This window comes from Pedobacter psychrodurus (genome assembly GCF_032678585.1).
Lineage (GTDB): Bacteria > Bacteroidota > Bacteroidia > Sphingobacteriales > Sphingobacteriaceae > Pedobacter > Pedobacter psychrodurus_A.
This window is the reverse complement of the sequence record NZ_JAVTSN010000029.1, coordinates 1-57,671: the sequence shown is the minus strand read 5'-3', so window position 1 is coordinate 57,671 and position 57,671 is coordinate 1. Positions and strand designations below refer to the sequence as shown.

Here is a 57,671-nt window from a genome sequence, read left to right as displayed (position 1 = left end):
AGCACCCTAGTCACCGGAAAAAGATCCAACCTCGAAAAACGCAGGGTATCCGGAAAAGCCCTCACCATAATTTCAAAACTGCCCACGGAATCAGTCCGCAGCGCACCACTGTACTTCGACCTCACATACACCTGGTTGGGCAGACCATCAGGGACCACCACCCTACCGGTCACCTTTACCGGCACCGCCAGCTTCTGCGCAAAAACCGGAGAACAGAAAACAGCACACAAAACAAAAACACCACAAAACACCGGAACGGAAACATACCTCCCAAAAAAATCCGATAACCTCCAACAGCCCCCCATCCTAAAACTCCTTCCTTTTTAAATTCAGCTCCAGCCCCGCAAAAAAGCGCTCAAAATTAGCCTCCGTAAAATGCGTACCATCAGTAATAGCGGCAACCCGGCGGTCAGCCCCGATCCACACATAATGAGGGTAACTCTGATGCGGGAACAAAACCGGCGTAAACCCCTTGTCCCAGATCATCGGAATAGAAAACACCTCCCCCGCACGCTCATGCAACTCCACAAAAGCACTTGTATTCTCCAGCGAATCCACCGTAGAATCATCCACAAACAAAATCTGCAGATACCTGCCATACTTCTCCTGCAGCTTCTCCATCTTTGGAAAACTGCTAATACAACTCCCGCACCAAGTACCCCAAAAATCCAGGATAACAGCCTTCCCCTTAAAAGAAGACAGCGAAACCGGCCTTTTATCCCCGTTCAACACATGCACAAACAACAGATCCGGAACCTTCTCCCCGATCCGAATCGCAGCCGTCCCATAAGAACCGCTAACACCACCACCAGACTGCCCAAAACCCCTAAAAAAAAGGCAAAGCACAGCCACAGCGATAAAAAATATCGTTTTTTTCATAATAAAATCTCAGTTAGTTGATAAAAACCGCCCGGAACCCCAGACAGCAGAAAGACTGCAAAAAACACAGCAAAAAAAGAAAAACACAAAGAAAACAAGCCCACAAGCCCCCAGAACCAATAACATAAAGAAATAAAAGGGAAAGCAAAACCCATGGGCCCCAGCCAATTCAAACAGGATTCTTAGGCTTCAAAGCATAAAGCCAGTCAAAAGAAAAAAACATAAACAGGCTCATACACTAATGGTTAATTAATAAAAAAGAAAAACAGAAACAAAAAATTTAGGCAAAAACCAGCCCCATCGCACAAACATGCGCAGCTACGAGAAACCGTATTGATAATTAGAAAAAAGATACCTACCTTGGGATTGCGAAAAACCATAGTAATGCACCCTTGCCCAAAAAGCAATAAAGGGCTGGCATCAAGCTAAATTAACCCAACGGGAATCAGTGCGCTCTCACACACCAACCCCAGCTCAATCGGGCTTTTTTTACGCTTGATATTCCGGCACCCGCACTACGATGGAGAACAGATAACGTTCTTTAACAAGAGTTCAAGGGAATAACTTAATACCACTTCCTGGAAGTGATACGATTTGATGGCGCTTAATTTTGTCGTTTTCATAAACGGTAATTTTATGTAAAAACGATGCGAACTCCACAAAAGCTAAGAAAAGAAACCAGATTGGTAAAAACCAATAAGGCGCACCTCTTCACTTTTGCCATGGTTCCGCCAGAAACCGCTTTATATCAAAGAGATAAAAAGTTTCCCAAAAGTTTACGAGGTACGCCCTACTGGAATATACAAATGTATAAAATTCCAGTATAAAGGCGAACACTCGATAACTCGTGGATAAAATCTGGCGGATTTTGGACGAGTAACATCGTTAAAACAGGTACACCTGCTTCAAGTTTCGCATTATGATAGAACAATAATACAAAAAGTTTTTCATTAAACGTCAAACTTTTTTAATTTTTTTTTGATAGTATGAAGGGTATCAATCGTTTGGCTGAAGTTTTCGAAAGTAAAAACATTTACAACAGGGATATTGCAAAATATCTTAAGAAATCTGAAGAAACGGTTTCTAGGTGGACTAATAATCATAGGCAACCATCTTTAAACGATTTACACAAAATAGCTGAATTCCTGAGAGTTGACATCAGAGATTTATTAAATCCAAGCGATTGGAGTAAATCCAAAATCGAAGAGTTTAAAAAAAAGTAAATTTTGAGAACACAGCCTAGAGATAATTGAAAGCCTGTGTTGCAGTATAATAACCAATAAATTTCAACCAAATATTATGGCATTAAAGGATAAATTTCAAGAATTGATCAAAAATAGAAATGCAGAGTATAGTGACGAGAATGTTGCAGCATTGGAAAAGTTCATTTCAAACAACCCTATTAAGTTTACAAAATATTTTGATAACCCCAACGGCCAAAATCAGAAAAACAGCATAAATAACCTCACAGGTAAATTTGAAAGATTCGAGATTAATGCTAATTATCCAGAAGGTGAACTTATAGAGATAACTTTCACTACTGGAGATACATTGTATGTTCAGACCGGTGATGTGTTTTTTGATGAGAATTAGTGATCCTAAAAACTTTGACTTTAAATACTACAGAAACAGGTGATGACAAATCTAGGAATGTTTAATCTTTGCAATTAAGAATCTTTCCGCTCGACAAGGTCAAAACCGCTATACAGCAAACCTCCCTTAAAAACAGATGGATAATGATTGATGGAGATAATGTAACTACTGACTTAAACTAAATGAATTTAACTAACAACGATTTTAAAAATCGAATTTCTATTGGAACAATAACTCACAATTTCCATATCAACGGGTATGAGATATATAAGTTAGGCAATAATAGTTATTTCAGACGATTAGATTCTCATTCGTTGGGTTTCGGTAGTTTTAATGAACAGGTAGGTATTTATAATGTGAATGGTAATAATGTTCTGCGCTTTTACGAACGAGGTTCATATACATTTGTTCAAAAAATCGATGTTCTTGAGAATAAAATGATAGAAGCATTTACGGGGTTTGAAGCCGGAAAATCTTTTGAATTACAAAACGGACAAATTTGGAAACAGGTTGGTGATCCCCACGCACCTGGGCACGAATCATCTGGCTATGTAAAGATATACAATAACAGAATGAAGGTAGATGACTGGGATTTTTATCCTGAGGTTATAAGGATAAAGTAGTAAGATTGATGGCAAGCTTCGACAAATTATGGAACCAACATATAAAACCTTTAAAAGGAAAAAAAATATGTACCATTAAAGACAGAAAGGAGAATGTAATTTACGAAGTTACTGATGACTTTCTTATAAGGATAAGCTCAAATGGAAAGAAAAGTGCTAGGATCTCAAAAACAATTTTTGAGAATGTATACACAAAACTTAGCAACGACAAGCATATAAGTAGAGTATTTATTAATGAGAATTATAAAGGTAGAAGATCCTCCATAATATGCGCTGTTTTGTCTGAGCTACCGAATATAGTTTTCACCACAGATCCAATTCAATTACACTTTTCACAAAAATAAAGCAACACTTAATTTATCGCAATCATATGACCCAATTAGAAATTTTTTTTCAAGAAATCAAGGAGTCTAAAAAGATTAAAAAAACAACACCTAAAGTGATTTGCAAAAAATATGGTGTTGTTAAAAGAGGTTGGAAAGTAATAGAAGCAATTAATAAGCTTTTGGAAAAATATGAATTAACAAGCAATCCTGATTTTGAGAACGCGTATTATTATGGGGAGATAGAAATAGCACCTAAGTCTAGGCCTCCAAAGTTAGCTGCTAGTGGAGAGGTTAAAAGACCTAAATATGCTGATGCAATACCTAGATTAAGTTTATTGCGGGCAGCTAATATTAATAATTTGGTTGAAGAAGAAGGATGTTGCGGTTTAATTTCTGTAAAGAAAGAAACAACGCTGACAGAAGCAACGACTATCATGTTGCGGTATAATTTTTCGCAACTTCCTATATTATCAGGCAACAGGGATGTAGTTGGTTTGATAAGCTGGAAATCTATAGGCACAGCCTTATCTCTTGGAAAAAATTGTGAAACCGTTTTCGACTGTAAAGAAGATGTAGAAGTACTTAGTATTGACGAACCTATATTCAAAGCTATGAATGTCATATTAGCAAAGGAAGTGATATTGGTTAGAGATAAGAAAAATACGATATCGGGAATCGTTACGGCTACAGATTTAGGCGAACAATTTTTAAAACTTTCCGAACCATTTTTAATTATCGAGCAGATTGAAAATCTTGTAAGGAGATTACTAGATGGAAAACTAACTTTTGATGATATCAAAAAAGTGCTAGATCTAAGCAAACATGACAAAGAAATACATTCTTTAGCCGATTTAAACTTTGGGCACTATGTAAGAATTATGGAAAATCCTGAGCTGTACGCAAAATTGGGTCTTCGGATTGACCGTGTGATTTTACAGAAGATGCTTCAAGAAACCAGAATAATTAGAAACGATGTAATGCATTTTAAGCCAGAAGAAATCGAGCAAAAGGATTTAGATGCATTGCGTCAAGTTCTCAATTTCTTAACAACAATTATAAATACTATATAACGCATAACATAATTGTCATATGCTCAAAGATTTAATCTCAAATATTCCTTCAGGTATTTTAAGAAAACTTGTAGGACAAAATATTTCTGACGCTATAGTAAACTTCAACATATACAATAATAATATTGAAGTCGATTATGCTGATATTCTTATCCACAAATATGGCATAGATATATTCAAAAATAAAGAGGTTTTAAATGCCTTGATCTTATTTATGCCATCCAAGCATGTTTCGTCATTAACAAAGAAACTAAACCTTGTGGGTAAAACAGAAGAAGATAAAAGAAGTGAGTTAAAATCATACTCTGCCACTGATTTGGTTTTTCTGAAAAGTATGTTGGAAGAACTTGGTTTAGATCCAAATACTTTTATACAATTAGAACACAATATATCCGTTGAAACCCAAGAGAGTATAGAGCCCCAATACAAATTACATCACTATCAAAAGAACTTAAAAGATAAAGCTATCCAATATCTTTTATCTGTTGAACATTCAAACAGATTATTAATTCATATGCCGACCGGCGCAGGAAAGACAAAGACCGCAATGGAGTTACTGTCTGACTATTTACGAACGAGAAGCGTACTTGGCGGATTTGACAAATCAATCGTAATTGTTTGGCTTGCCCATTCCAAGGAATTATGTGAGCAGGCTTATGAAACTTTTAGCAATACGTGGCAACTTCGAGGAGATTATCATATTGATGCTTTCAAAGTATATGGAGATCATAAATATTCTGCTGAAATTCTAACCACATCGAGAGCCATTATTTTTGGCAGTTTCCAAAAATTCAATTCGTTAATCTTATCAAGTAATCCATTACAAAAACAGATACTAAGCGCGATTTTAAACAAAGTTAAACTTGTTGTAATTGATGAGGCTCATAAATCACTAGCAACCACTTATCAAGCTACAATAAATAAATTAACCGAAAGCTATGCCGGTGTGCAACTAGTTGGTCTTACAGCAACCCCTGGACGAAGTGCTGACCAGACTAGTTCTGAAAACAATCACTTAGCCTACTTCTTTAATTCAACTCGTCTTGGATTGATTGACGACGATGGAATTGAGATTAAGGAACCGATAAAATATTTGCAAAGTTTAGGTGTTTTGGCAGAAATTGAACGACAGGAACTAATGACGGATGTTCAAATCGAACTTGCAGAAAAGCAGATAAGAGATTTACAGGCATTTGGAGATGAAAAATTAAATGAGATCTTAAATGACTTAGCATTACATCCGGGGCGAAATCATTTAATTATAGATAAAATTAGAGCGTTATATGCTGAAGGGGATTCAATTTTGGTTTTCGCTTGTAACGTTGAGCATTGTGTCATTTTACAAACATTGCTTTATTCTTACGGGATAGAATCTGAAACAATACTAGGAGTTACAGACAAAAAAGATAGAGAGCGGTCTATAAAAAAATTCAAAGATGGTTCTTTAAAAGTTTTAATTAATTACGGCGTATTGACTACGGGTTTTGATGCCCCTAATTTGAATTCTTTAATCATTACCCGCCCCACTTCTTCACTAGTACTTTACAGTCAGATGGTTGGAAGAGCTTTAAGAGGCCCATTAAATGGCGGTAATAAAAAAAATAAGCTTATAGACTTACAGGATAATTGGGCTTTAGGCAATGAAAATATGATGTTTAACTTTTACAACGAAATTTGGCAATAAATTATGGCAGTACATTACTTTGATCCTAATGGGGTAGAATCGTTAAGAGATAATGGTTATAGAGATACAGCTATGGCCTTAGCTGAACTCATAGATAATTCAATACAGGCTGAAGCGAATAAAATAGAAATTATTTTAATTGAACGGCTTTCAACAACGCAAAGAAAAGAATACTTAATTGACGAGATATTGGTTGCGGACAATGGAATCGGTATGAATAAAGAGACTTTAGAGACTAGTTTAAGATTTGGCGGCGGTACTAGACACGGTGCAAGCAAAGGTCTTGGCAAATTTGGGATGGGTTTACCCAATTCTTCTGCATCACAGTGCAAACGATTTGAAGTTTACTCTTGGCAAAATATTTCAGATATCCACTTCAACTATTTTGATTTCGAAGAAATCAGAACAAATAGATCAGAATTTCTACCTGAAGTAACTAACGCAGAACTCCCAAAATATGCTTTAGACTTAATTAAACCTATATATAAAACTGGAACTGTTGTAAGATGGCTTAATTGTGATAGATTAATTTTTAGAAGATCAAAGAAACTAGTTCCACATATCACTTGGCCGTTGGGTAGGATATTTAGATATTTTCTAAACAATCAAAGCGTAGAGATAAAAATTAGAGTGGTCCAATACAATGGACAAAGTTTTTCTGAAAACAAAGCTCTACAGCAAAATATACTACCAGTTGACCCGCTTTTTTTGATGACTGGAACCCAATTAAAAGCGCCATACAATGAAAACCCCGCCAGTGAACTTTGGGAAGATGGAGTTTTTTTGTTTCCAGATCCTGCTGGAGATGAAACTAACAGAAGTTTATATAAAAAGATTGAAGATAGTCTTAAAATAAAAATTTCGATAGTTAAAGCAGAGACTAAAACTAAAGATGGAGGTACTAATTCCGAAAATGCTTTAGGAAAAATTTACAAAGATTTACCTAATATTTCAATTGTAAGAGCTGGCAGAGAAATAAAATTAGACAATTTTGGTTTTATTACCGACGTGGGAGATCCAACAAATAGGTGGTGGAAAATTGAAATTAGTTTTGAACCTACATTTGATAAACTACTTGGCTTAGATAATACTAAACAAAATGTTCATTCTTTCAGAAAAATAGAGAGCATTGACGCAATGGATATTTTTGAAGAAGATATTTCGATAAAGTTCATTTCTGCATTGTCGGAATTTATTGCTAATCAATTAAAATCCGTTAAAAAAGCTGTAGATGATTTAGGTAAAGGTACGAGAGGCAGTGGTGGTCTTCCTCCAACACCAATTTCGCCAAACGTTCCTACTCCTGCGGAAGATCCAGGACCATTTCCTGGGGATACAGTACTTGTACCATCAACCGAAGGAGATATTGAGGAGGGAGAAACGGAAAAAGACACTGCTAAAGAAGAGCTTAAAATATGGCTATTGAATAGATATCCAGAATATGCGAAAGACGAGGCTAAATTAAAGGTGGCAATAGAGTGGTTTTTTGCGACTCAGTATAACCAGGTCTTTGTTTTTCTTCAACTTGGTGTATCCGAATTTTTCAACTTTCAAGTCATCGGACATCGAACCTTAATCGAAATTAATACCGAGCATGATTTTTACCATGAGTTTATTAGGCCTATTTTTGATCAGGGTGACACAAACAAAATTCATCAATTACTATTACTTTTTGGCGCTTTAGTAGAATCAGAAAAGAATTTAGTATCATACAAACAATACATAGCTTTATTTAGGAGTACTTTTGGCTTAAAGTTGAGCCAATTTATGTTAGAATGGAAAGAAAGTAGGTAGTTTTATGCTCTTCAAAAATGGGATAAATTTAAGTGACAGTTTGTTGGGTTTTATTGAAAATTCCAACAAACTGTCTATTTATATACCTTATATAAAACTAGCTCAATTAAAACACCTCTTACAGTCATCTCTTATAGTTGAAAATATAATTGTCCGCTGGGAGCCTAATGATCTAATTTTAGGTTCATCAGATTTAGATATTTATCCATTTCTGAAGGAAAGAGGAATAAATATTTATCGCAACCCTCGCTTGCATTTAAAGGCCTTCGTAGATGATCATAAACGGGCGTTTATTGGAAGTGCAAATATTTCGCAGCGGGCTTTAAATTTTCCAGAAACTCCTAATTATAATTATGAGTTAGGTGTAATTGTTGAAGACATTAGTTTGTCAGATCGCTTATATTTTCAAACTATAGAAGCAGAAAGCGCATTGATTACAGATGAGACATATAATACGTTAGCTGAACAAATATCCATACAAAAAGCAAAAATTAAGGTTGAAGATAACTTTAGTTTTGATTTTAATTATTTAATTGCCAATTTCCTGATATCTTCTTTGCCTATGTCTTACGATGTAGAAATCTTAAAAAGGATATATATCGATGAAACTAGCAATAACGCGATAGCGTTAAATTGTGCTTTGCATGATTTAGCCATTTATCAAATTCCATTTGGTTTAACAGAAGAAGATTTTGTACTGCAATTAAAATCTTCATTCTTTAAGCATCCTTTTATACGAGCATTCTTAGCTAATCTAGATGAATTGGGCTCAATTTATTTTGGAAATGCTAAAGAATGGATACATCGAAATTGTTCTGACGCACCTACCCCAAGAAAATGGGAAATTACCGCCAACATTCAAATATTGTACCGTTGGATTGTTTCTCTAAGTGATGGTGTATATGAGGTTGATAGGCCGAATTATTCAGAACGCCTCTTCAAAGTTACCCCACAAGATGAGCATATATCTTATCTTGATAAGTTCATTAATGAGCTTAAGAGAGATAAGGCCCATGGCGGAACTTCACCGCACCAAATTATCTTATTGATTAGCTTTTTTAATTTGGGAAAACACAAATTGAATATTGATGAACTTATTTTGGAGTTTGATAAAAACTGGGAGAAATACAAGGATCTTTTTAAATCTACTAATCGAAATGTAGGGATGCCTTTAAAGGCAATGATGAATAAAAAACTAATTAATTTAGAAACTATAAAACCTATTCAAAACTATAGGGACGTTAGGGGGATTTATGAGAATGTTCGATCTGTTAGTCTAAGTGAAGATACAATCAATTTCCTTAAAAAAGTAAATCTTTCCCGCCTGATAGATCGAATACAATCATGACAGACCTTATCAAGGATAGCAAAATTATAGTGTTGGATATATTACCTTAAATTCTTTAACTATTTCATTTGCAGCTTTTCTTACTACTCCATTACCAAGCCTACTACTTGCTCTAACCCAAGATATTACATCAAATGTAGGGGCAACGGTACCTCTTAAAAGTAGTAATTCTTTTTGTACAAGATACTCCACTGCTTCTCTATAAGACCTCTCAACCGATGTGAAATTTTTTGTAGCAGGCAGTCTAAAAGAAAGCAGCTTAAGATCATTTGTATGATCAATATTGTAGCCTACATTATTAAGAAAATTAGTTCTTAACGTACCCCTAGCATCTAAATGCTGGGATGCCCTACCAAGAGTACCATTACGGCTATTTGTCATGCCAACATATATTACTTTGTGCGTTTTTGATACCCAAATATAAATATATGCTCTATTGAAGCCGACAAAAATAGATGATACGAAAGTCTCTGTCATGCCTCGATAGTATTCTTAAAGGGAGGCAATTTACCATCTAGTTGACGGCACATATTCGCTAAAAATTCAGAAGTTATGCGTCTATATTCTGTCAATACGAATCTAAGCTCTTCATATTTATACTTGCTTATATTTTTATATGCATATAATTCTGATTCTGCAAATTGTAACAATAGCAATTCAAATATTATTTGTAAATCCTTATTATCGCCATTCTCTTCAAAAATATATCGTGCGAACCTGTGTAATTTATTTATTCTAACACAGTTTTTCAAATCAGTATCATAATAAGGTTCCCATAGCAAATTATCAATTACAGACGGCACCCTAAAAATACGTTGTGCATTGGGATTGTCCAATCCCTTGACAGCCTGGATCTTTTCTTCCTTGGTTAAATCTCTTTCTTCTGTCTCATCGCTGCCATTGTCTTGCTTAAGAAGTAGCGCCATTTGCTTGACATTACTATTCATATCAATACCCAATTCAGCAAGCCTCTTAATTACTGCATCAGAATCTGGAATCTCATCACCTGGCAAGTAGTCAAGCTGTTCGAATTCATCGACTATATTATTAGAAACCTCATTCGGTTCTCTATTAGATAAATCTCTGACAATTCGCCCCGCTTTTTTCCATGCTTTTCTGCTTTTCAATTTGCCTTCTTGTACAAAATCACTAATAGATTTATATGCTTCGTCTGATAAAGTAAGTGAACTTTTTTTAACGTCGATGTTAAAGTATTCATCTGCAGAATCGTCAATTTTTATTCTACCTCTAAAAGCATAATAATCTTGATCTTGAGGTACAATACCATCAAGCAAAGAAGCCCAGGCAATTAACCTTTCATTGCGGTATACATAAAAACCATAATTCCCACTAGTGATCTGATATTTTTTACGAACCCCAACGTCATCAAGTCCGTCAAAATTTTCAATCCTGTAAATTGGAGGATATGGTAGTTGAGTCATTTCAATGGAACAACTAATAGAATACTCATCGTCTAAAGTTAAAGTTATAGGCTTTTCAATCCACCTTACACTTTTGCCGTCCCAATTATTTTCATCTAGATTACCATTTCGTTCTGCCTCTTCGGCGAATAGAGAGTCAATGCCAAAGATTTCGACATCATTTATTATTATTTGTATTCCCTTTTTTAAGAAATAGTAATAAATGACGCCTGCCTTGAGATTAATTTCCTTCAATGTATTGTTAACGCTTGGGTGATTCATTTTTCTGACTTCACCTATGCGAATTATTGTACCTTTTTGGGCCGGTAATGTACCTATGAGTTCTGAATCGTCGGAATTTAGCGGAAGTTTTGTGGCAAAATAGTTTTTAGCATCGACAACCGCAGGAAGAGATACTTGATATTTGACAAATTCATCTGTACCATCAGATGATATTATTTCAAGAATATCTCCTTGAGAAAATACAGCTGATTTTAGACCAAGACCAAACTTCGATAAAGAATTTAATTCATAGTCTTCATTGGAAGAGCCAAGCTTTAGAGCATCTTTAATCTGAGCCTCATTCATGCCGTCGCCATCATCAACTATCAAATATTCTTTAACATTATTTCTTTTAGTATCTGAAAGTTCGGGGCGTTCTTTTTTAATTAGGATGCGTATATTATTCGAATTTGCTCTAATAGAGTTATCTAAAATATCGCAGAGTGCAGACGTCGTGGTGTATCCTATTCTACTTAAGCCAAAAAGTAGCCGTCCTGCATCAATATCAAGCGAGAGAGGTTCATTAATAATATCCATATTTTTATACAAAACAAGCTAAACAACCTTCTTCCTCTGCATCTAAAATATCAATCAATTTATTCGACCGGTAATTTTTAGCAGCGTTTTGTTGTTTGGTTAAAAATTCCTCCTTTATTTGTTTAATCCTTTCAGGATTGATTAATTCTTCTAAACGTTCATCTTGCATCCAGGTGTAACCATCTTTTTCATACTCAACAGCTAAAAAGAACTTGGCCGGATTTTGCTCGTATAACCAAACCCATTCTATTTTACGTTGGAAAAAGCAAAAGAAACAGCCCGATCGACTGCGGTTATATTTACCTGTTTGCCCATTTACTTCGTAAGGAATCTCTTCGTAATAAGCCGGCACGCCTACACCACTTTCGCGTAAGATTCTAAAAATATCATCACGAATAAGGATTGATTCGTTATCTAACAAAGGAAAATCATCTACTAAGGCGATGGGCAACTGGCTATCTTTTAAAGATTGAAAAGCCACGTGGTTAAATTCTTTAATACCTAAGCCCATCAAAGCCTTTAATTTTTGGTTTTGACTATAAGATAGGGATAAAGGGGTTTTAATAATATCGGTAGCACGCTGGTAGAGATTCGAAGTTAAAAACTCTTTATATAAGCCCAAAAGTTTTTGTTGATTCTCGTTCTTTAATACTTTACCAATTACCTCCTCGCTCCATATGTTTTCTCTAAAAGGAAAAATGGATTGTACATGTGGTTTTGTTGATATATAACCTTCCCTATCCTCATCGCCACGAATTCCTACATAGGAGATTACAGGTGTAGTACCAATATAATTTTCGAAAGGTTCAATTTTTAATTTCTGGGTACACCATCGGGCATTTGATGATGGTAGATAACCACCATATAAATTATGGTAAAAATCGAAAGGGTTTCCTTTGTCTCCCTCTTTCGCATATAATTTATGGATGCTCACGCCCAATTTGGACTCGAGGTTACGGATGAGCTGATAAGTCTCTTCCAGTTCTTTTCCGGTATCACATGTGTAAAATTCAATATCCATTTGTGGATACAGTTCTTTCATGTAAATGGCAAGCGCAGCACTGTCTTTGCCTCCTGAAATCCCTAATACATGCCTTACCTGGTTATTTTCCTTCGTCATCTAAAACTTGTTTGAGCATTTTAGCCAAGATAGCAATTTTTGTACTTTTATTTGCTTTCTTCATTAAATCTGACATTCCGCTTTCCAAATATTGAAATTGAGCATCTTGTATTTTAGGCATGCGGATAATTTTATGGTTCGAACCACTACCAGGTGTAGTAAGTTCAAATTTGAAAACATCTTCCTCATCAAGATTTATTTTTTGCAAAGCCATATCGTTTAAATTATCCAATTCGTGAATAAGCGAACGGAAACGTTCCTGAAGGTTTTCTACTTCTTTGTCCGTAATCTGGTCGAGTGTTTTACCCACGGTTGCCTGTGCTACAGACGATAACCAAGCGGCTCTATCATCTAATGGTGAGCATAACCGATCGTAAAAGGTCTTCTGGTATGGAAGCAGCAAATATTGCTTTAAAGATTTTTGATATCTAGCCCTTAGCTTTTGGGTATAAGTATTGAAATCGTAATCCTCATTCCAAAGACCATTAATTATACCCTCAAATTTATTTAGCAATTCATTATAGGCGTTGCGTAATTCTCTAATGCATTCTTGGAGATCCGCATTATAATTACTTAACAGTTCTGGATTATTGCTTAACTGCACTAAATCATAATTAAGAGCACTTGGGAAATCTTCAAAAAATAATTTCTCCGGTTCAGTAGCATTGGTTAATGCATTTCTTACCGCAATTGTTTTTCTGCTTAGATTTTTCGTTTTTTGAACGTAAGGCTTTAGCTCTTTGTAAAATTTAAAGAATGGAACAATGGTTTTAATAAAAGCTTCATTTGAAGTTCTTTGTGTTTCGCTTAGGGCGAGCAGCTCTCGGTATTGGTTAAACAAACGTACTTTAATGCCATCTGTATCATAAGCTTTTACATGGTATTGCTGTGGATTTTTAACCAATAGTTCTAAGACCTCTGAATCAATTTCCGGAATAAAACCATTGGTGCCATACAATGCGAAATCATCCGTTTTCATGATGAGGTAGACAGGAATCCAGAAATCTAAAAAGCCTCTCTTAAGCTTATATGGTGCCTGTTCTAAAAGATCATAAAAATCAGCAATGCTCCTTTTAGCACCTTTAGTACTGATGATAAAATCGTTACATGCAGCAAAAAGAGGCATAAATCCATTGTGATCCGATAGCTGATCAGTAATTTCGCGTAGGCTCCAACCATTTTCTGTAGGCTGGTGAATACCTGTTTGTTTTAATAGAGACAGGTAGATACTCTTTTGGGGAGGGAAACCATCAATACCTAAATTCTCTTCATTTTCCCGCTCCAAAATGGCATCGAGTAATAAGCGACGTGAGGACGAAATTGTTCCTGAAAGTTTTGTTTTATTTGCTAACTCACTGATGAATTTAGGTGTTAAAAAGTAAATCTCATCTGTGATAGCTGATAAAAAGGTATTAAATTCTTTACTATTCCTAAACTGCTGAACTTCCCCTTTGTAATACCACTTTACGGACTGTACATCGTAAAAACCTTCGTAAAGGTAATAGTTTAACAGATTTTTTTGAATCTCTTCTATAGCACTTAATTCCCGCTGAATAATTTTATCATAAGGATATTTTGCCTTTGCAATTTTTGCTTTTTCAATTTCTTCAATAGCATGCTGTATATCCGCAACCCTCAAAAAGTGCGCGTAAAGTACGGCCTGATCATTTTCTGCTGACGCCTTAACAATTTCGGATTCCTTAATATTTTCGTTAAATATTAAATTGATGAAGCCATCAATTGCACCTTTTGGTTTTGAAGCAGAATATGGAGCATCAGAAATTTTATATTCAAAAGTTCGAGGGGTTCCTTTTTTATAATAGGATCTCTTGGCAGCCACTGGCGCTAGCGGTAAATAACTGTTTAAGAAACTAACGATGTTATTGGCCCGGCTGATTTCAAGCCCCGCCTCTGCAATGGCATCGTCTATATTTACTATGGTGGTTTCGGAGTAAAAAAAACGATGCGAATGCTTGTTGTAAGATAATAGATTTTTACGCTGTAAATTCAATATCGCTTCCTCTACACCTGTAAGATTAGCTGTTAATTCTATGTAAGCTATCAAAAACTCCTGATCTAGCCTTGCGCTGGCATGACTAAATATATTTAATAAACCAATGGTTTTGATCAGTGTTTGATAGAGTGTGTGCTCCTGCTCATCTACCTCACCCTCTACCCTTTCTAAAGCATTTTTAATTTCGGCCCATTTACTATAATGGATATTTGCCTTTGAATTGAGGTATGAATTAAGGTTATAATTAAGGTAATCGTAAACATTTGATACACCATAGAAATTCTGGCGTCCTTTATCGAACTCATCTAAGCCGTAAAAGCTATTGGAATTCAAAAATGTAAATAGCGATCTTTCATTTTGCCCGTATTGTTGCAAGGCAAGAGCAAGAACGCTGGCCGACAATAAATCTAACGGATAAATACTATTCGCTATTTTTTGATCGAAGTAATCTTTCAACGAAAAGGCCCTGGCCTTTCCGATAACTTCGATTGTTTTAGCAATATGATCTATCTCAGCATCATCAGGATTGTAACCAATCCTTTTACTTGCTAATAATAACAATTGCTCTACCGGTTCATTAAATGTTATTTCCTGAAAACGCCCTTTAACTTTTGTCCATTCATTACGCTGCGTGGCATTTAAGCTTGATGCATAAGCTGAAAAATCTTGGTGAAGTGTTGTAATAAACGCAGCCTCGTGTTCGGTATCATTGATGACTTCAGCTATCTGTTGCAAAAAATAAAGTTCTTTCTCAGCACCGTTAGCTGATGCGTATTCGAGAAATTTACCAAACTCATCAATAATAAAAATAAGACCTCTCCCCTCTGCATTTGTGCTTTTTATAAGTTGCTCTAATTCGTTGATTAATACGGATGGTTTATTACTCGATGAGCCAATTAAATTCGCTACATTATCGATGATAGAATCGTAGTTACCTACCAGCTTAAGGAATTCGAAACGTTTGAATTTATTCCATTTTTTAAGCTCGACAAAAAGCTTACTATCGTTTAGATGATAGTTTAAAGCATTTAAAAAAGTTGACTTACCTGTGCCATAGGCACCGATAAGATTTATTGCCCTAATACCTGACGCATAATTATTGATCAATGACTCAAATACCTCCTGGGTATTGGGCGTAATGATGTAATCTGCAACTTCAAAGTTATTCAATAATATGTTCTGGGACGGAGAAAAATGTTTAACCATAATATTCATCTAAAAGTGCCCACTTATTCATTTCTTCCTTAATTTGTAATACACGGTTGCCAGCCGTTTCATTGTAATTAAACACATTTGGCCAAAGGTTTGCCAATTCGATTAGCTTTTCTTCCAACCCTTTTTCCGTAATGCAAAAGGTATTGCCGGGCGAGTTTATGCCTTCTAGCAGATCTTTAAATGATATCGACTTTGGGTTAGCACCATAGGTATCTAACACCGTATAGGATAGGATTTCTAATGGTAATTCGTCCCTACTTTCACGCATCACCCTATACCATTGTACAGATGTTCTACCATCTAAATCCACCCTGGTAAATGGGCGGATAAGATTCAGTTCTACAAGCAGATTTGCAGTTTCTTCCTCTATATCAGCCTTGCCATCGTTTGCCCTGTTATAGGTTCTTAGAAAAACGTTGGCATCGGAATCGTATGTTTTATCGCTAAAGTGTTTAATGCCGCTTTCCTCTGTTTTACGTTTTAAATAAGCAATTAGCTGTGACTTTGTAAATTCATTTTTCTCTTTCAAAAACTGATTGAAGAAAGTATTGAAAATAAAAAGTTTTTCGTTTTTGATAGCGGCATAATGCAAAAGCCATAAGCTGGCAGTATCTTCCAAATAAGGATCGTAACGTTCGAGCAGGTTTGTGCCAAGTTCTGTGATTTGATCGCCCTCATCAACTATATTAAATCCACGTAGCCAAAATTTAATAGCGGTCGTCATGTTCTTACCAACTCCTAAATGCACTACGGCGTCCTCATCGTTGAACGATCTATTTGCTAACACATGTTCGTAACCTTTCTTTAGCCAGAACTGGCGACATACAAAGGTTTCATGGCCACTAAAACTTATTTTCATTTGAGACAGAATTGAAATCAAAAATGCATTCTGGCTTGATAGTATAATATCAGCTACAGTAAAACATTTGCACTATTTAATGTAATACAAAATTCGGCTTTTTTTTGCTGGCAAACATGCAAAACTTTAAACATTTGCACTTACATTAATAAAAATACCGGAATGACATACGTTAGAAGCTGATATTCAAATTATTTGTTAATAACTTTTAAAAAAAATAAATTTATCAATTCACTCAAAAAAAGTTTCAAATGATTCAATTTTTGCAACTTTATATGCACAGCCCTCCAGAATTTAGCGAATACATAAGAGCTTCTATAATTACAAAGACACCTACAACCGAAAAATATTAATACGCTCTTCCCTTCCATTTTCGAATTCCACAAGGTAATCTCCCAAAACATTTGAAAATATTGGCGAGAAATCCATCCCAGCTGTATAACTGATTTCTTTAGCTTTTTTACTCACATACATTAGTGTTTCGTTTTTCACTAGTGTGTCAATTGCAGACTGAAGTACAGAAAGGCCTTCTATATATACTGGAATCCCATACGATTCTTCGGCCCTAGAATTACGGGACATATCCTTGAAAACACTGCGTGCTTCCTTTGTCACTTTGCACGTAGTGAATACAATTATCTTATTCGCTCTGAATTTTATAGCCCTGTATGTTAATGGGTGCGCATCTCCCGACTCAAAATTCCGGTCCTTAAGTTCGAATATCCATACCTGATCCTTAAACTGAACCACACAGTCAACTTCTTCACTATCTTCGGTTAGGTTCCATATAATACTTTTTTCCGGAATACCACTAGCAACTAAAGCACTGGTCAGCAGTACCGTCATCCATTGGCTTCCTCTGGTCATCGTCTTCCCTAACTCACTGATCATAAAGCTTTCCTTCATTAACTCCTCAGAAAATGCCCTGCTGCAATGCGGGCAACGAAGCCCCACGGCATTTTCTCCCATGATTTCCTCTTTTGACTGCACAACTGCGATGGCAGCGGCATTCTTTTTACAGATGATAAGAATTTTCGGAATAACGAGGTCCCATGATATGAGTCTTTCCACGGTTTCCATAACAGCCTGCTTTTGTTCCCCTTTGATGTCAAGGCTTTTCGATAAATCCTGTTCTGAGATTTTCCGTAATACCTTCCGCGCTTCTGGATCGGTTAACCGAAGCGCTGCTTGTGAATCAGCATCAGTGATCGAGGGATAACTAAAACTATTGTAATATGAAACATGCGTATCAATAGCTCCATTCTCACTTGATTTATACCAATCCAACTGCATGTGCCTAACTCTCCGGCCATCTATATTCGCCTTTAGTGATGTCTCAAAATGCTTTACATACTTTTTTAATAACTTCTGAGCTGCGTCTATGTTTTTCGAAATGATCCCGATTTCAATTTTCCGAGAGGGATTGGGATATCGCCCAGGGTCATTCAAAATATAGATAATATCCTGATCTTCGACAAATAAATCGGCGCGGTAGATAAATGAATTTTCTCTTCTGATACTGTTGTACCCGATCCATTCTATAATCCTTTTGTTCAGCACTGTGATGCCCGCGGTTGCTAAAAACGAAACCCTGGACTGCCAGATGACCGATTTCAGACCCCCATCATTCATCCCCTTTAATATTAGCGTGAAGTCATTCGATTCCAGGTTAAGCGCGCTATGACAATTTATGATTTCAACCATTGAGCGTAGTCTATTTAAAATACAATAATACATATAAACAACGATTGATTTTAGCATCAGATCAAAGTCCAATGAATAACAAAATCTTTAAATTTTGTATCTTTAAGCCTCAACAATTCCAGTACATGAGCCTATCAAACTATTATTCACAAATCAACATGCTTGAAAATGATATTCAGCGTCTGGACGATAAAATTTATGCTGAACAGAAAAAAATGGTAGACCGAGATTCCAAAATTAGTATCATACTGAAGTCGTTTAACAAGAATACCTCTGCTACTTCTTTGAAAAGCAAAAACGACCAAGTGATAAGATACAGAAAAGAGATTCTTAATTCTAGCAAATTCATAAACAATTATGAAAAGCAAAAGCGCAGCAAAAAAGAATCACTGATAAAGAAAAAAGAATCACTTAGAAAAGCGCAATTTGCCGAAGAAAAAAAAGCTGATCAAACACTAAGCATAGAAATGAAAAGGTCAACCAACCGAACTTTTAATGGCATAATTGGAGCCGTACACGAAGAATTTATGGAGGAAAAAGAAGTTATACAAGCTGATAATTCAGCTATTCAAGTTTTCGTGTCTTATAGTTGGGACACAAAAGAGCATGAAAGTAAAGTATTTGACTTTGTAAACCATCTAAGGACAGAAGGTGGATTCGAAGCACATATGGATAAGGGGCTAAGCCAACAGGAAACAGCGATCAATTTTGTCAAGATGATGTATAAGGCCATGCACAGTTTCCCAAAGATTGTTGTCATTTTATCTGAAGGCTATAAGCGAAAAGCAGATGATTTTACGGGTGGGGTTGGCACAGAGTACGAACTAATGATCAATGACATCAACGATAATCCAAATAAATACGTATTAGCTAGTTTTGGGGGCAGGGATAGTAAAATCATTCCGGCTGGTTTCCGAGGCCGCGACATCGTTGACCTATCTGATCCAAATGAAATGATTAGGCTATATGAAAAATTAATGGATCACCAGCCATATGTATTTGCAGAGGTGGCAAAAAAGAAACTAGAATTACCGATCAGGATAGCCCAGCCTTTTGTTGCAGTTGCATTAGTAGAGGAAAACACAATACCAGATGAACTGATTTCTATCGCACCAGTTATTAAGCCAACTGGAGATGCCGGCCTTAGTGCACGACGATATAAAACCATAAACTTCGATCTAAAATTTGTGTTTATGAATATGACCAAGAGTACGATAGATGGTTTTAATTATATTGTGAAGCTTCCCCGCGAACTTGACCTCGACCATTATTTTAAAGCAGATCCTGAAGGCTTTATCACCTATCAGCAGTCCTACGAGGGTAAAATGTTCCGTGGCCAACGCATACAAACCCAAAGTTTTGTATTGAGGGTAGAGCACCAAAACGTGCGGAAGATCATGGACGCAACAATCAAAGTTGAGGTATTCACTGAACATGGCCCGATGGAGCGGGAATTTCCGGCAACAGAACTGATAAAAATAAAGCCTGGGGGCGAAGAACACCTAGAGGCCATTCCGATCTCACCCGAACTGTTTATTTAGCCTTGCCTATTTCCTACCCTTGAACAAATAAATTTCCAACTACCAAAACTCATGACGATCAATACCGAGTTGATCCACCAAAACCATTTTAAAGGACCAAGAATACTATCCAAAAACAAAGGGTAATGTGACTGAAAAGATACAGTCCCATTACCCTTTAGACTTGAAACACCTTAAGACATATTTTTTGGACTAAGCAGTCTAAAATCCCTATTGGCAATAGCCAACGGTATCAGATCAATAACAATGGGATTCTTTTCTTCTACGCCCCATGCTTTAAGTACCGACACACAGTTTTCCTCCGTGCTAGCATTATCATAATAAGGGGCACTACCGTCATCGTAATAAAACTCACTCTCTTCATGAGCTACATAGGTATTCGGCGCTATCGTTCTGACATTGCCATCTGGAAACTTCTCCCAGATCGGACAGTAATCCCGATTGAACAGCACTTCCCTTCCATCTTCACATTTCCATTTGCCATAAGGCAATTTGAGCCGCATGGGTTTAAAATCCACCAGTTCCAACTGTTTTCTGAGTACACGGACTTCATGGCGACCATAAACAAACCTACCTTTATCACTATATCCTTCTACAGTCTGATGCCTAAGGTCGTGGTTGAATACTATTCCGATGTTTTCGGTCCCGCGCAGCCTTACAAATTTTCCAGCCTGAATCTGTCCCCTATCATACCCGGGTATTGGGATTCTAATGCTTTTTGGCCACTTCTCAAGAGCTGATGATACTAGTTTGAACCGTTTTATAAGTTTCGCAAATGGCCCGCAATCATGATAGCAGCGCGCAAGAATGGACTCTGCCTTCCTTAGGTATCGTTTCAGCTCCGCCTGTTGACTCAGAGAGGGTTTTGGCCCGAATTTAAATTTTCCATTCCCGCCATAATAAATCCTGTTGAAATCTTTATTTTCAAGCTCTTTCTCGTTGTATTCACAGCCCAACCACGTATCGAGCGTCCTGCGGATTTCCATCAAATGGTTGTTGGCCCTTTTGTGGTACTCCGTGGCTTCCAGCAGAGTCTGTAATAAATTGCCAACCCGTGCATGGTTCTGTACGGCCATTTTCCCATTTGGATGTTGACCGATAACCGCACCTGTCATAAAACTGTGATAGTCTAATGTTGCAGGTTGTGGAATTTTTAGTTTTTGGACAACAGCTTTTTCAACTGCGTTACCACCGGATCTTTCAATAAAACTTTTCCAGTCTTTGGCACCTTGTTCCATTGCAATTAAATTCAATGCCTCAGTGTGGGAAATACGCAGTTCTTTTTTTAATCGCTTAGCTTTACGCTTAAGATTTAAGGCACTTGGGCCAGTAGTAGATTTGATTTTCATCGTTACTCCTTCTCCCGCCAGAAAAACGTCATTCGCCTACCGCTCTTCGAAACGAGATTGAGTTTCGATCTGTGATTAATCGTAACGGCGCCGGTTAGAGCTGCACTAAGGCGAATGGTAAGCTTCCGTTAATAGCTTTTGACAAAAATAATAAAAAATTATAATTTTCAAAACCGGTCTTAAATTAATAGCCTTTACTATTTCAACAACAATTGTTATGAACCCTCCTTTTTACTGAAATGAGCCAGCTATCATCGCTATCCAAAAACATTTTTGATACAATTATTGGCTAAACAACGTTGGGAATTAAAATTATGGTTCCAACAAACACCAACCCTAGCATTCCCCTTTTTCAATTTGGTGCCCAAAGTAATCCGGACAAAATACTTTCAATCTGATCTGTCTAGTTCCGAACGGTTCCAGAAACTTTTCTTACCACGGCGTCAAATCACATAACCTTCCCAGGCAAGTCATACTGGATACCAATAGCTAACTGACAGTAATCCTCACATAAATAAAATGATTATTTCGAAAAAATCCAAAGCATAATTGCAGGTAAAAAATTATATTGGCCATTATTAAAATTTTAAATAAAACATGAAAAAAGAAATCAGCTTTGAACTGAAAAACACCTATGAGGGAGATTTTTTGGATAACGGCTTAAAACTTCCCAGAGGATTCAAAACTGTTCCGGGAGGAAGTATTTTAAAATTCGATGGTTATGAAGAGCTGGAAATATTACTAAGCGATATCAAAGCTGCTTACCTCGATACACCATATCAGGTAGGAAAAAGTAACATTTATAAGCTTTACCAACTATTGGAGGAGGAAAAAGCCTACCAAAACACCGTATTAGCATCAATCCATTCATATGCGCAGAATTTCATCAACAATGTTAACTCCATCGAAGGAATTCACGATGCTGACCGCATAAATATACTTAACCAAGGAATAGCCACGGCCACACAGTCAAATGGTTATAAGAATTTGGATGCCGGACTGAAGGGGTTGATTTCTCCGCACCATATTTTTCTGGAGGACAGAGATCTAACGTTTGCTGGCTTTGCAAAAAATGAAAGTTTATATTACCATAAAATAGTAGAAGCTTTGACAGCAAAGCTCAATTTCCTTAAAACCCAGTTAAAAAGTTTTGAAGAATAGTGATCTTTCAATAATTCAGATCGGAAAACAATAACCCTATTTATCATCTTCTTCTCCCCTGTCAGGGACAGACGCGGCATCCTTTTGGAACAAAAGATACAGCAAATGGCCCGGCCCGCAGGGGACAGCCAAAACAAACATAATCTATACTCTTAGAACCTAGACCCTCACTCACCTCCACCTATCCCTCCACCGCATAAAATCCTCAAACTCCTTCCTCCTTTTCCTCCTCTTATCCCTGTTCCAAAAAAAAGCAACCACAAGCAGCACCCAAGAGCCCTTAGCCATCAGTACCAGCAAAACAGACACCGGATACTTAGCCCCAAGCGCCCCGACCATACAGCAGAAGCTAATAAAAACAGTCAGTATAAATTTCCCAAACCAGTTCATAACAGATCATTCACCCGGACTAAACAACAGACACATGTCCCTATTTATCCAGCCAAACAAAATAACCAACCGAAACTAAAACCCCAGCACCACCGTGGTGAAACAGGCAGTTACCGTGGCGAAATAAACACCGGGCACCGTAAAATGAATTTAACTACAAAAACCTCACCCTATCAGAGACCCTCGCGGCACCAGAACAAAAGATACTACAGGTGGCCCAAAGGGCACAGGAAAAAAAGGCCATGGAAAATATACACAATGAAACCTTAGATAAAAGACCTCACAGCAGAAAATCGTACAAACTGGTAAGCTATCCTCCTGAAAACCTGTTAAGTTTTAAATGGAATGCCCGGTATTGAAACAGGCATTTTGGTCTTTTTTGATAAAACTGGAATGCCCCAGGTTTTTAAAAGCACTGTTAATCATGTTCAGTCCCGAACAAAAACTGTCCGTTTTCGCACACCTCCTCATAAAAGCTGTCATAAATACTTTAACACCAACCTATTACGCTATATTATAGTTTTGGCATAAGCTTTGAACTTTTGGGATTACTGCACTAATCAATCATAGGATATTTAAATTAAACCTTAAAACTGAACAGCGTACACTTTGGAGCAATGAAAATTTACACTAATCAAAGCGGTGATTCAGCAATTGGCGGCCAGTCAACCGCCAGTGGGACCCAAAAGTTTAAAATACAGCTCAATTGAAAACCAAATATAAACCGTTAAAACATATAAAAATACAACTATGAAATTCATATATCTGCTTCTTCTGCTTACAATGGCACAGACCGTACATAGTCAAACACCACAGGGGCATTATGAAGGTGCCCTTACCCGGGATGGATCTGTCCAGACGATTTCATTTGATTTTGATATGGATAAAACAACCTACGGTATCCCCGAAATTGGTTATATGGATGTGGCCACAGAAAAAATCTCCAGGAGCAGAGACACCTTGAACATAAAAATATTCTATGGGGATTTCTACTGTTTTTTAGATCCCAGAACAGGAGATCTGACAGGCATAAGCAAGGACATGAACCCAAAGATCCGCATGCACCTAAAAAAAACGGTAGCGAAGGAAAAAAACTATTCAGAAGAAGAAATTACATTTACAAATGCAGGTATTTCACTGGCAGGCGTTTTGTTCAAACCCAACAAACCTGAAAAGCCGACCCCCTATGTGATCCTGATACACCGGTCCGGGTGGGAAGACAGGAACACAGCCTGGTATCATTCAATGGCCTACAGTCTGGCGAGCAATGGCATAGGCGTTTTACTTTATGATAAACGTGGAACCGGTAAATCAAAAGGTAATTTTTCATCAGCAGATTTCAATGATCTGGCAGATGATGCTGTTTCTGCTTTTAATTATCTCAAGAACAGAAAAGACATGGATTATACAAAAATAGGCTTTCTTGGCGCAAGCCAGGGCGGATGGATTGCACCTCTTGCAGCAAATAAAGTCTCAGACTGCGGCTTCGCAATCCTGGTGGTAGGCCCAGCGGTCTCCCTTTATGAGCAGGATATCAACCGCGTCCAATATACGTTGGCTGATGAAGGTTACCCGAAAAAATCCATTGACTCTGCACTTCATTATTCAGGACTTTTTTTCAAATATATCCAGAGTAATCATATAAAAGATTGGGAAGCCCTCAAAACATATGCAACAAAAATAAAAGATAAAAAATGGATAGATTATCTTGATATACCCCAGTCGCAAACCGGAGACGACGTATTATGGTGGAGAAAAAACAGGTATGACCCCAAAGAAGCCCTGAATAAAATAAAATGTCCTGTGCTGAATATTTTGGGAGAAAAAGATGTACTGGTGCCGCCGACCGAAAACAGGAATAAAATGGAAGCTTATCTGAAAAATGCTGGGGTGGATCATAAAATCGTTACCATAAAGGATTGCGGGCACGATATGATAACCAAGGGAGCGCTAAATGGCGCTAACTGGAACTGGCCAAACACATATTGGCAATGGGAAAAACAACCCCGTGAATTTTTCGGTTCCATACTTGATTTTATACAGAAATAAGACAAGACAGCCAACAAAAAAATATTCAACAGCTAAGCACCGTTCTGTATCCCACAACAGGCACGGGGAAAAACAATGATCATTAAAGCATTTCAGTACCCCTCGCCCCATTTGGAAATCATCACCGCCAAGGCTTTAATTTATCCCGTTTTTCCCGCCGATTACTTTTCTTATGCTGTAAATACACGATAAGGTTCACCCCACTGGGTAAAAACACAACACTGCAGATATTCCAGTAACTCACATTTCCTGAAGGATACTTTCCACTCCCCCATTTGGGGATCCCAAAGTCAGTCATAGCCCTGCCTGGTGATGGAGTGGCCCTGCAATTCCGCCCACAGGTGTAACCTGTAACCGTCAATTTCCCTGTTCTTTTTATAGTTGTAATAATAAAATCCGCACAGTGGCACGCACAGGGCAACTAGCCATAACTGCATTTTACGATGGGCTGCTCTTGTCATTTGAGGCTCTTGGACTTATTTTATTAAATCCCTGATAGCTGCCTGCTCCATGGAAACCGCATAGCGGCCCGCTAGCACCAATATTTCTTTCTCCCAATCATATATTTTGATCTTGGTATCAACCTGCGATGATAATTCATACAATTCAAAAACCTGTTTGAGACTAAAATTCTTAAATAAATCCAAAGGAGCTTCGGAGATATTGTCGTTTGTATAGCCTTTGAACAAAGGCCCGGACGCGAAGTCGTTATATACATCTGTCCAATTCATATCCCCATTGAGAATCTTTGTTTTTAATAGTTCCAATTCCTGTATTGACTTTTCGTCTGCAGATTTTTCAAGTGCAAAGAACTTATTCTTTATAGTCGATATACCAATCCTTTTGATATTGTCCTCCTTGATATGATAGTAGTTTGCAATATATTTGATATTATTATCTGCATAAAGAATATTAATATCAACCGTGTACATCAGCGCTTTAGATAGCAGTCCGGCATAACTGATCCTTCCATTGGTCTGCTGCTGCACCTCATTCCCAAGCCCCCCACAGTCAATGACCAACATTCTTTTTTTATCCAGCGCTACCCGATCAAGATGTAGCAATTCCAACAGGGTGGCATAGCCCAGGTTATCCACCGCACCGCCATCAATCACCCTGATGACAGAATCGGTATTCTTTATGCTGAGCTTAAGCATCGGCAGCACCCCTGGAAAAGCTGCACTGCCGGAAATGGCATAGCTTAATGGAAAACCATAGCCACTATTGATCTCAAACTGCTTTTTGGGAAGCAGTGAGCCATTTATTCTTAGCGCATTGATAATATGGGGCATAAATGGAAATCGTTCCCCGTTATTATAAATTGTGCCATTTGTAACAAAAATGGGAAACCTTACCTTCTTAAGCGAAGATTCAACCGGGATAAAAAAATCGCTTAAAAACATAGTATCAATCGGTTTATCCTCAAGATCCAGCTTGCCCAACTGCAATAATTCATGGTCGATCATAGTGGGATATGATTTAAATATTGCATTCCTTTCATATCCCGGTAATTTGGCCATGGTAATTGCACTTGCCCCCTTAAATAAAAACTCCTGAAAGCGTTTTTTTCTAGAATCCGATCTCCAGTAATCAAAGTAAGAAGGGTACTTATCCAGGATGTTGTTTTTTTTCAGGGTCAAATAATACCCGGCAGCAAAACCACCGCCCGACACGGTAGAAAAATAGTCAACTTCATTTAAAAAACTGCTTTGGCCTTTTTTAATATCATCGAGGCCAATCAGGACACCAGTCCCAAAATACTGGGCCTGGAGCCGCCACCCGAGATGGCAACCCCTAAGGCCAGGCCGCTAAGCTGGCCTTCCCTTTCCTGGGGAGATTTATAAAACCTGGTCTCAATTGCAGGTATTGGCTTATACCTGGTATTGGAATTAATGACTATCTTATTGTTTGCACATGAATTAAGAAAATTCATTGCCAGCACTGCCAACATTAAAGGCAGGAGATTGTTGTTCTGGTAGATTGATTTTTTGAGAGGCATTATGAAAATGGTTGTGGTGAACTGTTATACAATTTATTCCGGTCCGGTCATATAATGCGGCAGGTAAGTAGCCTATCAAACTTAACTTTAAAAAAATTAATAAGCAACTGATAATCAAATAAAAACCTGCAAAAGCACTAAACCCCAAGAATAAGCCTTCCCTGTCAGGGACAGACGCCGCACCGTTGCAGAACAAAGGTTACAGCAAATGGCCGGGCCTAATGGGAAAACCAGAACAATCACTACTTAATCTTATAGAGCAGCGCACAACCGCATGATCAAAACACAGCAAAAGATTCCCTTTATCCAAAGATGTTGAAAAAACTTAAGCACAAACGCCGGGCACTTAAAATATACGGTAATATCCGGCAAACCCGTGAAATGCAAAACGGGCCTACCCCAACAGCATAAGCAAACTGTTATCCTGGCCACTCAACCTTAAAGCCCAATTTAGTTCCAACCCGTTCCAGAACATGCCGTGAATTTTCCTGTCCGTTGCAAAAATAATCACTCATTGCGATCGTAATAACCGCGATCCTATCGGAGACTTTAAGAATTTGGTCACATAACAGATCAATATACCTATCCGACAAAAACTGAAAATACTGCGTGGAACTGAGATCAGTAAAAAAATAATCCAGATCAAGGTTTAAAATCCATTTATGCCTACTATCCTGGGAGACCTGGTAAGCAAGATCTGAATGCAACGAAGTTATTTCAGGATAATAGTTAATCGTTATGGCATCAGCGACATGACCGTCCCTATGTGTTGCAAAAATATTGTTATTGAAAAAATTGGGCAGTATATGGAATATATTCATAATATAGTTATCGAACCTAAAGACCTGCGAACCCATCAATGCACCAACATCCGTTTTTAAGGCAAGATATTGATCAATAGTCGCTAAATCCGAAATTTTCAAGTCCCGCAGAAATGAACGGGAAATATTGTCAATCAAATCAAAGTGACGGTCAATATGAAAAAAATTATAATCCTTTTTGGGATCCAGTTCATTTAACCAGCACCATCCCGCTGCCGCATGATTGTCCATTACATAGATATTCCCATGCTTAAATAAAAATCCAACATCATATACGCCACTATCTGGCGGATTGCCCTGGTCAGGTTTTTTGATCCACATATTTTTTTATTTAGAAATTAAACAGAAAGGTAGCAATTACATGCCATAGACGCGTATATGGGCAGAAATTTTAAACAGAGAATCCTTGGCACAGGAAATTAGTTTCAAGGGATCTTAAAGGCTCTTTTCTGTCAGGGACAGTCGCGGCAACCTTCCAGAACAAAAGATATAGCAAATGGCCCGGCCTATAGGAACAGCCAAAACATCCAAAAAAAACCTACAAAATTTCACTTCGATTAAAACAGGCAGTTAACCACAATACCACTGCCATATCATTCATATTTCCACCAAACCTTTGCCGCCACTGTCCAGAAACCGTAAATTATTACCCTCTTTTCCAATCATTTACACAATCAGAAGCTGTAACAGAGATTTCATAACGATTAATTATGGAAATTTATCGACATCACACCTACACATGAACATGGAAACACAAATTATTGACCTATCCAAAACTATTCAGTACAACCAGCACGACCCCTGGTTCATGAAAGTAAAGATCAAACACAAAGCACATATCAGATCGCGGTGGCTCATCAGGTTGGCACTGAAATTACCCTTTAAATTATTCCCCAAAAACTGGACAGGGTGGGCAGATGATACGATAACAAAAATGGGACTGCATTCAACAACCCATATCGATGCACCCTGGCACTATGGACCTATCGTGGAAGGCAAACCGGCCAGGACAATCGATCAGATCCCATTGGAATGGTGTTATGGCAATGGAATTGTAATAGACTGTTCCCACAAAGAAGATTTTGTTGCAATCACCGTAGAAGACCTCAGGCAGGACCTGGACAAAAACGGGATACAGATCAGCAAGGGAAATATAGTCCTGATCAGGACCGACCGCGATAAATTGATGGGCACCCCTGATTTCCCGCACAAAGGCACCGGAATGAGCAGGGAAGCAACCGAATGGCTGATCGATCAGGGCGTAAAAGTAATGGGAATTGATCAGTGGGGATGGGACCTTCCATTAAAATTCATGGCCGATAAAGCTAGGGCACTCAATGACCCGGAATATTTTTGGGAAGGCCACCGTGTGGGAATAGACAAAGAATATTTACATATGGAGCAACTTACCAACCTAAAGTCATTACCGCCCTGCGGATTTAAAGTCTGTGTTTTTCCGCTCAAGATCAAAGGAGGCTCGGCAGCTCCGGCAAGGGTCGTGGCGATACTGAATCCTTAAAGGATCAATGAAGGTTTTCTTAGATGAAATCCGATCAACCTATCCGTACCCCAGCCTGCGATGAAGATAGAGTATATAAATTGGGGTGATCATTCATCTGATCACCCAGTTTAAGAAGCCCGGCACGGGAAAGGTTATGGTCAATAAATAATACCGACCTCCCTTTCAGGGAACGCCCAGGCAATACAGCCTACCCCCTACATGGTTCCTATTTAAAGCGGCCATGTTTACGGAAAGCCTGGATCAGCTGGTAGACAAAATAGGCAATAACAATCCGGGCAGCCCCATCCAGAAAACGGGCAGACACCGGATAGCCATCCCCACTATTCAATGGGGCGAAAGTATCCCGTTTGTGCAGTGGATTTACAAATCAAAAAAATAATATAAGAGCTGACAGTGATAAAATGCCCTATATTTCCGGCGTGGAAAGGATCTACAGGGACTATACCGAGCGTGGCCAGGAACAAAGCATAAAATATTCCAGTTAGTAAACAGTGCCGTACTCCAGCTCTGACCATGATTTGATGAAATGCGGTTGAGCAGAAGAGTGCGTATTTCAATAAAAGTGACGAAGAACCAGTTTGAAGCGGAATGAGTTGTCACTTGGAAAACGGAACGAGCGGCCATTTTCCATGAAACACCCATATTAAAGTCAAAAGTATTTTGCGATACAATCTTTTCCACCCAAACTGTGGTCTTTGAGTGTCTCTTTTAAATGCCCATCGTCGTCCCAAAAATGCACAGACAGGTAAGATGCCAGGCTGGAACAATTTTATTCGTTAGTAAACCTTATGTTTTGGTTATTTGGTTTCTTAAATGAAAAACATGAATCAATTAATGGTATTTTGTATTCATCGTCTATGTAGATTTTTGAGTGAAAAACATTACGGATAAGTGCATTTTTGTTTTTAAATATGATAATCTTTCCCAGACTTACGTCCTGAGATATATAATCTTTATATTCATTATAATTAAATATTTTCCATTTATTTTTATTTAAATAATTATAATAACTCTCAGAAAGATCTACAACATACATTCTACGATTAATTTCTATAACATTAAATTTCCCGAGATATAAAAAATCAGATGGGCTACACTGAAGAACTGACACCCTTTTTAGAATGCTTACCATTTTATCTGTTAAGAAACTCAACTCATAATCTATTTGAACATTTTGCTTCTTACCACAATAATTGATTCTTAAAGACCTCTCTATATCGGAAAAAATAATCGAGTTAAATTTGGGATTATTGAGTAGGGGGTATTTAACTTTAATTCCTATTTTTTTATAATCTTTCTGATTATATTTCACCTCTTTATTAGGTTTTTCTAATTCATCCAACAAGGCGACTAAGTACTCATTATTTTTATAACTTTTCTTTTCAGTTTTTTTAGTGGCATATCTTTTTATTTTAGCTTCATTGTTTTTATTCTGTTTCTTTTCTTTACAACTCATAACAAGGCAAAAAAAACTGACTAGTATAATAAATCTTAACTTCATATATTTACTATTTAAAAATTGTGGGAGTTTCTAATCTCTTTATTGCATTTTCAATTTGCGTATTTCACTAAATCTGTACAGTCCGTTTCGCTCCAAACTGTACGCGAATTTGGCTGCCGGATTTTTTGCTAAGTCATTCCTTTCCCTCTGAATGCATAGCGGCTTGGCTGCAAATTTACTTCTTCCCCTAGGAGCTCCACGGTTTCACGTTCGGGGTCCTCATTTCCCGCTTTCCTTTAGATCATCATCCTTCAGATGAAACCGTAAAATCCATCAAAAAGGCGCTCTGAGGCGCTTAAACTCAATCTGATGAAGCAAGATCACACCAGATATCGATTTTACCTCTGGGGCTTTAAATTGCCCTGAACTTAGAAATTTTATTGGAACTGCTGTGTGAAGAAATTCCGACCTGAAGATCAGGGCGTACAGTTTGGAGCGAAAGAAGGTGTCAGCATAAATGCGAAACGCGCGTACACATTTGCCGAAATGCCCAGTCTGTCCTCATAATGTAAGCGTCAATTTTTGAATTCGGATTTTTCTCTCCAGCATATTTTTTAACTGTTTTTTCACTCAGGCCAGCAGGATTAAATGTAATCGCGTCTCAACCCGTAGCATAAGCATTGAGAGCTGCCTCACCTCCCCCAAGCGAATGTCCAGTAAAGGTTAATTCAGAATTTCCAAGTCTATTATTTATCTCTATTGCATTTGATGAAGCCTGTTCATATTGTGATGATGTTCCCATTGGCTGTGCAACATCCGCAATGATGTCACCCTTCTTATCATTTGTACCAGCAGTTGCATATGCATATTCGACTTCTCCTTTTCTATCTCCACTTGTTATTTTTCTTTCATATAATGCCGATAATAATCCGTTATCTGCATGGGTATATTCAATTCCTTTCACTTTTGATGAAACTTTCCAACCTCCAACCAAAATATCGTCACTTTGATCCCCGTAAACATGGGCTGCCATGGCCGCTGCCTCTCTAGGGGTTGGTTTATCTGGCATCATCCCGTCTGGATCGACGAACCTAATGGGATTGTTGAAGGCATAGTTATATGGACTATGCCGCCTCATCTCTTCCGCCAACGGATCAATCACATTCCACCTTCCAATCACCGGGTCATAGAACCTCGCCCCGTAGTCAAACACCCTCACGCAACCATTTTAAGATTATTCTATAATCAAAGTCTATTTTTAAGATACGGACTTAAATCTACATCATCCCCTAACCAGTGGTATGGAGTACCTTCAAGCGGTAACTTAAAATTTTCAAAATCAGTCTTTTCATTCGCTTCTATCCATTTTCTAAAAATATCATAAACTTCATTAACTTTCACCCTATCAAAATTAATTTGTTTACCTGTCATCCTTTCTATTAAAATGGGTTGAATCGGGGGGGTGTTTTTAGTAAGAATCCATGTGAAAGAAAATAATGCTTCTATCTCAATAGTAAAACCCTTAACATTCGGAATAGTCCATCTAGTAGTGTAATTATTACTATTTGGTCTTTTTATCTTCATAAAATAATATTTATTACTTCTTGTTGTATCTCCTTTAAATTGGAGGAACTCTTTAAGAAGTTCAATCTTCATTATTTTAGTAAAGTTAAGTTTCCCAATTATTTCTCTATCATCACCTAAATCTAACCTTTCACCAATATCTCCACCTGGCAGAGGTTCCCTAATTGAAATATGTTGTCCGCAGTTATTTTTAGAATAACTATAAGGCGATTTTTCTAATAACTTAAGTGCTTGCTTATTATTTGGAACTATCTGGTATTTTTGACCAAAACTTAAAGCGCATAAGTGCATAAACACCAACAAGTACATACCCAGTTTTATCATTGCTTATTTTTCTTATAATAAGTTCTTCTAGCATCTTTAGCATCCACTCCAGCCACATTACCTCATGTACACTAGCTATTGCAAACATTTCCTTTTTTAATACATCTGTGATTTTATTAAGGCCAAAGGCCGAACTTTCAGCATATATGGTCGCTGATTTACTGAGAAGTTCTGAATTACTAATTTTCAATTCTGTAATTCCATTTTTTTTTATAGCATAACCATCGCCTTGTTGGGTATAGGATCCATCTTTTGCAACATATGCTTTGTCATCTTCAATATGATCTGTTCCAAGCCATTTACCGTCAGTACCATAATAATCACCAAACATACCATCCGGATCGATAAATAATATTGGGTTATTAAAGGCATAATTATAGGGTGTAGACTTAGGATCCTTCTCCGCCATTGGATCTACCACATTCCATCTTCCGATCACCGGATCATAGAACCTTGCGCCGTAATCTCATGGCTTTGTCTATAAGGTCTGTTTCAAGAGTGTTTCAATGTTATTAACATTATCCTCACCCAACCACTTATAGTTTCTGCCTTCTAATGGCCACGACAATTCAGAAAAATTCCCTTTCTTCATCTTTACAAACCATTCTCTGTAAATCTTATAAACTATATCCAAATCATTCCGCTTGAAATTGCATGTTTCTCCGGTTTGCTTATTTATTAAAACTGGAGAAATAATTACGCTACCTTTAAATAGCATTGTTGTCATAGAATATAGTGCTTCAACTTCTACTGGGTATCTTATATTTTTTTTTGAAATCTCAAGTCTATTATGACTTCTTCCGTAAATGTTTGAAAAATATTTATTACTAACACAGGTGTCGCCATAAAAACTCAGATACTCACGAAGAATCTTTATTCGATCCGTCTTATTTAATCCCAGTCTATCAAAAGCAATTCGATCATCCGAGGGGAATTCTGTAAGTGAATTTTCCTTGTACAGCACTTCTATATGCCTTTCACATGTTTGACTTTGTGTAACAGAATCAGAAAGAGAGAGATATTTTAATTGAAGTTGCTTGTTGACAAATGCACTAGAACAACTAAAAAAATAAAAACATACAGTCATAACTACACTTGTCACTAGATTTGAGTTATTCTTTTTCATTCTTTTTAAAATATCTTCTTAAATAATCCATAATTTGATTGAATCCGTCCGTTCCTTTATCATACTTTACATAATTCGTTGCTTCTTGCCGGTTTTCTTTTTTTCTTACAGGACCTATATCATTTTTCGATGTATATCCGTCAGGTTTAGACGTAGCTGAATGAAAGGGTTCCCAAACATCTCCGATTGTACTTCCCCCCACTGTCATTACATCATGATCAGGAACTTCTATACCCGAAGAACCTTTATCTGATATCCCTAAATCCGTATACTCATCTCTTAAAATTTTACCAGCCCCCTCTGCATCAATAACGAATTCACCATCACCAAGCGTCAAACCATGGCAATTAGCCATAAATTGAGAAATAGGAATACCATTTACGCTCGTCGAATTTTCTATATCTATTAGCGTAATCTTCCCGTCTTTATCTGTAAATTTGATGCCGCTTAACTTATCAACGAGGACATCCGCTTTTTTATCAGTACGTATTGTTCCAGTTTGATATGTCAACGAGTAGGTTCCACTAGCATTAGTAGCATCCCTTGTGAAACTATTTCCTGATGAAGTAAAGATTATCTTGCCGGTTGCAGGATCTCGTTCGATCATCCCATCAGCATCGATATATCTCACTGGATTATCATAAGCATATCGATAAGGAGACCAACGTCTGTTTACCTCTGCCAACGGATCAATCACGTTCCACCTACCAATCACCGGATCATAGAATCTTGCCCCGTAATCGTATTGCCCCAGCTCCTCCTGTTTCTCTTTATTATTGTATTTGTAATTATTCAATGTTGAACCAATATAGGCATTTCCTGGATTCATATCCAGTCCAAAAGCATAATAGTCCTGTACCTGGATGATGCCCCCATCCTGTTTGATGCCGGCACGGGTATTACCTAAATGGTCCCTCAAGAAATATTCATAAACAAAACTCCTCCCACTCGGAACCGCGCGGCCTTCTTCAGTTGGAATAAATTCAAGACTTCCGTTACTGTATTCAATTCCATCAATGTAATCCCGCGTCATCGCGCCGGGTACTTTTTTCACCTTGTTCCCTCCGGCAATGTAAGTGTAATTTATGCTTCCGGTACTTCTGGTTACGGTGTTTGGCAGGTTAAGGTAATTGTAGCTGATTCCTGTAACCAGGTTCCTGGAATCAACACTTACATTTCCGTTATCATCATACTGATACGAACCGTCCTGGTTCGCAGTGCCCGTGTCCTCTAGGCTAAGCAGTTTATTGCCCGTATTGGTGCCACTGCTATAAGTATATACGAATTTATTAAGGAAAGTATTAGCAGCAGTACTGTTTGTCCTGTTGAGCGTCAGGATATTGCCCCTCAGGTCATAGCTAAGCTCTTCATTAAATCTGTTCAGGTTTCCCGGCGTGGTGTACACAGCCTTTCTCAGCCTGTGGACCTTATCATATTCATAGGAAAAGCTTTGCACCCCCTGAAAGAGACTTAATCCGGCAGGTACCACCGTCTGCCAGCTTAGCTGAGCAATATTACCGTTATACTGCGGCAGGCTGCCCTCCGCATATTGCAGGCGCTCGGCAAAAACGGCGGACGGACTGGACGGGGCTCGAGTCCAATCCATATATCACTGACTATTAAAACTACAAATAGTGCCAAGACGAGTCAAACTTAATCACCAAACCAGTATTTCATATCAATTTTACAATTTTCATCAAGAGTAGTACCAGCAGTTAGGACAAATTTTTGCCCTGAAATGGATAGAAAATGAAAAGAGTTATTGATATTTATGTTGTCTTGAATTTGTTTGTCAACAGAAAAAATAGCCTCTGGAACTTCTGGCATACGATCATAAGAAAAATGCCATGAGCCATTCTTGAAAGTTCCTTGTATTATTCGAATCTGATCAGTTTTTAAATCAGTAACTGTCTGTTGCAAAAGAAGTAATAAACATTTGTTCTTTGCTTCATTAAAAAATATTACACTATCAATTTTAGATGAAGAAATGAATGAACTGTCCGCATATGGTATCTTACCGTCTTTGTTCTTTAAACTGATCAAAACCGCCGAAGCTGACTTTAATACCCCTTCATATATTTTTTCTTTCTGAATACTTATTTGGTTTATGTCATTACATGCCATTTTATTGACGACAGCACCTGTACAGCCAAATGAGATCACCATACAGACGATAACAAAGTTCCTGATAAATTTAATCTTTTTCATTATATTATCTTACGTTAACAGTTACACCCTTCCCTCTAAAGTATGAAATTATCTCATCCAAGTTTGTTCCAACCGAATGCCCTCCTAAGCTATCATCGTCATGAGTACCATTTGATATAAATTGACTTATACCTCGTATACGTGAAAAACTTGTTTTTCCCTTTAAAGGAGATAAAAAATTCCATACAGAAGCAACTCTATCTTTTGATGAAGATATCTGAGTTCCCTTAATGTTTGACGGATGATTAAAATCAGCAGGTTGATGGGGTTCGAGATATACCACTTCTTGGAGTATTGAAGCATATTTTTTACTTTTAGAAAAAACTGACGCCATACCTGCTGCAAAAGCGCCCCCCTGACTATGCCCAACTATTTTGATTGTTTCTCCTTTTGAAAGAGATATATCTCCATTCTCAAGTTGAGAAATTAGGTTGTTTGCTGAGGCAATACCTTCAGTAAAACGATCTTGTGCATCAGAAGTATTATCTGATGACGCATTTATATACATAGAATTATTATCCTTATATCCTTGCATAAATGCGTTATCTACATTACCCCAATAATCATGAGGTCTATTCTTGTTATTATATATTAAATAAGGATATCCTTGTGTTAAATCTCTTGAGGGGGGGTATGGAGTATAGTTCCAATTAGGTATACCCCCAAAAATATATCTGTCATTATCTTGCTTATACCAATGCAGAGGTATAAATCCATTTACAAAAATCACAAGATTTCCATCAGGATCAATTGCATTTACAGGATCATTAACTGCATAAACATATGGACTTACAGCTTCATAAGCTTCTGTTTTATTATCTATTCTATTCCACCTGCCTATCACCGGGTCATAGAACCTTGCCCCGTAATCGTATTGCCCCAGCTCGTCCTGTTTCTCTTTATTATTATATTTGTAATTATTCAATGCTGAACCAATATAGGCATTTCCAGGATTCATATCCAGTCCAAAAGCATAATAGTCCTGTACCTGGATGATGCCCCCATCCTGTTTGATGCCGGCACGGGTATTACCTAAATGGTCCCTCAAGAAATATTCATAAACAAAACTTCCCCCACTCGGAACCGCGCGGCCTTCTTCAGTTGGAATAAATTCAAGACTTCCGTTACTGTATTCAATTCCATCAATGTAATCCCGCGTCATCGCGCCGGATACTTTTTTCACCTTGTTCCCTCCGGCAATGTAAGTGTAATTTATGCTTCCGGTACTTCTGGTTACGGTGTTTGGCAGGTTAAGGTAATTGTAGCTGATTCCTGTAACCAGGTTCCTGGAATCAACACTTACATTTCCGTTATCATCATACTGATACGAACCATCCTGGTTCGCAGTGCCCGTGTCCTCTAGGCTAAGCAGTTTATTGCCCGTATTGGTGCCACTGCTATAAGTATATACGAATTTATTAAGGAAAGTATTAGCAGCAGTACTGTTTGTCCTGTTGAGCGTCAGGATATTGCCCCTCAGGTCATAGCTAAGCTCTTCATTAAATCTGTTCAGGTTTCCCGGCGTGGTGTACACCGCCTTTCTCAGCCTGTTGACCTTATCATATTCATAGGAAAAGCTTTGCACCCCCTGAAAGAGACTTAATCCGGCAGGTACCACCGTCTGCCAGCTTAGCTGAGCAATATTACCGTTATACTGCGGCAGGCTGCCCTCCGCATATTGCACGCGCTCGGCAAAAACGGTGGACGGACTGACCGCGTCCGGGTCGTTTATGCTGTTGAGCCACCCCCGCTCATTATAAAGATAGCTGGCCGTATTTATAAACGACTGCCCCTCATTACTGCTGTGCAACTGTTTCGTCCGGAGCTGTCCGATCTCGTTATAAGCCAGCTTTGAAAGAATGATAGGTGCCGCACCGTTAATACTTTCAGTGGTCTGGATCTTTCGGCCCATGTGATCGTAACCATAGTTTACGGCAATAGTGGTTGTCTGGCTTCCTTTGGTATGCGTTCTTGTTGTAGAGGTTACGGCATTGGTAAAATCAAAAGTATTCACCACACGGTCTTTCCCCCCTACACTGTTGTCCTTTAGTGTTTCTTTTAAATGTCCGTCATCGTCATAAAAATTTACCGACAGGTAGGAGGCAGATCCCGAGGTAGTGTAGGTCCTGGTCCCGGTCAATAATCCTTTGGTCATGGTGCCTGCCGTATTCTGTGGCACAAAAGCAAGTGCACCCGGAAAAGTATAATCGTCATAATAATTGACAACCTGTGTATTGCCTAAAACTACCGGGTAAGTATTATAGGTCCCTGAACTGTTCATGTAACCATTGCCGGCATTTGAAGTCCGTATTTCCCATGGCGGACCGGAGGGAACGGCATCAACGTTGGACTGCATCAAAAGCCGCCTTGACGTATTTGCTGTACTGCCCGCATCAATAAAAATTCCGCTGGCCACTGTACGGCCAAACTTATCGTATTTGGTCACATACCACTCCTGGTTACTGTGGTTGCGCTGGTTGGCATCCTGGGCCATCACCACACGGTTAAGCTTATCATATACAAGGTACTCCCAGCCCTTACCCGGCAGCTTTTTTTCTATAAGCCTGTTTTTGCTGTCATAACGGTACTGATAACAGATGTTATCCAGCTGCTGCGCATTGGGCCCTATAAATACCCCGGCCGGTATGGTCGCGGGGTCACTGTACTGGGGGTCCCCATAGATTGCCGGCGGAAGAACGAATATGAGATTGCCATAATCATCATACACGTAATGGGTGTTCAGAACTTCGGCCTGTCCGTCGGCTTTTCTGTTATAGGCACGCCTGAGCAGAACATGCCCCTCAAAATCCTTAAATTCTGCGGTGGTACCTATGAGCCCATCACTTACCTGCCAATTTTCATCCCTGGATACCGTTTTGATCAAAGTACCGGCAGGCCATGGACTCTGAAAAGTATTAAAAGAAAACTGGTTTGTGCCCGTGTTAAGATATGGGAAGTACTGCCCTGCCTCATTGACCGCATTGTAGCTATATTCTGTTTTGATCGTGTGCCCCTGGGATAACTGCCATGGATCCCCGGGAGCACCCTGTTCAAGCGGCCGCTCAAGCATGGAAGTTTCATACCGGGTTTCTGCAAACGGTGCAGGGATCCTGGCAACACCATTTGGAAGCTGGCTGCCCGTACTGCCCCCGGGATTATAAAAAACATACACGCCGTCCCCACCGGAAGTATTCCAAGGGTATAATGTCCCGCTTAAAGCCTTGGCATAAGGAAGGAACTTTTTCACCTCCCGGCCAACGGAATTATATTCGAACGGCTGGATCAGGTCTTTTGTGCCGTCCGCGCTGCCCCTTACCTGCGAGACCTGTATAGGGCGGCCCAGTCCGTCAAAATATTTCACCGTCAGCATCAGTTCACAGATATTCTTCGTCCGCAGGTCCGTTGCCGCGGAAAAGGCTTGACGCGGCGTATAAACAGCGATATAATTCTGGTCCCCGGTAAATGGCGCTGCCATAGGCGTACAGTTGCTGATAAAGGCCCTGAAAGCTCCGCCCGGCTGCGTAGCGAAGCCCGGTGCAAGGATTATGCTTCCGGTACTGTAAAAATCCCCGGACATATTGTCCTGATCAAGCGGAGCGGTAACCAAGGTCTGGCCATAACCAGTCAGGCCGGTCAAAAGGAAAAATTGAACCAGGAGAATGAGTTTTTTCATCGGTTTAGATATAATACTACTATGGTCAGTTTAAAAAAATATGTTGTTGGCGTCGATTGCGTAATTTACTCCAGGGGAAAATGTGATAGTGTCGCCGTTTTTAACCCAATAACCTGGTGCCCCATTGGATGGCGTGATGTAATATTTAATGATTACGCCTCCAGATATAGCCGTTTGCCTGAAGCTCAGTTTATAGGTCCCACTACGGGTATACAAGTCGTTCGGCGGAACATATGGGCTACCCGCAACGGCGAGTGAATATGGGAACTTACAGGAGCCGGTTATACCATTTTCACCTATCAGGTCGAGATAAATTTCTGAGGGCACCGCTTGCTGAGGTACCATGGTTGTATGGACCGAAATAACCGATATTTGATTTGGATCAATGCAGTCCGCTGTGGACACAGCATTCGCTCCTCCATAGAGCAGGGAAGATTCCATGTTCAAGGTTGCCTGTGCCGTGCTGCTACCATAAGTTACACCCCCTGGAATAACATAGTTATATATCTGGATATTGGTTGATGAGGGACAGTTCTTTTTAAAAGTGGCCATCAAAGGAATATTGGTGTAGTTCTGTCCCGCGAGATTGGAGGCATTAAGATTCAATGGCCTGTAATTATATTCATACCTGCTCAATATCTTTTGACTCCGGTCTTTTACCGTAAGTAGCCGGCCAAAAGGATCGTAGTCATAAAATTTATCCAGCCCTTTCGGGTCGGTCTGGCTGGATACACCGACAAGCGGGCTGTAAGTAGAAATAGTGACCATGGCCCCAGCGAGCTGGGCACGCAAACTTCCCAGTGCTGTCCGTAATAAAGCTTGGTCCGTGATGCTCTGCAATGCAGTTTCGTTTACCACTGCACTTACCTCAGCAAAGGTTGCTCCTGAAAATTCCGCAATGGGATAACAGTAATTATACCCCCATAAGTAAACAGTAGTATTACCTGTTTTATCTGTTATCTGCCTGATACGTCCCTTTTCATTGTAAAGGAAAGATACTTCCGTTTCTAGTGTGGACCCTTGCTCGGAGCGTTGCAAGGATACGGGCAGATACGACATAACAGTACTCCCTGCCGGCGTGGTAAGGCTTACAGAACCGAAATTGGTCAGCGCTCTTGATATTTCCTTGTTAAGTGTATTATTGAACGATACTTCTGATACCGGTTGGCTGATCATATTAGCAGCCGTCATCTGATCATAGACAGTCACACCGGGAAAATCATATGCATATTTGATATTTTTGGTGTACTGTTCGCCCTTGCTGTTTGTTGTAACTATTGTTGAGGGCTGCAGGTAAGGCAGGATGTTCCCACCATCAAGATTCTTGTAGGTATACTGTGTAGACTGGCTCCGGATACCCGTCGGTGTCTGCCACTTTTCTGTTTCGGCAGTTAAAAACAGCCTACCGGAAAACAGCCCATAAGTCCCTAACACAAAATCAGCATTCAGGTTTACAGGTCCGGAACTCCACTGTGCATTCTGATCATAAAAATTCGCAGAGGGGGATACATTGCCTCCAGTTACCTGGTATACGTTATTATAATAGGCATAGGCAACCCTGGCCTGTTCGCGTCTTTTATACCTCGTATACGAACTTTCCTTACTGTGTATCAGCTGATAGGTACTGCTGCTTTTATTGTATAAATATTCGGCAGTCGATTTTTGGGGGCCGAGCAGTCCTTCGGCATATAAGAGCTGAACGTTTGTGCCCGGAACCATGGTTGGTCTGTAACCTGAAGAAGGGTCGTAATATCCCGGGGGATAATAAGTATATACCTTCTTTCCAGACACTTCTCCCATATCGCTGTTATATTCCGTGACTTTGGTATAAAAGACCGGTGCTCCGTTCATATAGTTATAATCAAGGGTTGAAGCGGGCTGGTAAGTTGTTTTTCTTTCCTGGGTCCATACGCTCATACACCCCTTGGTATTACACTGGGGAGAATTACTATTTTTAATGTAAACGATATTCTGATCATAACTAAAGGGCGCGTAGCTTTTTATGCCGTTAATGAAATTACGGGGAGGAGGGTTTACAATAATACCAACGCCATCCTCCGATTCGCCGTAGCGGTAATATTTCTGGCTTTGTACCTTAAGGATTTTTCCGTCATAATTATTGATACTTCGGAGGCGCAGCCCGCCGGCCATCAATAAGATTGGTCCGCTCCCATAGTTATCGTTACCAAATTCCTGATATAAGTTAGGTTCATAATCAAAATCGGTAAATCCCCCGGAAGGATAGATGATCCGTTCAAGGATGCCTTTTTTCATAGCGATTTCGTTGGGCATCTCAAGACTGTTATTGTTGTTGCCAATATTGAAGATGACATTATCCCTGTAGTCATTACAGTTACTGATGCCGATGTAGTTGTAAAATCTCTGTGTGATACTGCTATAGGGCACCATGGTCGTAGATTCTACGCCCCCCTACCGGAAGAGGTACTTAAGTTAGGGTAACCCCATGCATCTGAACCTCGCAAATGGTTACCAAAGCAGGTTTTTTGATTGTATAAAAAACCATATTTTTCAAAGGATACGCCATTTACTTTGATATTGATACTGTCAAGATATAGGGTACCCTTGAAATTACCGCCGTTCGCCCGTTTTGGGTAATCCATACTGATTTCTGAAACATAACTGTTTTTCAGCTCGATAACACGTGATGTCTGCCCGGCCATACTATTATAAATGGAAATTGAAAACATCTGATCCGTACCGTTAAAGGATATTTCACCACCCCTGAAAGTTATTTTTTCAAGGGCGAGCGCGGAAACTGTTACCGGAGGTGCAAGCGGAAAATCCGAACTTGTAGTGCTAAATGTCCTGTTGTTTACCTGATAGGTTGACCCTGTGTATGTAAGGTATGGCAAATAAAAAACAGCTCCTTCGGGGTATGTGAGCATGTACTTGGGAGAAGACAGGTTATAAAAAGCATAATTCGCTATTAAATTGGAGTAGGAGCTAATCCCGGGGCTGACCTGGTTATTGAGGTTACCTACACCTCCAAGTGTACATGGACCGGGGTTGCTATAATATTCTATTTTTTCCGCGTTCCTTTTGTACACCATATCAGGTTTGGCTGTGTAATTAAAGTTAAGGTTTTCCGTTTTAGTGGCATTAACGATCTGCTTACATTTCCATGTCGTAATATGGCTTGTATATGGATCAGACCAGGTACCATTGATTCCTTTTTGACCTGACAGCTCAAGCCCCTGCTGCGAAGGGTTGTTGGGGTCAAACTGCCCGCCAGAGCCGAAATAGTAGACTGTACCGTCTGTATCCGTAATAATAAAGCGGTTATCTGTATACTGAATGGTAATATTGTCATAAGGCACCGGCATGATAAAGTAACCCGTTCCTGTGTTATTCTTGACAAAATAGAACGAGCCGGTTTTATTAATCAGCCTGTAATTAAATTTATCAGGGGCACCGTCAAAACTGCCCGAGGCCAATCGCTCTGTCATGTATGTGGTGTAAAAAGGATAATTGCACTCTGAACAACCGCTGTCCTGGTAATAGGTTCGCAGATCGGTGTTTGCCAGGTAGCCAATATCCCGATCAAAATCATCCAGTCCATTAATAGAACGTGATATCTGTATATCAGAACTCAAAGACCATCCCAGGCCCACACTGGTCGACTGCTCATTGATCTTAAAACCTCCCGGATGATAGTTGAGCTTGATGGGTAGCTTTAGATCCCCGCTTTCCACAGTATATAACGGGACAGATATATCAGGCGCCCCAGTACTGAAGTTTACAGGGTAACCGACCACCTTGTTCAATGCTGCCGCCTCTGGGGAAATTGGCATCACCTCTTTTTTGGGAGACTGGGCACCGGCCAGGAAACTGCCTGCAGATAAGAGCGAGAAAAGGACTATTTCTTTTATTTTCATATCAAGTCTGAGCATTTATTTAATTTTTAGCGTTAATTAGCAGCGTTGAGACAGCGAAAGCTGTTGATCACGGTATCGGCCTCCAGAGCTGAAAGCTTAATACTTAGTTCTGTGCCACCCGGCGTTCCCTTATTCAGGGTGATCCAGGCAATCTGACCTGTTGAGAGAGGCGTCGCTTCCTTTGCCGGTAACGGCGCATTGATGATAACTGTGGATCCGCCGGGCATTATCTGAACGGTCGCAGCAAGAGTGACAGTTTTGCTGCTCGTAAAGTTTATGACTAACTCAGACTGCCCTGAGTTTTGCCAGGTGCCGGTGTGAACAATCAAACTGACGGTGTATGAAGAATCTATTTTGATAATTGAAAAGTTGGTGGGAGCAACAGAGGAGTCACCGACTATCTGTGTAGTGCCCGAGCGGATGATTTTTCCCGTGAGCTCATTTTTATTCACAACGCAGTTTTGTGCTTTTAGCACAACAGGAAACAGCAAAACCAAAATCGCGGCCAACCTAACCATATGCAGCTTAAATATTGTGGCTGATCTTCCCGTTGCAATTGGACCAGATGTTAATCTAGAATTTAAACTTCGTGCAAAAACTGCTGCATTAAAACACTGTAAACTTGTTAAAATTAGATTCATTTTCATAAAATAGGTTTAGGATGATGTGTTTCAGATTAAGCTATCCGAATATTTCAGGATCAATTTACAATTGAAATTGCCTCATCTTAATGCTTGGATTATATATAAAAGAAGCAAGCATTGAGAACAAACAGTATAGCTGTTTGTATTTTAATGTATAGCGGTAGGGAGAGCGTTGAATCATCATTAGATTTTCCGATTGTTGTAATTACAATGTACGAAGCCTATGACCTCAAAAAATAGATTAAACAATCAAAATCATGGATAATTCACTCACACCATCCTAAAATCAGGGATTTTATGCATTACGATAAAAACGCATTGAACTATTTTATACCAATCCCGTATGTAATCCGAGCATAGCCCAGGTTATGATATCAGAAAATGATTACCGCAGCCCACAATAGTTATTTTTAAAGTCGAATAATCCCAATGTTAAATGTAGGGTGCCCTGAATTATACCGGCAGACAAATGGGAAATGTGCATGACAAAAGAAAATGATTTATAAAACTATACCTATAGCAGTAACCAAGCAATCTATTCCTGACAGGAACAGATGCGCAATCTTTCCAGACAAGAAATACAACCAATGGCCTGGCCTATAGGAAACAGCAAAAAAGAAAACCCACTAATAAGCTAACTCCAATACAATATTCACAAAGCACACGGCATTAGAAAAGAAGTATATTATAAATGAGCGGGTGTTTATCTATCGCCTAATTTTAGGTACATAACAGCAATGGGATATCCATATTGAAGGTAAATAATGAACCGGGGATGGACGAAACATGATTACTGACAGTTGGATCAAAAGTCACTTCAGGATGCCTAACAGGATTTTTGGAATTAAAGCTGACCGGACTTTTTATTCAGTTTGCCCCTGTTCAAGGATTGATTAACCAAATATCCAAAAAAATTGAGAACAGTTTTAGTAAATAGGATTGATTTTCTAATGGTTGTCATTACTATTTTATTAGGTTTTACCCGCCATTACAGCAAATATAATACCAGTTAGACCAATAAACAGGCTTGAGGGGTTATATAAAAAAATGCAGCTCATGTTTTTCTAAGGAAACTTATTGTTTCTTTTAAACAGAAATAGAAAAACCGACCTGAAAACTTTCCCAAACCCATTCATTATTTCCTCAACCGTCCAGTATTTCTGCTCCTCACCGGACAACACCCAGATCCCCTTTAAACCAAACGGCTTGGTGGTTACCGCAAACACCCTGAGCGCTATGCCCTCAGAACCCCTGCACGGGATTATCTCATCCACATCAAAGGCTATACCCGAGGGCCAGGGATCGGATATTCCCCATGAAGCAGCATCTGAATCTTCAGGGTTAAACGTAAGCGTATATCCTTTTGCCTTTAAGCCCTCTATCACTTCATCGATATCGTTCTCTTCCATTAAAATAAGCTGATACTATTTAACTATTCCGGGTCGGAATATAATTTCAGGGAAGCCAATGGCAGGCCCATTCTTTTTCGCAACCCTTTCCTCATCATAAAAATGACAGGACAAAATTATCCCACCCGGTATTTTTTTTGCTGCCAGGTAGCGATATTGAAAATCCCACCTAATGCGATCAACAAGCCTCCACAGAATTCAGGCCACGCAAAGGAATGTATCCCGTTGATATTGATCGTCCATGGATGTGAGTCGACCGCGTTCACCGAATTGAGATGGCCTGTGGTAAACAAAGCGACAACCAGCACAATTAGGCCAGCGGTCATCATACAATAAATTGCTTTTTTCATGATATTAAATTTTAAAAAACCAAAAACGTATTAAGGCCTCCTATCGGCCATCATCCTTTTGCCCCTGACAATAATTTTCTTCGTCTGCCTGTCCAGCGAAAGGTTTCTCCCGGTCCTGCTCTCACTCTCGTGATTCACATGATAGGCCCTGACAACATCCCTATAACTCAACAGACCTTCAAAAGCCCCTTCATCCCTGCTACTGAATACCATCAGAGATTCAACCTGATGTAGCGACATAACTCCCAACGTGTTTTTCAATGAGTCGCTATCTTTGACCCGCGCATTTAGAGGTTTTGTTATTGACAGTATTTCTTTTTCGGTATCTGCCGAAGGCTGAAAAAGATCCAATACAGAAACCGCGCCCAGGCAGTCCCCTGTCGGCTCCTTCACGGCATACTGATTTTCCACAGGAGGATTTTCCCCAAAATACCTTCTCACCTCCGCAATGGTATTATACGGACTTATAAATACAGGATTTTTGTCCATAACTTCCGAGACACGGAGTTTCAGCAATAGATCAGGTTCATAACTATCGGGTGTATGCACACCCCTGCGTGCAATCTTTTCGGTCATGATCGTGTTTTTCATAAAAAACACCGAAATAAGATAGGCCCCAGAACAGGCTCCCAAAAGCGGAAGAAGCCCGTTGATCTGATGGGTAGACTCCAGCGCAAAAAGAATGCTCGTAAGATATGCCCTGGAGGCACCTGCAAACATCGCCGACATACCAACCAGTGCCGACATGGGTATACTGATATCCAGAGCGGGAAAGAAGTTATGCAGCAGATAGCCCAAAGCAGCCCCGCTTGCCCCACCAATGGTCATCAAAGGCGCAAGCGTTCCGCCCGAAGTCCCACTGCCAAGAGCAATTGCCCAGGAAATAAATTTGAACAGGCACAGTGAAAGGATAACCGAAATGGAAAGCTGTCCACTTAAAAGCGAGATGATATTATCATATCCTACTCCCAGTGTCCGCGGTGCAAAGTAACCAACGATACCAACTGCAAGCCCCCCGATAGCTGGCCACCACATCCAGTGGAGCGGGATTTTTTCAAAAGCATCCTCAATAATGTATACGATCTTGGTCAGTCCGAGTGATGCGAAACCGACAAGGATCCCGATAAAACTATATAAACCCAATGCAGCATTCGAGGGCGGCAAAAGTGCCGGCATGGGAAATACCGGTCCTGCTTCAAAAAGAAGATGGTGTCCGGCTGCGCCGGTGATGCAGGCGAGGGCGACGGGAATAATAGATCTGGCTGAAAACTCGAACAACAACAGTTCTATTGCGAGAAATACCGCTGCCAAGGGAGTCCCGAATATAGCGGACATCCCAGCAGTAGCCCCCGCGGCAAGGATAATTTTACGCTCATTCGGACTCACCGTAAATAGCTGTCCCAGCGTTGAGCCCAAGGCACCTCCCGTTGCAATAATTGGTCCTTCAGCGCCGAAAGGTCCACCTGTACCTATCGCAATTGCAGAAGAAACAGGTTTCAAGATCGCTATCGCAGGCTTTATCCTGCTCTGGTTGGTCAAAACCTGCTCCATTGCCTCAGGGATCCCATGTCCCCTGATCGCCTTGGAACCATAAAGTGCCATCAGCCCAACTATAACTCCACCGATAACGGGCACCAAAATCACCCATAGCCCCAGATGATTGTCCGCCGGGCTTTGGAAATCAAATCCAAACCGCTGATAGAAAGATATGTCCGTAACCAGGTTGATCAGGGACACCAGAACCTTTGCTATTAGGGAAATCACTGCAGCAACCCCTACAGACAACATAGAAATAAACAAAAGACGCTCCTTAGAACTTTTCTCTCTGTTCCTGCCCATTTTAAACTTACCGAAAACGCCCAGCGAAGGGGATATCGGGATTATATTTTTTCTACTGTTCATTTTACTTTTGGAATGCAACAAAAGTAAAATAAAAAAACACAAATAAAAATTAAAATATATTTTAAACAATATAAATTAAACATTTTTACAACAATTTATTAAAGTAAATATATTTTAAACAATAATATTCTATTCATCTTAGCAATTAAATATAAGTTGTATTTTTGCCTGTGAAATATCTGGATGATGAAAGAATGTAATAACCTGTGCGATGTAAAAAGCTGTTTTCTCTGCAGCCGTGTAATAGCGGATTGGCTTCCCGCTGTTGCCCAGAAGAAAAGGAATTTCCAGTTAAAAAAAGGCGACCAGTTATTTATGGAAACAGAAACTGTTAGCGGCATCTTTTTCGTTTTTTCGGGAACAATAAAAGTCCATAAAAAGTGGGACAACGAAAAGGAACTCATTATCAGGTTTGCAAAACCGGGTGATGTGATCGGGCACCTCGGACTTGGAAAAAACCCTACCTACCCCGTTTCCGCTACAGCACTTGAACAGGCAAACGTATGTTTTATCGATCTTGAATTTTTTAGATCAAGCCTGACGGTAAATCCCGGACTTACCTATCAGATGATGGATTTTTTTGCTTCCGAGCTCCAGGAGTCACACGAACGGATGCGCAATCTTGCCCATATGCCGGTAAAGGCAAGGATCGCCACCGCCCTGCTTTCCCTAAGGTCACAATTTGGGACTGATGCCAGTGGAGCAATAGATCTTGATATCTCCCGTCAGGATATTGCCTCCTATTCGGGCACAACCTACGAAACACTTTTTAAGGTTTTCACAGAATTCACCAAAGCAGGAAAACTTAGCGCGAACGGCAAAAGAATCAATGTCCTTGATACCTCTTTTCTTCAGCTTGTTGTAACGGATGACAACAGAAAGACCTGATGACCAATAACTTGTTAGTGCGTCTTACGTACTTTTGCGCGACATGATAAGCGCACGGATGGGCTTGGTACCAGGATTCCCATAACTGTAAAAACAGAATAAACAGGCACAAAAAAAGCCGGTCAATCGCTAAATAGCGAGACTGGCCAGCTTATCACCTATATATACCCTATATCATCTCCTGGTCCCTAAAGCTAAAATACCCATAAGGCGAAACAATCAGATGATCATGAACAGTGATCCCAAGGATCTCCCCGCCCGAGACAAGCTTCGAAGTGAGCGCAATATCTGCAGCGCTCGGACGCAGCTCCCCACTCGGGTGGTTATGTGATACGATCAGACTGCTAGCGCATGATTTTAAAGCAATGGAAAAAATCACCCTGGGATCGGCAACCACACCCGAAATGCCGCCCCTGGAAATATCCACCACCCCGAGCACCCTGTTCTGGCTGCTCAGCATTACTACCTTAAATTCTTCCAATAGCTCGATCCGGCCCGCATCCCAGCTGCCCAGCAATATTTTGAAAGCCATATCAGACGAAGTAACCTTTGGGCGCTCCGCAACCTTGAATTTAGGCTTATAACTGATCTCAATTTCCGCAACCTGATAATTTACATTTTCCATAATATTTTTATTTAATTATGGTGCATCCATAGGTTTCATGGCTGCTAAAGCTGGGAGAAGCAACGGAATAAATGGAAAAGTGTGCAAAGGCCACAGGTGGGTTTATGCCGGAATTTCTTCCGCGTACCAGCAACGAAACCTAAATTTGTACCCGGATTGAATGAATACCTCCCCAGCCATCCCCCACGAAAGATGGAAATTAACCGTTTTTATTTTGATTCAAAGCCGATACAGAAAAAAAAAGTGCAGGAAGTCAAACTGCCCGCACTCCATACAAATAAATCAAAATGGGAGGATTATACCAATTTAACGTTTACCGCGTTTGGTCCCTTTTTGCCGTCCTGAACATCAAAAGTCACTTCGTCATTCTCTCTCACATCATCTTTTAGACCTGAGATATGAACAAAAAACTCTTTGCCAGTACCCTCTTCAACCACAAATCCGAATCCTTTTGATTCATTAAAAAATTTCACTTTACCTGATGCCATAATAACTGTTTTTCTTTAAGATGTTTAATTATGCAAGTTATTAAAATAAGTTGTAACCTTCCCACACTTATGCTCTCCGGGTGCTCCATGCACATATTAGACTCCTGACAGGACAGTATCCGCACCGTGCGGGATCAAAAGCCGATTGATTACTTTAATATCAGGATTGAGCCCTTGTTTTTTTTCAGCCTAAAATAAAAATGGGTTTCCCTTTGATACCTGACCACCTCGATCTTATCAATAATTCCGCACCTACCCGATTCATCCTCTACAGAATCACCAACATTAAGACCATTAAGCAGGGTTATTGAATTACTTCTCGAAACAAGGAGTTTTGCTACCATCCTGCAAATATACCCAATAATAGCAGCCTTTATCTGGCCAACAATATTACCAAATTGCAAAGATCAACCTAACGCTATCATTAATGCGCTTTAAAGCAGGCCCTCTCCTCCCACAACCCAAAAGTGGTATGAATGTTAATCATTGTATTTTGAAATACTAATTTTTTTAGTAAAATTTGCAGTATGAAATCCACTAGCCAGCCACACCAGTTAAGCCACCATGATAAAAAACAGGGCGTGTTCACCAATATGGCGATTGTGGCCGAAGCCAAACGTGCAAACTGCTGGCTGTACAACAAGCTGAACAACAACTGGTATACCCCCGAAGAGTTCCATGAAAAGTATGCCAACCAAAAAGACTCCAATATCAATATCAGGACAGTTTTGGAAAACGTATCCATCCGTGACCCCAACTCAGGGATCAAAGCCTACCACAAAGCACTGACAGATAAGCTCAACAGGTTTGAAAACGAAACAAGGGAATTGAGGGAACGTGGGGAAGCATTCACAAAAAAGGTCATTGACTATTACCAATCAAAAAGCAAAGATAAATTTAGATAATGAACATTAAGGCAGCAGCATTCCAGAAGCAGATAAAAATAGGCGCAGACCTGGTGGTAATAGACAGGGTCAAGGGAGATGATCTTTTATACCGGATCATGATCAATCAAAATTTTAAGGGTTACATCCAAAAGCGGGACGGCCTGTTCCATAGGATCGATGGCTCGGATATCCACACGTTATTGTTCGCAAGAATCTGCCAGGTCCTTGAAAATTGAATTATGGCAAACAAATCAGTTAAAATGCAGGTTTTCATGTAAATATCATATATGAACACAGATCCATTCACCTACATCCCCATCAATCCGGGAGAACCTATGCTGATCCATTTAATCCGGGATGGTGAGTTTAAGGTAATTATAGGCGGTTCACATCAGGGATCCGTAGTGCAGGATGATAGCGCTGAATTCGGTTGGCGGACAGAAGATCCTTTATTATTGGAGGTATTACCGGACCTTTCCATGGTGCTCCGGGAACGCGAGGCAATGGGAAACCTTCCTTATGCATTAAAGGAAATGTACCCGGCCGAAATCATCGCATGGGAATGGACTGAAGACGGACAGCTGAAAATCATAACCCGGCCAGAAACAGACCTGAAAGCGTTTGCAGACATGGTCCGTGACCAGGTAAACGAAGTGGTCCTTTTCGAAAAAGACCTGATTATATATCTGTTCAAAGAAGCCGGTTCAGGTGTTAAAGAGATACATATCAACTGCTGAGTATGGAACAGTTCACAAGCGAAGAACTTAATACCATCACCGGCCGTCTCAGGCATGCACTGAACAGTTTCCCGGTAAAGGTAACCCTGGCCGAACCCAACCAGGTCTGGATCCTACTGCCTGCAAAACCCCTTTTTTCCTCCCACCGGGAAATGACAGAATTTGCCCGGCACAGTATCATGTCGGCCGGCATTAAACTTCACCTGGACCTGCACATGGTGTTCATGCAAGGTGAAGAGTACATCAGCACGGTCATTTTGGACGGAACCCCAGAACCTGAAATAACTTAAGAAAAGATTTGCAGTCCTATCTTCCTTTTCCATACATTTTATACAATCCTTTCAGTTTAAGAATTGTTTTCCTTTTCTTAAATACATATATAATCAGGTATTTAACACAAAGGCCGGAAAAATACCTAGTGGAGCAATGAAAATTACCCGATTAAAAAAAAGGCTAAACAATGTCAATTATATCTAGTTGTAACGGTATAACAATAACTAAATAACATAACAATATGGCAACTACAGCAAAAGCAGGAGCGGCAAAGACCGCAGCTACTACTACAGCAAAAAAAAACACGGCGAAAAATGCGAAGATAGAGCCTTCTGAATTTCATGAATTTTTCGTTGATGAATTAAAGGATATTTATTGGGCAGAAAAACACCTGGTTAAAGCACTTCCAAAAATGAAAAAAGCTGCAACAAGTCCTGAACTTGCAGCGGCATTCGATAAACATACCCAGGAGACCCAGACCCATATCGACACATTGGAACAGGTTTTTGCTTTATTGGAGGAAAAACCGGCAGCAAAAAAATGTGATGCAATGGCGGGCTTGCTAGAGGAGGCTGAGGGAATTATCTCAGATACCGATTCAGGCACTATGATCCGTGATGCAGGACTGATCCTGGCGGCACAGAAAGTCGAGCATTATGAAATTGCTACTTATGGCACCTTAAAGGTATTTGCCGAAAATATGGATAGGACTGATGTGGCTGAATTATTGGGACAGACCTTGGAAAATGAAAAAGCTACTGATGTAGCCCTGACAGAATGCGCTGTAAGCTTCGTAAACCAGGCTGCAGCCGAAGAATAATAATAGCAAGTACTGGTAAATTTAAAGGGATCCTGAAACGGATCCCTTTTTTGTTATTTGCCAATAATATTCTTTAATCCTTTATAAAGCCTGAAAAAATAATTGCTATGAATGTTTTTTATCATTCCCATCAAAAGCAATTGGCAGCTATGTAAACCCCATAATGGGATATCTAAAGGTATTCTCTTTTTTTAAATGCTGACTAGATAAAAGCAGCTTTATGTGTCCATCAGTATTTTTTTACGGTGTCCTCAGGATTTAGCCGTTCAGCGGGTTGTAGTGTATCTGCTTTTTTAGCAACTGTATCTGTCGAAGTCATTTTGGATTTTACTTTTTACCCTTCCCACCAACATCTATCGTAATTTATTGATTCAGGATCCTGGTGACCTCAGCCAAATCCTGGTCAACTTGATCTTTAGCTGACAATGAACTATAATGGACCGATCCGGTATCGAATTCACTCTTTAGGGTTATATAATCAATCTCATTTACACCCTTCGTAGGCTGAGCGTGCCCGACAACGTTAAAAACGCCTTCTTTACCATCGTGAAGGAAGCTGTATTTTACCATAAAGGTATTCAGATTATCTGTGGGGATTTCTGCTATCTCATGGTATTCCCTCCTTGTTACGGTTTCAAGCCTTTGCTTGATCAGGCCCAATAGCACCTGTTCTTATCTTCTTTCATATCTCACCAATTTGAACAGATAACACCAACCGTTGATTTAAGTTTTGTATTAGGAAAACACAAAAAATCTAAGCGAATAGCCCTTTTCGTACTTGATACTGAATCAACCTAAATGCAGTATCCAGGTGATCTGCAGGGGAAAGATGCTAAAGGCTGCACCAAACAACTAAATTCTTTTTAAACCTTTTTTATAAATATGAGTTTTAAAGATACAATAGATATAATAGACAGATAGTTATGAGCAAAAATATATTGGTAGTTGAGGATAATGAGGGTATCAGGGAAATGATAGGCTATATGTTGAATGAGGAACATTATGAAGTTCATCTGTGTGAAGACGCTGGGAGTTTTAGAAAAGAAATCTTTCAGCGCAGGCCGGATATGGTCATTCTCGATATTATGCTCCCTGATGGAAACGGCATTGATCTTTGCTGCGAAATCAAATCAGATTACCGCACCGGCCATATACCAGTAATGATGATGTCCGCACATGCAACCTTGGGTGATGTGAGAAAAAAATGCCAGGCGGATGATTTCATCAGCAAACCTTTTGATATTGATAATTTTATGGGAAAGGTTTCTTATCTGGTATCATAAACAAATCTGTGCACGGGCTTCCAGAGCTGATATACCTGCATTTTACCTGTTCCAAAACAATGTTAAAAAAAACAATGTTGTGGACGGGAATAGTTTAAAAGGTAAAATTGACAGTTATGAAAGGATTATCACCATGGGCCCTGACTGCGATGGCCCAGTTTAAAAACAGTTCCCTGCTCCACGCTGAAAATTACGGGGAACTCCGGTTCAACATTTTTCAAACCAAGGATTCCATATGGATCTCGGTCACACATAAAAAAAATCTACCTGTCTATTTTAGGGCCTGCTATGCTCCTGACGGCTTATCAGAAAGCCCAAAAATCAGAAAGAATAAAACTGATTATACGCTAAAGCTCAAAACAGCAGTCGGAATTTTTAAAGTAAGGATTTCCTTTTCACAGGAAAACTTTACCCTGTTAAAATATAATTGCACACTCACCCCTGCCTCGGAGATTTTTATCCCATTCTGGCCCAGGGATATCCTTACAACAGGCGTTAAAGGAGCTGTGAAAGCAATGGGCGAAGTTCATGCAGCCCAGATGGGAACAAGGTCAGGCCTGTTATACTTTTCGCTACCGGAAAGAGACCTGCGCATCCTTTATTTCCAGAACCTCACAGCCCTTTCTGACTACGCGGATCAGACGGGCACCTCATTATCCGGCGTTGTCGGCGGAATGCTGCCCGAAATCGGTCTGGCCCTCCCTAAAACGGAGGAAAAACCTTTAAAAGCCGGCCAGGAGGTTATCATTTCAGATGCAACAATTGCTTTTAAAACAAAAAATAAAGAAAACCAGGATCAGGCAGAAGATTATCTTGATCTATTGGCAGAAGTATACCTTAATATCCCCAGGCCGGATACCCACTACCTTCACTGGCCCGAAATCCTGGACAAAGGACTAAAAGACCTCATCGAAAACCCTGGCTGCTGGTCAATGGTGGGCGGTAACAGTTATCTAAATGCCTACGTAAGCGATTACCAGACCCCACCGGAAATCATGGTGCAGTTAGCGGTACTGCTTCCGCTGGTGGATTACTCAAAGTGGAGCGGTAAAACCCTGGAAGTAATGGATACCATAAAAAAGGGCCTACCGGCATTTTACAGCCAAAAGCTAAAGACACTGGTGAGGTGGCACCCCGGGGCGGAGGACAAACTTGAGGGAGATGAGGAACAGAAAATGCCCATGGTGATGGATTCATGGTACCTGCACCATCCGCTTTTAAACCTGTCAAGGTTAGCACTCGATGGAGATAAAACAGCGGAGAAACTATTTCTGGATTCACTCGGATTTGCTATAAAAGTTGCACACAGGTTTAAATATCATTGGCCCGTGTTCTATAAAATGGATACACTTGAAGTAATAAAGGCAGAAACCAAGCCTGGAGAGGGCGGCGAACAGGACGTGGCCGGGTTATATGCCCATGTGATGCTGCAGGCCTTTGAACTTACCGGGGATAAAAAATACCTGAAGGAAGCGGAGACCGCCGCAAAAAAACTGGGGGACGTTGGCTACAAGATCATGTACCAGGCCAACAATACTGCATTTGCTGCCGGAGCACTGCTCCGGTTATTTAAACTTACAGGCAATGAACTTTATCTTTCCTTAAGTTATAGGTGCCTGGCCTCCATTTTTGAAAACGTCCAGCTATGGGACTGTAATTATGGATACGGAAAAAATCTTCCGACATTTTTTGCGCTTTTCCCTCTTACAGATGCCCCTTACACCGCGGCCTATGAAGAGCAGGAAGTTTTCTGCGCGCTGCACGATTACCTCAAGCATGCAGAAGGCGGTGATATACTTCCAAGCGTTAGGCTCTTATGTAGCGAATTTATCCGTTACCTGGTTGAGCGCGCACCATACTACTATCCCCCGATGCTGCCCTCAGATATGTTATCCGATGAGGTAAAAACCGGTGAAGTAGACCGCAAGCTTTGGATTGCACTGGAAGACTTACATGACGGAATCGAAAAGAGCGGTGCTGTCGGACAGGAGGTTTATGGCGCGGGCAATGCCTTTGGGATCTTGCCCCGGCACTTTATCAGGTTCAGCGACAATCCCTTCCTGATATTTTCAGACTGCCCCATCTCCGGGATTAGGAAAAGCCCAGGTTCAGTTATCTTCCACCTTCAGGGGGATCCCAGATTATCCTACCGGCTGCGCATTACCCCTTCAGAAAGTGAGACCAAAATGCCAAATATTAAATTCTTTTGCCAATCGCCGTCAGTCAGATTAACACCATCCAAGGACAGAAACCAGGATCTGGAAGCCTTTATAATGGGGAATGAAACCGTACACATCAGCTGGAAAAAGCGTAACCAGCAATAAATAAATCCAATAACAGCCATTACCATTATTGAAAAGGTAACCGTTCAGGCTCCCAGGGAAAAAGCCTATGCCTTCTGGAAACTGGCCGAATTCAGTTTATCACCAGCTAAACAATCAGGTCAGAGAAATTGTTAAATGAAGAAAACATTTGATACTATGAGCGATAACAAAAGTAAACAGGACGGCAGGGAAGATTCCAAAGTGGATCTCAATGATGCAAGCGAAGTAGCTTATGCTGCGAAACAGGCAGGGGTTACTTCAGCAAAGTACAAAGAACTGGCAAAAGCTTCGGGCAGCTCGTCAAGAGAAAAGATAGCTGAATATATCAAAAAAAACAGCTAGTCCGGACAGTAAATCGGAGCTTGAATAAAAACAGGCCGGAAGATCCGGCCTGTTTTTTATTTCATCTTTTATCCCTTTTTTGGATTGCCGGTTATAAATATCAAAAGAAGTTGGCCATATCAGTTACAACAAGGAAACAGTAAAAATAATATGCAGAAAAACAAGGATATGATCAGGGTCAGAGGTGCACGAGAGCACAATCTCAAAGATATTGACATTGATATCCCAAGGGATAAACTTGTGGTATTTACCGGTGTCTCCGGATCCGGTAAATCCTCACTTGCATTCGGAACTTTATACGCCGAAGCCCAGCGGCGTTATTTGGAATCAGTTTCCCCATACGCCCGTAGACTTTTCAATCAGATGGGTGTTCCTGAAGTGGAATCGATAGAAGGCCTGCCACCAGCCATCGCCCTGCAGCAGCAAAGAGGCGGAACCAGCACCCGTTCATCGGTGGGAAGTGTGACCACGCTGTCCAACCTATTGCGCATGCTCTATTCCAGGGCCGGGGAATACCCCAGAGGGCAGCCGATTATTTATGCAGAAGGTTTTTCGCCCAATACCCCACAAGGCGCATGCCCGGAATGCCATGGTTTGGGCAGCGTATTTGAAGTTACAGAAAAAACAATGGTCCCCGATGACAGTCTGAGTATCCGGGAGCGGGCAGTGGCCTCCTGGCCCCTGGCCTGGCAGGGGCAGAACCAGCGGGACATATTGGTTTCAATGGGTTTCAACGTAGATATTCCCTGGAAAGAATTACCCAGGGATCAGCGGGACTGGATCCTGTTTACCAATGAGACCCCAACTGTTCCGGTTTATCCGGGATATTCTCCCGAAGAAACCGCAAAAGCCATAAAAAACAAGAAGACTCCTGATTACATGGGAACTTTCATCGGAGCCAAACCTTACGTAATGAAAACATTCAGTTCAACTCAGTCCGAACTGATGAAAAAAAGGGTAAGCCGGTTTATGGTCAGCAGTAAATGCCCCGAATGCAATGGAAAGCGGCTCCGAAAAGAATCCTTATCTATCCGTTTTGACGGGAAAGATTTTGCTGAAATCTCACGGCTCCCCATTTCGCATCTTTGTGACGTTTTTAAAAAATTTGCACAAGCTAAAGGGATAGAATCAGAAAAGCAGATCGTT

The 57,671-nt window shown here is 39.8% G+C and carries 47 protein-coding genes and 3 pseudogenes (1 of these 50 running past the window's edge); 21 read left to right on the top strand and 29 right to left on the bottom strand.

The window, feature by feature from the left end; translation table 11 throughout:
* Together R2S57_RS18605 and R2S57_RS18600 are read right to left on the bottom strand one after the other, a co-directional pair.
* On the bottom strand, positions 1–305 hold the 5' portion of the coding sequence (locus R2S57_RS18605) for a SusC/RagA family TonB-linked outer membrane protein (RefSeq protein WP_316846448.1). The gene continues 2,953 nt to the left of window position 1, outside the view; the window shows 305 of its 3,258 coding nt (coding positions 1–305); its start codon is at positions 303–305; its stop codon lies beyond the left edge, outside the window.
* A 1-nt stretch (position 306) separates the two neighbouring features.
* The gene (locus R2S57_RS18600; RefSeq protein WP_316846447.1) at positions 307–879 is read right to left on the bottom strand and encodes a TlpA disulfide reductase family protein; all 573 of its coding nucleotides are present in this window, start codon (positions 877–879) and stop codon (positions 307–309) included.
* Positions 880–1,865: 986 nt separating this feature from the next.
* Here R2S57_RS18600 and R2S57_RS18595 point away from each other — a divergent pair.
* The 7 genes from R2S57_RS18595 to R2S57_RS18565 all read left to right on the top strand — a co-directional run bounded on the left by R2S57_RS18595 (position 1,866) and on the right by R2S57_RS18565 (position 9,317).
* Complete coding sequence (locus R2S57_RS18595; protein WP_316846446.1) at positions 1,866–2,102, top strand: helix-turn-helix transcriptional regulator; 237 nt, start codon at positions 1,866–1,868, stop codon at positions 2,100–2,102.
* A 76-nt stretch (positions 2,103–2,178) separates the two neighbouring features.
* Positions 2,179–2,472: a hypothetical protein gene (locus R2S57_RS18590; protein ID WP_316846445.1), complete on the top strand. Its 294-nt coding sequence runs from the start codon at positions 2,179–2,181 to the stop codon at positions 2,470–2,472.
* Positions 2,473–2,654: 182 nt separating this feature from the next.
* Positions 2,655–3,095 (top strand): hypothetical protein, encoded by a 441-nt coding sequence (locus tag R2S57_RS18585; protein WP_316846444.1) that lies wholly within the window; start codon positions 2,655–2,657, stop codon positions 3,093–3,095.
* Between the two features lie 370 nt (positions 3,096–3,465).
* The gene (locus tag R2S57_RS18580) at positions 3,466–4,491 is read left to right on the top strand and encodes a CBS domain-containing protein (RefSeq protein ID WP_316846443.1); all 1,026 of its coding nucleotides are present in this window, start codon (positions 3,466–3,468) and stop codon (positions 4,489–4,491) included.
* A 19-nt stretch (positions 4,492–4,510) separates the two neighbouring features.
* A complete protein-coding gene (locus R2S57_RS18575) occupies positions 4,511–6,175 on the top strand; it encodes a DEAD/DEAH box helicase (RefSeq protein WP_316846442.1) in 1,665 nt (554 codons plus the stop codon).
* 3 nt (positions 6,176–6,178) lie between these two features.
* Positions 6,179–7,969, top strand: a complete 1,791-nt coding sequence (locus R2S57_RS18570) for an ATP-binding protein (protein ID WP_316846441.1) — start codon at positions 6,179–6,181, stop codon at positions 7,967–7,969.
* Positions 7,970–7,973: 4 nt separating this feature from the next.
* Positions 7,974–9,317: a phospholipase D-like domain-containing protein gene (locus R2S57_RS18565; RefSeq protein ID WP_316846440.1), complete on the top strand. Its 1,344-nt coding sequence runs from the start codon at positions 7,974–7,976 to the stop codon at positions 9,315–9,317.
* A gap of 24 nt (positions 9,318–9,341) precedes the next feature.
* Here the strand turns inward: R2S57_RS18565 and R2S57_RS18560 are convergent, their stop codons facing one another.
* From R2S57_RS18560 to R2S57_RS18535, 6 genes are all read right to left on the bottom strand, one after another.
* A complete protein-coding gene (locus tag R2S57_RS18560; protein ID WP_316846439.1) occupies positions 9,342–9,794 on the bottom strand; it encodes a hypothetical protein in 453 nt (150 codons plus the stop codon).
* Positions 9,791–11,557, bottom strand: coding sequence for an ATP-binding protein (locus R2S57_RS18555; RefSeq protein WP_316846438.1), 1,767 nt, complete (start codon positions 11,555–11,557; stop codon positions 9,791–9,793). The genes R2S57_RS18560 and R2S57_RS18555 overlap by 4 nt, the downstream gene beginning before the upstream one ends.
* A gap of 4 nt (positions 11,558–11,561) precedes the next feature.
* A complete protein-coding gene (locus R2S57_RS18550; protein ID WP_316846437.1) occupies positions 11,562–12,677 on the bottom strand; it encodes a phosphoadenosine phosphosulfate reductase family protein in 1,116 nt (371 codons plus the stop codon).
* Positions 12,661–15,897, bottom strand: a complete 3,237-nt coding sequence (locus R2S57_RS18545; RefSeq protein WP_316846436.1) for a hypothetical protein — start codon at positions 15,895–15,897, stop codon at positions 12,661–12,663. The genes R2S57_RS18550 and R2S57_RS18545 overlap by 17 nt, the downstream gene beginning before the upstream one ends.
* Positions 15,890–16,765, bottom strand: a complete 876-nt coding sequence (locus R2S57_RS18540) for a DUF4007 family protein (protein WP_316846435.1) — start codon at positions 16,763–16,765, stop codon at positions 15,890–15,892. The genes R2S57_RS18545 and R2S57_RS18540 overlap by 8 nt, the downstream gene beginning before the upstream one ends.
* Positions 16,766–17,098: 333 nt before the next feature.
* Complete coding sequence (locus R2S57_RS18535) at positions 17,099–18,469, bottom strand: hypothetical protein (RefSeq protein ID WP_316846434.1); 1,371 nt, start codon at positions 18,467–18,469, stop codon at positions 17,099–17,101.
* 71 nt (positions 18,470–18,540) lie between these two features.
* Here R2S57_RS18535 and R2S57_RS18530 point away from each other — a divergent pair, with 71 nt between their 5' ends.
* Entirely contained in the window at positions 18,541–20,010 is a 1,470-nt protein-coding gene (locus R2S57_RS18530; protein WP_316846433.1) for an SEFIR domain-containing protein, read from the top strand.
* Positions 20,011–20,183: 173 nt separating this feature from the next.
* On the opposite strand, the gene R2S57_RS18525 is transcribed toward R2S57_RS18530, so the two are convergent.
* A complete protein-coding gene (locus R2S57_RS18525; protein ID WP_316846432.1) occupies positions 20,184–21,359 on the bottom strand; it encodes a DUF5623 domain-containing protein in 1,176 nt (391 codons plus the stop codon).
* Positions 21,360–21,956: 597 nt separating this feature from the next.
* On the opposite strand from R2S57_RS18525, the gene R2S57_RS18520 reads away from it, so the two are divergent.
* Together R2S57_RS18520 and R2S57_RS18515 are read left to right on the top strand one after the other, a co-directional pair.
* The gene (locus tag R2S57_RS18520; protein ID WP_316846431.1) at positions 21,957–22,520 is read left to right on the top strand and encodes a hypothetical protein; all 564 of its coding nucleotides are present in this window, start codon (positions 21,957–21,959) and stop codon (positions 22,518–22,520) included.
* A gap of 1,140 nt (positions 22,521–23,660) precedes the next feature.
* Positions 23,661–24,959 (top strand): alpha/beta hydrolase family protein, encoded by a 1,299-nt coding sequence (locus tag R2S57_RS18515; RefSeq protein ID WP_316846430.1) that lies wholly within the window; start codon positions 23,661–23,663, stop codon positions 24,957–24,959.
* 476 nt (positions 24,960–25,435) lie between these two features.
* Here R2S57_RS18515 and R2S57_RS18510 read toward each other — a convergent pair whose 3' ends face one another.
* The 3 genes from R2S57_RS18510 to R2S57_RS18500 form a co-directional block, all read right to left on the bottom strand.
* Positions 25,436–26,599 (bottom strand): hypothetical protein, encoded by a 1,164-nt coding sequence (locus tag R2S57_RS18510; protein ID WP_316846429.1) that lies wholly within the window; start codon positions 26,597–26,599, stop codon positions 25,436–25,438.
* Positions 26,600–26,697: 98 nt separating this feature from the next.
* A complete protein-coding gene (locus R2S57_RS18505; protein WP_316846428.1) occupies positions 26,698–26,958 on the bottom strand; it encodes a hypothetical protein in 261 nt (86 codons plus the stop codon).
* Between the two features lie 419 nt (positions 26,959–27,377).
* Positions 27,378–28,100 carry a UPF0489 family protein gene (locus R2S57_RS18500; RefSeq protein ID WP_316846427.1) on the bottom strand — a complete coding sequence of 241 codons (723 nt, stop codon included), beginning with the start codon at positions 28,098–28,100 and terminating at the stop codon, positions 27,378–27,380.
* Positions 28,101–28,524: 424 nt separating this feature from the next.
* On the opposite strand from R2S57_RS18500, the gene R2S57_RS18495 reads away from it, so the two are divergent.
* On the top strand, positions 28,525–29,298 hold the full coding sequence (locus tag R2S57_RS18495) for a cyclase family protein (protein ID WP_316846426.1): 774 nt from the start codon (positions 28,525–28,527) through the stop codon (positions 29,296–29,298).
* A gap of 223 nt (positions 29,299–29,521) precedes the next feature.
* Entirely contained in the window at positions 29,522–29,680 is a 159-nt protein-coding gene (locus tag R2S57_RS18490) for a hypothetical protein (protein WP_316846425.1), read from the top strand.
* Between the two features lie 390 nt (positions 29,681–30,070).
* Here the strand turns inward: R2S57_RS18490 and R2S57_RS18485 are convergent, their stop codons facing one another.
* The 14 genes and pseudogenes from R2S57_RS18485 to R2S57_RS18420 all read right to left on the bottom strand — a co-directional run bounded on the left by R2S57_RS18485 (position 30,071) and on the right by R2S57_RS18420 (position 47,927).
* On the bottom strand, positions 30,071–30,802 hold the full coding sequence (locus tag R2S57_RS18485) for a hypothetical protein (protein ID WP_316826020.1): 732 nt from the start codon (positions 30,800–30,802) through the stop codon (positions 30,071–30,073).
* A gap of 601 nt (positions 30,803–31,403) precedes the next feature.
* Positions 31,404–31,952, bottom strand: a pseudogene (locus R2S57_RS18480) (RHS repeat-associated core domain-containing protein); the annotation flags it as partial.
* Between the two features lie 35 nt (positions 31,953–31,987).
* Positions 31,988–32,650 carry a hypothetical protein gene (locus tag R2S57_RS18475; RefSeq protein ID WP_316826018.1) on the bottom strand — a complete coding sequence of 221 codons (663 nt, stop codon included), beginning with the start codon at positions 32,648–32,650 and terminating at the stop codon, positions 31,988–31,990.
* Positions 32,565–33,101 (bottom strand): annotated as a pseudogene (locus R2S57_RS18470) (RHS repeat domain-containing protein); the annotation flags it as partial. The gene R2S57_RS18475 and the pseudogene R2S57_RS18470, both read right to left, overlap by 86 nt.
* A gap of 27 nt (positions 33,102–33,128) precedes the next feature.
* On the bottom strand, positions 33,129–33,776 hold the full coding sequence (locus R2S57_RS18465; protein ID WP_316826017.1) for a hypothetical protein: 648 nt from the start codon (positions 33,774–33,776) through the stop codon (positions 33,129–33,131).
* Positions 33,763–35,382 (bottom strand): RHS repeat-associated core domain-containing protein, encoded by a 1,620-nt coding sequence (locus R2S57_RS18460; protein WP_316846424.1) that lies wholly within the window; start codon positions 35,380–35,382, stop codon positions 33,763–33,765. Before R2S57_RS18460 ends, R2S57_RS18465 begins: the two co-directional genes overlap by 14 nt.
* Before the next feature lie 47 nt (positions 35,383–35,429).
* Positions 35,430–35,984 carry a hypothetical protein gene (locus tag R2S57_RS18455; protein WP_316826015.1) on the bottom strand — a complete coding sequence of 185 codons (555 nt, stop codon included), beginning with the start codon at positions 35,982–35,984 and terminating at the stop codon, positions 35,430–35,432.
* 4 nt (positions 35,985–35,988) lie between these two features.
* Positions 35,989–39,657, bottom strand: coding sequence for a DUF6443 domain-containing protein (locus R2S57_RS18450; RefSeq protein ID WP_316846423.1), 3,669 nt, complete (start codon positions 39,655–39,657; stop codon positions 35,989–35,991).
* A gap of 30 nt (positions 39,658–39,687) precedes the next feature.
* Positions 39,688–41,949, bottom strand: coding sequence for a hypothetical protein (locus R2S57_RS18445; RefSeq protein ID WP_316846422.1), 2,262 nt, complete (start codon positions 41,947–41,949; stop codon positions 39,688–39,690).
* A gap of 128 nt (positions 41,950–42,077) precedes the next feature.
* Positions 42,078–43,568, bottom strand: a complete 1,491-nt coding sequence (locus R2S57_RS18440; RefSeq protein WP_316846421.1) for a hypothetical protein — start codon at positions 43,566–43,568, stop codon at positions 42,078–42,080.
* A 17-nt stretch (positions 43,569–43,585) separates the two neighbouring features.
* Positions 43,586–44,200: a hypothetical protein gene (locus R2S57_RS18435; RefSeq protein WP_316826012.1), complete on the bottom strand. Its 615-nt coding sequence runs from the start codon at positions 44,198–44,200 to the stop codon at positions 43,586–43,588.
* A 1,061-nt stretch (positions 44,201–45,261) separates the two neighbouring features.
* Positions 45,262–45,606 (bottom strand): hypothetical protein, encoded by a 345-nt coding sequence (locus tag R2S57_RS18430; protein ID WP_316846420.1) that lies wholly within the window; start codon positions 45,604–45,606, stop codon positions 45,262–45,264.
* 116 nt (positions 45,607–45,722) lie between these two features.
* On the bottom strand, positions 45,723–45,956 hold the full coding sequence (locus tag R2S57_RS18425; protein ID WP_316846419.1) for a hypothetical protein: 234 nt from the start codon (positions 45,954–45,956) through the stop codon (positions 45,723–45,725).
* A 30-nt stretch (positions 45,957–45,986) separates the two neighbouring features.
* Positions 45,987–47,927 (bottom strand): chloride channel protein, encoded by a 1,941-nt coding sequence (locus tag R2S57_RS18420; RefSeq protein WP_316846418.1) that lies wholly within the window; start codon positions 47,925–47,927, stop codon positions 45,987–45,989.
* A 114-nt stretch (positions 47,928–48,041) separates the two neighbouring features.
* On the opposite strand from R2S57_RS18420, the gene R2S57_RS18415 reads away from it, so the two are divergent.
* Complete coding sequence (locus tag R2S57_RS18415) at positions 48,042–48,746, top strand: Crp/Fnr family transcriptional regulator (protein WP_316846417.1); 705 nt, start codon at positions 48,042–48,044, stop codon at positions 48,744–48,746.
* Between the two features lie 169 nt (positions 48,747–48,915).
* Here R2S57_RS18415 and R2S57_RS18410 read toward each other — a convergent pair whose 3' ends face one another.
* Together R2S57_RS18410 and R2S57_RS18405 are read right to left on the bottom strand one after the other, a co-directional pair.
* Positions 48,916–49,371 carry a JAB domain-containing protein gene (locus tag R2S57_RS18410; protein ID WP_316846416.1) on the bottom strand — a complete coding sequence of 152 codons (456 nt, stop codon included), beginning with the start codon at positions 49,369–49,371 and terminating at the stop codon, positions 48,916–48,918.
* A gap of 296 nt (positions 49,372–49,667) precedes the next feature.
* Positions 49,668–49,859 (bottom strand): cold-shock protein, encoded by a 192-nt coding sequence (locus R2S57_RS18405; RefSeq protein ID WP_113946820.1) that lies wholly within the window; start codon positions 49,857–49,859, stop codon positions 49,668–49,670.
* Positions 49,860–50,386: 527 nt separating this feature from the next.
* Here R2S57_RS18405 and R2S57_RS18400 point away from each other — a divergent pair.
* From R2S57_RS18400 to R2S57_RS18385, 4 genes are all read left to right on the top strand, one after another.
* Positions 50,387–50,764, top strand: coding sequence for a hypothetical protein (locus R2S57_RS18400; protein WP_316846415.1), 378 nt, complete (start codon positions 50,387–50,389; stop codon positions 50,762–50,764).
* 269 nt (positions 50,765–51,033) lie between these two features.
* Positions 51,034–51,483, top strand: a complete 450-nt coding sequence (locus R2S57_RS18395) for a hypothetical protein (RefSeq protein ID WP_316846414.1) — start codon at positions 51,034–51,036, stop codon at positions 51,481–51,483.
* 2 nt (positions 51,484–51,485) lie between these two features.
* On the top strand, positions 51,486–51,773 hold the full coding sequence (locus tag R2S57_RS18390; RefSeq protein ID WP_316846413.1) for a hypothetical protein: 288 nt from the start codon (positions 51,486–51,488) through the stop codon (positions 51,771–51,773).
* A gap of 224 nt (positions 51,774–51,997) precedes the next feature.
* Positions 51,998–52,576 carry a ferritin-like domain-containing protein gene (locus tag R2S57_RS18385; protein ID WP_316846412.1) on the top strand — a complete coding sequence of 193 codons (579 nt, stop codon included), beginning with the start codon at positions 51,998–52,000 and terminating at the stop codon, positions 52,574–52,576.
* 363 nt (positions 52,577–52,939) lie between these two features.
* On the opposite strand, the gene R2S57_RS18380 is transcribed toward R2S57_RS18385, so the two are convergent.
* The gene (locus R2S57_RS18380) at positions 52,940–53,146 is read right to left on the bottom strand and encodes a hypothetical protein (RefSeq protein WP_316846411.1); all 207 of its coding nucleotides are present in this window, start codon (positions 53,144–53,146) and stop codon (positions 52,940–52,942) included.
* Between the two features lie 353 nt (positions 53,147–53,499).
* On the opposite strand from R2S57_RS18380, the gene R2S57_RS18375 reads away from it, so the two are divergent.
* From R2S57_RS18375 to R2S57_RS18360, 4 genes and pseudogenes are all read left to right on the top strand, one after another.
* Positions 53,500–53,859: a response regulator gene (locus R2S57_RS18375; RefSeq protein WP_316826000.1), complete on the top strand. Its 360-nt coding sequence runs from the start codon at positions 53,500–53,502 to the stop codon at positions 53,857–53,859.
* A 116-nt stretch (positions 53,860–53,975) separates the two neighbouring features.
* Positions 53,976–56,183, top strand: coding sequence for a hypothetical protein (locus R2S57_RS18370; protein WP_316846410.1), 2,208 nt, complete (start codon positions 53,976–53,978; stop codon positions 56,181–56,183).
* A gap of 156 nt (positions 56,184–56,339) precedes the next feature.
* Positions 56,340–56,525, top strand: coding sequence for a DUF3606 domain-containing protein (locus R2S57_RS18365; protein WP_316825998.1), 186 nt, complete (start codon positions 56,340–56,342; stop codon positions 56,523–56,525).
* Positions 56,526–56,675: 150 nt separating this feature from the next.
* Positions 56,676–57,671: pseudogene (locus R2S57_RS18360) on the top strand (excinuclease ABC subunit A); the annotation flags it as partial.

Coding starts and splice junctions, on each gene's coding strand:
- R2S57_RS18450 (WP_316846423.1), bottom strand. CDS start 39,657: ATGAAAAAACTCATTCTCCTGGTTCAATTTTTCCTTTTGACCGGCCTG.
- R2S57_RS18495 (WP_316846426.1), top strand. CDS start 28,525: ATGGAAACACAAATTATTGACCTATCCAAAACTATTCAGTACAACCAG.
- R2S57_RS18515 (WP_316846430.1), top strand. CDS start 23,661: ATGAAATTCATATATCTGCTTCTTCTGCTTACAATGGCACAGACCGTA.
- R2S57_RS18550 (WP_316846437.1), bottom strand. CDS start 12,677: ATGACGAAGGAAAATAACCAGGTAAGGCATGTATTAGGGATTTCAGGA.
- R2S57_RS18525 (WP_316846432.1), bottom strand. CDS start 21,359: ATGAAAATCAAATCTACTACTGGCCCAAGTGCCTTAAATCTTAAGCGT.
- R2S57_RS18380 (WP_316846411.1), bottom strand. CDS start 53,146: ATGGTAAAATACAGCTTCCTTCACGATGGTAAAGAAGGCGTTTTTAAC.
- R2S57_RS18485 (WP_316826020.1), bottom strand. CDS start 30,802: ATGAAGTTAAGATTTATTATACTAGTCAGTTTTTTTTGCCTTGTTATG.
- R2S57_RS18595 (WP_316846446.1), top strand. CDS start 1,866: ATGAAGGGTATCAATCGTTTGGCTGAAGTTTTCGAAAGTAAAAACATT.
- R2S57_RS18475 (WP_316826018.1), bottom strand. CDS start 32,650: ATGATAAAACTGGGTATGTACTTGTTGGTGTTTATGCACTTATGCGCT.
- R2S57_RS18555 (WP_316846438.1), bottom strand. CDS start 11,557: ATGGATATTATTAATGAACCTCTCTCGCTTGATATTGATGCAGGACGG.
- R2S57_RS18545 (WP_316846436.1), bottom strand. CDS start 15,897: ATGGTTAAACATTTTTCTCCGTCCCAGAACATATTATTGAATAACTTT.
- R2S57_RS18440 (WP_316846421.1), bottom strand. CDS start 43,568: ATGCTCAGACTTGATATGAAAATAAAAGAAATAGTCCTTTTCTCGCTC.
- R2S57_RS18505 (WP_316846428.1), bottom strand. CDS start 26,958: ATGCCTCTCAAAAAATCAATCTACCAGAACAACAATCTCCTGCCTTTA.
- R2S57_RS18565 (WP_316846440.1), top strand. CDS start 7,974: ATGCTCTTCAAAAATGGGATAAATTTAAGTGACAGTTTGTTGGGTTTT.
- R2S57_RS18535 (WP_316846434.1), bottom strand. CDS start 18,469: ATGGTTGAAATCATAAATTGTCATAGCGCGCTTAACCTGGAATCGAAT.
- R2S57_RS18385 (WP_316846412.1), top strand. CDS start 51,998: ATGGCAACTACAGCAAAAGCAGGAGCGGCAAAGACCGCAGCTACTACT.
- R2S57_RS18455 (WP_316826015.1), bottom strand. CDS start 35,984: ATGAAAAAGATTAAATTTATCAGGAACTTTGTTATCGTCTGTATGGTG.
- R2S57_RS18530 (WP_316846433.1), top strand. CDS start 18,541: ATGAATAACAAAATCTTTAAATTTTGTATCTTTAAGCCTCAACAATTC.
- R2S57_RS18575 (WP_316846442.1), top strand. CDS start 4,511: ATGCTCAAAGATTTAATCTCAAATATTCCTTCAGGTATTTTAAGAAAA.
- R2S57_RS18370 (WP_316846410.1), top strand. CDS start 53,976: ATGAAAGGATTATCACCATGGGCCCTGACTGCGATGGCCCAGTTTAAA.
- R2S57_RS18390 (WP_316846413.1), top strand. CDS start 51,486: ATGGAACAGTTCACAAGCGAAGAACTTAATACCATCACCGGCCGTCTC.
- R2S57_RS18570 (WP_316846441.1), top strand. CDS start 6,179: ATGGCAGTACATTACTTTGATCCTAATGGGGTAGAATCGTTAAGAGAT.
- R2S57_RS18430 (WP_316846420.1), bottom strand. CDS start 45,606: ATGGAAGAGAACGATATCGATGAAGTGATAGAGGGCTTAAAGGCAAAA.
- R2S57_RS18585 (WP_316846444.1), top strand. CDS start 2,655: ATGAATTTAACTAACAACGATTTTAAAAATCGAATTTCTATTGGAACA.
- R2S57_RS18365 (WP_316825998.1), top strand. CDS start 56,340: ATGAGCGATAACAAAAGTAAACAGGACGGCAGGGAAGATTCCAAAGTG.
- R2S57_RS18580 (WP_316846443.1), top strand. CDS start 3,466: ATGACCCAATTAGAAATTTTTTTTCAAGAAATCAAGGAGTCTAAAAAG.
- R2S57_RS18425 (WP_316846419.1), bottom strand. CDS start 45,956: ATGAAAAAAGCAATTTATTGTATGATGACCGCTGGCCTAATTGTGCTG.
- R2S57_RS18445 (WP_316846422.1), bottom strand. CDS start 41,949: ATGCCCAACGAAATCGCTATGAAAAAAGGCATCCTTGAACGGATCATC.
- R2S57_RS18465 (WP_316826017.1), bottom strand. CDS start 33,776: ATGAAAAAGAATAACTCAAATCTAGTGACAAGTGTAGTTATGACTGTA.
- R2S57_RS18490 (WP_316846425.1), top strand. CDS start 29,522: ATGTTTACGGAAAGCCTGGATCAGCTGGTAGACAAAATAGGCAATAAC.
- R2S57_RS18410 (WP_316846416.1), bottom strand. CDS start 49,371: ATGGAAAATGTAAATTATCAGGTTGCGGAAATTGAGATCAGTTATAAG.
- R2S57_RS18405 (WP_113946820.1), bottom strand. CDS start 49,859: ATGGCATCAGGTAAAGTGAAATTTTTTAATGAATCAAAAGGATTCGGA.
- R2S57_RS18540 (WP_316846435.1), bottom strand. CDS start 16,765: ATGAAAATAAGTTTTAGTGGCCATGAAACCTTTGTATGTCGCCAGTTC.
- R2S57_RS18395 (WP_316846414.1), top strand. CDS start 51,034: ATGAACACAGATCCATTCACCTACATCCCCATCAATCCGGGAGAACCT.
- R2S57_RS18435 (WP_316826012.1), bottom strand. CDS start 44,200: ATGAAAATGAATCTAATTTTAACAAGTTTACAGTGTTTTAATGCAGCA.
- R2S57_RS18590 (WP_316846445.1), top strand. CDS start 2,179: ATGGCATTAAAGGATAAATTTCAAGAATTGATCAAAAATAGAAATGCA.
- R2S57_RS18400 (WP_316846415.1), top strand. CDS start 50,387: ATGAAATCCACTAGCCAGCCACACCAGTTAAGCCACCATGATAAAAAA.
- R2S57_RS18500 (WP_316846427.1), bottom strand. CDS start 28,100: ATGTGGATCAAAAAACCTGACCAGGGCAATCCGCCAGATAGTGGCGTA.
- R2S57_RS18460 (WP_316846424.1), bottom strand. CDS start 35,382: ATGGATTGGACTCGAGCCCCGTCCAGTCCGTCCGCCGTTTTTGCCGAG.
- R2S57_RS18600 (WP_316846447.1), bottom strand. CDS start 879: ATGAAAAAAACGATATTTTTTATCGCTGTGGCTGTGCTTTGCCTTTTT.
- R2S57_RS18375 (WP_316826000.1), top strand. CDS start 53,500: ATGAGCAAAAATATATTGGTAGTTGAGGATAATGAGGGTATCAGGGAA.
- R2S57_RS18560 (WP_316846439.1), bottom strand. CDS start 9,794: ATGACAGAGACTTTCGTATCATCTATTTTTGTCGGCTTCAATAGAGCA.
- R2S57_RS18415 (WP_316846417.1), top strand. CDS start 48,042: ATGATGAAAGAATGTAATAACCTGTGCGATGTAAAAAGCTGTTTTCTC.
- R2S57_RS18520 (WP_316846431.1), top strand. CDS start 21,957: ATGAAAAAAGAAATCAGCTTTGAACTGAAAAACACCTATGAGGGAGAT.